This is a genomic window from Pseudoruegeria sp. HB172150 (assembly GCF_013184805.1).
Taxonomy (GTDB): domain Bacteria; phylum Pseudomonadota; class Alphaproteobacteria; order Rhodobacterales; family Rhodobacteraceae; genus Psychromarinibacter.
Window position 1 is genome coordinate 1 of the sequence record NZ_JAATNG010000005.1, and the last position, 54,264, is coordinate 54,264.

Annotated in this window: 59 protein-coding genes (1 of these 59 only partly in view); 34 read left to right on the plus strand and 25 right to left on the minus strand. The window is 63.8% G+C overall.

The window, feature by feature from the left end; genetic code table 11:
* Positions 1-95: 95 nt before the first annotated feature.
* The 6 genes from HCO70_RS18630 to ectA all read right to left on the minus strand — a co-directional run bounded on the left by HCO70_RS18630 (position 96) and on the right by ectA (position 5,207).
* The gene (locus tag HCO70_RS18630; protein WP_253913381.1) at positions 96-767 is read right to left on the minus strand and encodes a rhomboid family intramembrane serine protease; all 672 of its coding nucleotides are present in this window, start codon (positions 765-767) and stop codon (positions 96-98) included.
* A 96-nt stretch (positions 768-863) separates the two neighbouring features.
* Positions 864-1,169 carry a hypothetical protein gene (locus HCO70_RS18635; RefSeq protein ID WP_172299001.1) on the minus strand — a complete coding sequence of 102 codons (306 nt, stop codon included), beginning with the start codon at positions 1,167-1,169 and terminating at the stop codon, positions 864-866.
* Between the two features lie 297 nt (positions 1,170-1,466).
* Entirely contained in the window at positions 1,467-2,900 is a 1,434-nt protein-coding gene (locus HCO70_RS18640) for an aspartate kinase (protein WP_172299003.1), read from the minus strand.
* Between the two features lie 11 nt (positions 2,901-2,911).
* Positions 2,912-3,313: an ectoine synthase gene (locus tag HCO70_RS18645; protein WP_172299005.1), complete on the minus strand. Its 402-nt coding sequence runs from the start codon at positions 3,311-3,313 to the stop codon at positions 2,912-2,914.
* Between the two features lie 5 nt (positions 3,314-3,318).
* Positions 3,319-4,608 carry a diaminobutyrate--2-oxoglutarate transaminase gene (gene ectB / locus HCO70_RS18650; protein WP_172299007.1) on the minus strand — a complete coding sequence of 430 codons (1,290 nt, stop codon included), beginning with the start codon at positions 4,606-4,608 and terminating at the stop codon, positions 3,319-3,321.
* Positions 4,609-4,661: 53 nt separating this feature from the next.
* The gene (gene ectA, locus HCO70_RS18655; RefSeq protein ID WP_172299009.1) at positions 4,662-5,207 is read right to left on the minus strand and encodes a diaminobutyrate acetyltransferase; all 546 of its coding nucleotides are present in this window, start codon (positions 5,205-5,207) and stop codon (positions 4,662-4,664) included.
* Positions 5,208-5,436: 229 nt separating this feature from the next.
* Here ectA and HCO70_RS18660 point away from each other — a divergent pair, with 229 nt between their 5' ends.
* Positions 5,437-5,943, plus strand: a complete 507-nt coding sequence (locus HCO70_RS18660) for a MarR family winged helix-turn-helix transcriptional regulator (RefSeq protein WP_172299011.1) — start codon at positions 5,437-5,439, stop codon at positions 5,941-5,943.
* A 246-nt stretch (positions 5,944-6,189) separates the two neighbouring features.
* Here the strand turns inward: HCO70_RS18660 and HCO70_RS18665 are convergent, their stop codons facing one another.
* Positions 6,190-7,479: an MFS transporter gene (locus tag HCO70_RS18665; protein ID WP_172299013.1), complete on the minus strand. Its 1,290-nt coding sequence runs from the start codon at positions 7,477-7,479 to the stop codon at positions 6,190-6,192.
* Positions 7,480-7,940: 461 nt separating this feature from the next.
* Positions 7,941-9,638 carry a cyclic peptide export ABC transporter gene (locus tag HCO70_RS18670; protein WP_172299015.1) on the minus strand — a complete coding sequence of 566 codons (1,698 nt, stop codon included), beginning with the start codon at positions 9,636-9,638 and terminating at the stop codon, positions 7,941-7,943.
* 628 nt (positions 9,639-10,266) lie between these two features.
* Between HCO70_RS18670 and HCO70_RS18675 the strand changes: the two genes are divergently transcribed.
* The 3 genes from HCO70_RS18675 (at position 10,267) to HCO70_RS18685 (ending at position 12,883) form a co-directional block, all read left to right on the plus strand.
* The gene (locus HCO70_RS18675) at positions 10,267-11,130 is read left to right on the plus strand and encodes a branched-chain amino acid aminotransferase (protein ID WP_172299017.1); all 864 of its coding nucleotides are present in this window, start codon (positions 10,267-10,269) and stop codon (positions 11,128-11,130) included.
* Positions 11,131-11,258: 128 nt separating this feature from the next.
* On the plus strand, positions 11,259-11,714 hold the full coding sequence (locus tag HCO70_RS18680; protein WP_172299019.1) for a universal stress protein: 456 nt from the start codon (positions 11,259-11,261) through the stop codon (positions 11,712-11,714).
* A 77-nt stretch (positions 11,715-11,791) separates the two neighbouring features.
* Positions 11,792-12,883: a S1C family serine protease gene (locus tag HCO70_RS18685; RefSeq protein WP_172299021.1), complete on the plus strand. Its 1,092-nt coding sequence runs from the start codon at positions 11,792-11,794 to the stop codon at positions 12,881-12,883.
* A gap of 40 nt (positions 12,884-12,923) precedes the next feature.
* Here HCO70_RS18685 and HCO70_RS18690 read toward each other — a convergent pair whose 3' ends face one another.
* Positions 12,924-14,882: an alpha/beta fold hydrolase gene (locus HCO70_RS18690; RefSeq protein WP_172299023.1), complete on the minus strand. Its 1,959-nt coding sequence runs from the start codon at positions 14,880-14,882 to the stop codon at positions 12,924-12,926.
* Between the two features lie 175 nt (positions 14,883-15,057).
* Between HCO70_RS18690 and HCO70_RS18695 the strand changes: the two genes are divergently transcribed.
* From HCO70_RS18695 to HCO70_RS18750, 12 genes are all read left to right on the plus strand, one after another.
* The gene (locus HCO70_RS18695; protein WP_172299025.1) at positions 15,058-15,615 is read left to right on the plus strand and encodes a NifU family protein; all 558 of its coding nucleotides are present in this window, start codon (positions 15,058-15,060) and stop codon (positions 15,613-15,615) included.
* On the plus strand, positions 15,608-16,039 hold the full coding sequence (locus HCO70_RS18700; protein ID WP_172299027.1) for a GFA family protein: 432 nt from the start codon (positions 15,608-15,610) through the stop codon (positions 16,037-16,039). Before HCO70_RS18695 ends, HCO70_RS18700 begins: the two co-directional genes overlap by 8 nt.
* 2 nt (positions 16,040-16,041) lie before the next feature.
* Positions 16,042-16,641 (plus strand): tRNA (adenosine(37)-N6)-threonylcarbamoyltransferase complex dimerization subunit type 1 TsaB, encoded by a 600-nt coding sequence (gene tsaB, locus HCO70_RS18705; protein ID WP_172299029.1) that lies wholly within the window; start codon positions 16,042-16,044, stop codon positions 16,639-16,641.
* The gene (locus tag HCO70_RS18710) at positions 16,638-17,057 is read left to right on the plus strand and encodes a GNAT family N-acetyltransferase (protein WP_172299031.1); all 420 of its coding nucleotides are present in this window, start codon (positions 16,638-16,640) and stop codon (positions 17,055-17,057) included. Before tsaB ends, HCO70_RS18710 begins: the two co-directional genes overlap by 4 nt.
* A gap of 172 nt (positions 17,058-17,229) precedes the next feature.
* Positions 17,230-18,228: a BMP family protein gene (locus HCO70_RS18715; RefSeq protein WP_172299033.1), complete on the plus strand. Its 999-nt coding sequence runs from the start codon at positions 17,230-17,232 to the stop codon at positions 18,226-18,228.
* Positions 18,229-19,854 carry an ABC transporter ATP-binding protein gene (locus tag HCO70_RS18720; protein WP_172299035.1) on the plus strand — a complete coding sequence of 542 codons (1,626 nt, stop codon included), beginning with the start codon at positions 18,229-18,231 and terminating at the stop codon, positions 19,852-19,854.
* Positions 19,855-19,858: 4 nt separating this feature from the next.
* A complete protein-coding gene (locus tag HCO70_RS18725; RefSeq protein WP_172299037.1) occupies positions 19,859-20,950 on the plus strand; it encodes an ABC transporter permease in 1,092 nt (363 codons plus the stop codon).
* 3 nt (positions 20,951-20,953) lie between these two features.
* The gene (locus HCO70_RS18730; RefSeq protein ID WP_253913382.1) at positions 20,954-21,586 is read left to right on the plus strand and encodes a LysE family translocator; all 633 of its coding nucleotides are present in this window, start codon (positions 20,954-20,956) and stop codon (positions 21,584-21,586) included.
* A 3-nt stretch (positions 21,587-21,589) separates the two neighbouring features.
* On the plus strand, positions 21,590-22,555 hold the full coding sequence (locus tag HCO70_RS18735) for an ABC transporter permease (RefSeq protein WP_172299039.1): 966 nt from the start codon (positions 21,590-21,592) through the stop codon (positions 22,553-22,555).
* On the plus strand, positions 22,539-23,351 hold the full coding sequence (locus HCO70_RS18740; protein WP_172299041.1) for a purine-nucleoside phosphorylase: 813 nt from the start codon (positions 22,539-22,541) through the stop codon (positions 23,349-23,351). The genes HCO70_RS18735 and HCO70_RS18740 overlap by 17 nt, the downstream gene beginning before the upstream one ends.
* A 102-nt stretch (positions 23,352-23,453) precedes the next feature.
* Positions 23,454-24,365, plus strand: a complete 912-nt coding sequence (locus HCO70_RS18745; protein ID WP_172299043.1) for a sulfite exporter TauE/SafE family protein — start codon at positions 23,454-23,456, stop codon at positions 24,363-24,365.
* Complete coding sequence (locus tag HCO70_RS18750; protein ID WP_172299045.1) at positions 24,362-25,129, plus strand: TIGR02186 family protein; 768 nt, start codon at positions 24,362-24,364, stop codon at positions 25,127-25,129. The genes HCO70_RS18745 and HCO70_RS18750 overlap by 4 nt, the downstream gene beginning before the upstream one ends.
* Before the next feature lie 6 nt (positions 25,130-25,135).
* Here the strand turns inward: HCO70_RS18750 and HCO70_RS18755 are convergent, their stop codons facing one another.
* Positions 25,136-26,095 (minus strand): acetyl-CoA carboxylase carboxyltransferase subunit alpha, encoded by a 960-nt coding sequence (locus HCO70_RS18755; RefSeq protein WP_172299047.1) that lies wholly within the window; start codon positions 26,093-26,095, stop codon positions 25,136-25,138.
* 58 nt (positions 26,096-26,153) lie between these two features.
* On the minus strand, positions 26,154-26,858 hold the full coding sequence (locus tag HCO70_RS18760) for an SDR family oxidoreductase (protein WP_172299049.1): 705 nt from the start codon (positions 26,856-26,858) through the stop codon (positions 26,154-26,156).
* 122 nt (positions 26,859-26,980) lie between these two features.
* Here HCO70_RS18760 and HCO70_RS18765 point away from each other — a divergent pair, with 122 nt between their 5' ends.
* A complete protein-coding gene (locus HCO70_RS18765) occupies positions 26,981-27,817 on the plus strand; it encodes a GyrI-like domain-containing protein (RefSeq protein WP_172299051.1) in 837 nt (278 codons plus the stop codon).
* Here the strand turns inward: HCO70_RS18765 and HCO70_RS18770 are convergent, their stop codons facing one another.
* Positions 27,818-28,411, minus strand: a complete 594-nt coding sequence (locus HCO70_RS18770; protein ID WP_172299053.1) for a LysE family translocator — start codon at positions 28,409-28,411, stop codon at positions 27,818-27,820.
* 72 nt (positions 28,412-28,483) lie between these two features.
* Between HCO70_RS18770 and HCO70_RS18775 the strand changes: the two genes are divergently transcribed.
* Entirely contained in the window at positions 28,484-28,936 is a 453-nt protein-coding gene (locus HCO70_RS18775) for an Lrp/AsnC family transcriptional regulator (protein WP_172299055.1), read from the plus strand.
* Here the strand turns inward: HCO70_RS18775 and HCO70_RS18780 are convergent.
* Positions 28,933-29,889, minus strand: a complete 957-nt coding sequence (locus HCO70_RS18780; RefSeq protein ID WP_172299057.1) for an L-malyl-CoA/beta-methylmalyl-CoA lyase — start codon at positions 29,887-29,889, stop codon at positions 28,933-28,935. The two genes, HCO70_RS18775 and HCO70_RS18780, sit on opposite strands and share 4 nt — an antisense overlap.
* A 317-nt stretch (positions 29,890-30,206) precedes the next feature.
* Between HCO70_RS18780 and dgcN the strand changes: the two genes are divergently transcribed.
* Both dgcN and dgcA read left to right on the plus strand, forming a co-directional pair.
* Positions 30,207-31,208, plus strand: a complete 1,002-nt coding sequence (gene dgcN, locus HCO70_RS18785) for an N-acetyltransferase DgcN (protein ID WP_172299059.1) — start codon at positions 30,207-30,209, stop codon at positions 31,206-31,208.
* 55 nt (positions 31,209-31,263) lie between these two features.
* Positions 31,264-32,229 carry an N-acetyl-D-Glu racemase DgcA gene (gene dgcA, locus HCO70_RS18790; protein ID WP_172299061.1) on the plus strand — a complete coding sequence of 322 codons (966 nt, stop codon included), beginning with the start codon at positions 31,264-31,266 and terminating at the stop codon, positions 32,227-32,229.
* 83 nt (positions 32,230-32,312) lie between these two features.
* Here the strand turns inward: dgcA and HCO70_RS18795 are convergent, their stop codons facing one another.
* Together HCO70_RS18795 and HCO70_RS18800 are read right to left on the minus strand one after the other, a co-directional pair.
* Complete coding sequence (locus HCO70_RS18795; protein WP_172299063.1) at positions 32,313-32,678, minus strand: hypothetical protein; 366 nt, start codon at positions 32,676-32,678, stop codon at positions 32,313-32,315.
* A gap of 131 nt (positions 32,679-32,809) precedes the next feature.
* Positions 32,810-33,346 (minus strand): winged helix-turn-helix transcriptional regulator, encoded by a 537-nt coding sequence (locus tag HCO70_RS18800; protein ID WP_172299065.1) that lies wholly within the window; start codon positions 33,344-33,346, stop codon positions 32,810-32,812.
* Between the two features lie 40 nt (positions 33,347-33,386).
* Between HCO70_RS18800 and HCO70_RS18805 the strand changes: the two genes are divergently transcribed.
* The 4 genes from HCO70_RS18805 to ilvD all read left to right on the plus strand — a co-directional run bounded on the left by HCO70_RS18805 (position 33,387) and on the right by ilvD (position 39,447).
* Entirely contained in the window at positions 33,387-33,764 is a 378-nt protein-coding gene (locus HCO70_RS18805; RefSeq protein WP_172299067.1) for a VOC family protein, read from the plus strand.
* Between the two features lie 574 nt (positions 33,765-34,338).
* Entirely contained in the window at positions 34,339-35,418 is a 1,080-nt protein-coding gene (locus HCO70_RS18810) for a hypothetical protein (protein WP_216665519.1), read from the plus strand.
* Positions 35,419-35,740: 322 nt separating this feature from the next.
* Positions 35,741-37,492 carry an alpha/beta fold hydrolase gene (locus tag HCO70_RS18815; RefSeq protein ID WP_216665520.1) on the plus strand — a complete coding sequence of 584 codons (1,752 nt, stop codon included), beginning with the start codon at positions 35,741-35,743 and terminating at the stop codon, positions 37,490-37,492.
* A 125-nt stretch (positions 37,493-37,617) separates the two neighbouring features.
* Complete coding sequence (gene ilvD / locus HCO70_RS18820; protein WP_172299071.1) at positions 37,618-39,447, plus strand: dihydroxy-acid dehydratase; 1,830 nt, start codon at positions 37,618-37,620, stop codon at positions 39,445-39,447.
* A gap of 232 nt (positions 39,448-39,679) precedes the next feature.
* On the opposite strand, the gene HCO70_RS18825 is transcribed toward ilvD, so the two are convergent.
* Positions 39,680-40,888 (minus strand): MFS transporter, encoded by a 1,209-nt coding sequence (locus tag HCO70_RS18825; protein ID WP_172299073.1) that lies wholly within the window; start codon positions 40,886-40,888, stop codon positions 39,680-39,682.
* A 68-nt stretch (positions 40,889-40,956) separates the two neighbouring features.
* Between HCO70_RS18825 and HCO70_RS18830 the strand changes: the two genes are divergently transcribed.
* Positions 40,957-41,364, plus strand: coding sequence for a helix-turn-helix domain-containing protein (locus tag HCO70_RS18830; protein WP_172299075.1), 408 nt, complete (start codon positions 40,957-40,959; stop codon positions 41,362-41,364).
* A gap of 2 nt (positions 41,365-41,366) precedes the next feature.
* Here the strand turns inward: HCO70_RS18830 and HCO70_RS18835 are convergent, their stop codons facing one another.
* Complete coding sequence (locus HCO70_RS18835) at positions 41,367-42,194, minus strand: M55 family metallopeptidase (RefSeq protein ID WP_172299077.1); 828 nt, start codon at positions 42,192-42,194, stop codon at positions 41,367-41,369.
* 194 nt (positions 42,195-42,388) lie between these two features.
* Here HCO70_RS18835 and HCO70_RS18840 point away from each other — a divergent pair, with 194 nt between their 5' ends.
* Entirely contained in the window at positions 42,389-43,249 is an 861-nt protein-coding gene (locus tag HCO70_RS18840) for a D-amino-acid transaminase (RefSeq protein ID WP_172299079.1), read from the plus strand.
* A 13-nt stretch (positions 43,250-43,262) separates the two neighbouring features.
* Here the strand turns inward: HCO70_RS18840 and HCO70_RS18845 are convergent, their stop codons facing one another.
* The 5 genes from HCO70_RS18845 to HCO70_RS18865 form a co-directional block, all read right to left on the minus strand.
* Positions 43,263-43,670, minus strand: coding sequence for a response regulator (locus HCO70_RS18845; protein ID WP_172299081.1), 408 nt, complete (start codon positions 43,668-43,670; stop codon positions 43,263-43,265).
* A 110-nt stretch (positions 43,671-43,780) separates the two neighbouring features.
* Complete coding sequence (locus HCO70_RS18850) at positions 43,781-44,044, minus strand: hypothetical protein (protein WP_172299083.1); 264 nt, start codon at positions 44,042-44,044, stop codon at positions 43,781-43,783.
* Positions 44,041-44,307, minus strand: coding sequence for a hypothetical protein (locus HCO70_RS18855; protein ID WP_172299085.1), 267 nt, complete (start codon positions 44,305-44,307; stop codon positions 44,041-44,043). The genes HCO70_RS18850 and HCO70_RS18855 overlap by 4 nt, the downstream gene beginning before the upstream one ends.
* 73 nt (positions 44,308-44,380) lie before the next feature.
* Positions 44,381-44,698: a DUF1244 domain-containing protein gene (locus tag HCO70_RS18860; protein WP_172299087.1), complete on the minus strand. Its 318-nt coding sequence runs from the start codon at positions 44,696-44,698 to the stop codon at positions 44,381-44,383.
* Positions 44,699-44,714: 16 nt separating this feature from the next.
* On the minus strand, positions 44,715-45,455 hold the full coding sequence (locus tag HCO70_RS18865) for an N-formylglutamate amidohydrolase (RefSeq protein ID WP_172299089.1): 741 nt from the start codon (positions 45,453-45,455) through the stop codon (positions 44,715-44,717).
* Between the two features lie 141 nt (positions 45,456-45,596).
* On the opposite strand from HCO70_RS18865, the gene pyk reads away from it, so the two are divergent.
* Both pyk and HCO70_RS18875 read left to right on the plus strand, forming a co-directional pair.
* Positions 45,597-47,042: a pyruvate kinase gene (gene pyk / locus HCO70_RS18870; protein WP_172299091.1), complete on the plus strand. Its 1,446-nt coding sequence runs from the start codon at positions 45,597-45,599 to the stop codon at positions 47,040-47,042.
* A gap of 4 nt (positions 47,043-47,046) precedes the next feature.
* Complete coding sequence (locus tag HCO70_RS18875; protein WP_172299093.1) at positions 47,047-47,268, plus strand: hypothetical protein; 222 nt, start codon at positions 47,047-47,049, stop codon at positions 47,266-47,268.
* Between the two features lie 18 nt (positions 47,269-47,286).
* Here HCO70_RS18875 and HCO70_RS18880 read toward each other — a convergent pair whose 3' ends face one another.
* On the minus strand, positions 47,287-47,883 hold the full coding sequence (locus tag HCO70_RS18880) for a lytic transglycosylase (RefSeq protein ID WP_253913383.1): 597 nt from the start codon (positions 47,881-47,883) through the stop codon (positions 47,287-47,289).
* Positions 47,884-48,186: 303 nt separating this feature from the next.
* Between HCO70_RS18880 and rpmI the strand changes: the two genes are divergently transcribed.
* From rpmI to HCO70_RS18900, 4 genes are all read left to right on the plus strand, one after another.
* Positions 48,187-48,387, plus strand: coding sequence for a 50S ribosomal protein L35 (rpmI, locus tag HCO70_RS18885; RefSeq protein ID WP_172299095.1), 201 nt, complete (start codon positions 48,187-48,189; stop codon positions 48,385-48,387).
* A gap of 17 nt (positions 48,388-48,404) precedes the next feature.
* A complete protein-coding gene (gene rplT / locus HCO70_RS18890; RefSeq protein ID WP_172299097.1) occupies positions 48,405-48,770 on the plus strand; it encodes a 50S ribosomal protein L20 in 366 nt (121 codons plus the stop codon).
* A gap of 264 nt (positions 48,771-49,034) precedes the next feature.
* Positions 49,035-50,234, plus strand: a complete 1,200-nt coding sequence (gene opgC, locus HCO70_RS18895) for an OpgC domain-containing protein (protein WP_172299099.1) — start codon at positions 49,035-49,037, stop codon at positions 50,232-50,234.
* 55 nt (positions 50,235-50,289) lie between these two features.
* Positions 50,290-51,174: a glycine reductase gene (locus HCO70_RS18900; protein ID WP_253913384.1), complete on the plus strand. Its 885-nt coding sequence runs from the start codon at positions 50,290-50,292 to the stop codon at positions 51,172-51,174.
* 2 nt (positions 51,175-51,176) lie between these two features.
* Here HCO70_RS18900 and HCO70_RS18905 read toward each other — a convergent pair whose 3' ends face one another.
* Together HCO70_RS18905 and HCO70_RS18910 are read right to left on the minus strand one after the other, a co-directional pair.
* On the minus strand, positions 51,177-51,599 hold the full coding sequence (locus HCO70_RS18905) for a hypothetical protein (protein ID WP_172299103.1): 423 nt from the start codon (positions 51,597-51,599) through the stop codon (positions 51,177-51,179).
* On the minus strand, positions 51,599-53,017 hold the full coding sequence (locus HCO70_RS18910) for a GMC oxidoreductase (protein ID WP_172299105.1): 1,419 nt from the start codon (positions 53,015-53,017) through the stop codon (positions 51,599-51,601). Before HCO70_RS18910 ends, HCO70_RS18905 begins: the two co-directional genes overlap by 1 nt.
* Positions 53,018-53,152: 135 nt before the next feature.
* Here HCO70_RS18910 and pheS point away from each other — a divergent pair, with 135 nt between their 5' ends.
* Positions 53,153-54,226 (plus strand): phenylalanine--tRNA ligase subunit alpha, encoded by a 1,074-nt coding sequence (gene pheS / locus HCO70_RS18915; protein WP_172299107.1) that lies wholly within the window; start codon positions 53,153-53,155, stop codon positions 54,224-54,226.
* Positions 54,223-54,264, plus strand: the start of a protein-coding gene (locus HCO70_RS18920; protein WP_172299109.1) for a DUF2513 domain-containing protein. Its footprint extends 321 nt past the window's final position; the window shows 42 of its 363 coding nt (coding positions 1-42); the start codon lies at positions 54,223-54,225; the stop codon falls past the right edge of the window. The genes pheS and HCO70_RS18920 overlap by 4 nt, the downstream gene beginning before the upstream one ends.

Consider the following 54,264-nt stretch of genomic DNA (forward strand, 5'->3'; position numbering starts at 1 on the left):
GGTCGCAGACCTCACAAACGTCCTCGGTATAACCCTCAATAAATGCAGATACACTCAAGGCGCTTACGGATACGAAGACGGATATTACTGAGGCTCTAGCGCAAGGGGCGCGTGACCATCGACGCGGCAGCCCAGCCGGCAAGGAAGCCGCCGAGATGGGTCTGCCAGGCCAGAAGCCCCGACATCGCCACCCACAGCACCAGGTTCAACACTGCCAGCCCGCCCGCGGCTGTTACCAGGCGTTTCACCCGTCCTGCGCGGCGACCCGGATCGGCGAAGTCCCAGTACTGCCAGGCTCCGGCCAGCCCGAACAGTGCACCCGAAGCGCCGACCATCGGTTGCGAGCCTGAGGCGAGAAGACCGAAAAGGGCCGCGCCCCCCAGAGCGGACAGAGCGTAGATGATCAGGAAGCCGCGTTGCCCTGCGCGCGCGCTGACAGCGGTGCCGAGCGCCAGAAGTGTCAGCATATTGCCGCCGAGATGCCCGAGCCCGCCATGCAGGAAGGCGTAGGTGACGAACATCGTCACCGGTTGCAGCGCGAAGTTCGGCTCCCACCCGTGCAGCAGGCCGGGCCAGAACGCGCCGTACTGATAGGCCAGCCCGCGCCACAGGCGCGAGCCGATCAGGCCGAAATCGGCCAGTTGCAGCGCCAGTTCGACCGCAATGCAGATCCCGCCGATCCAGAACAGCACCGGCGGAAATCGCCGCCGCGCCATCGCTGGCGCGGATCCATGGTGCCGGTTTCTGGGGGTTGGGTCCCGTGTCATGCGAAAGCCCTGCCCACAGGGCCGGGAAATGGCAAGTGCCGTTGTGAAATGCCGGGGCCGCGGCGGTTCAGCTGCACGGCGCGCTTCCGGCCGGTGTCAGCGGTCCTTGAGGCGATCCGGGCGGCGCTGGAACCCGGCGCTGCGTACCTCGTGGCTGAGAAACTCGAACTGGTCCTCGATGAAGAACTTACGCAGTTCATTGCCTCGGGCGAGGGCTTCGCGCGGGGTGGCTGCCTGCTTCGGCGCGGCCGGCCGCGGCAGCGGTGCGTCCGGCTGCGGCCGAGACGCGCCCGATGCACGAAGGATGTGGAAAATCGCGGCGCGCGAGCCGTGCAGCCCTTCGGGCAGCACGGCACTTGCGTCGGCCGATACACGGCCGTCTGGGGAGGACGGGGGCCTCATCTTCGGGACTGCTCCGGTTTCTTGGTTAACCAAAAGCTACCCACACAGGATGGCGAAAAATTGTCGCCAAAACGGAACCTGTGTGGACGAAGACAGTCTATTGACCGCCCGGGAGGGCTCTTTTGGATCGGTTTTTACGGCGGGTTTGATGGCGGCCGCTTCGTATCTGAGGCGGAAACATGGCGGTGCGTCCGGTCCTGCGCGGCGGCATTGCACCAGCTTCGGACGCAAAACGAACGCGCCGCCCCGGATCCCCGGGGCGGCGCGACTCAGGTCAGGCTTGGTCGTGTCGGTGGCTCACGCCACCAGCGGAAAAACCTTGGCGTCGCCCTCCACCAGCGCGCCGTGCAGCGCCTTGATTGCGGGCTTCAGGTGCTCCCGCTCCAGTATGAACTGGACGTCCACGTTGCGCGGTCCCTGGCTGGCGCCGATCGCTTCGAACCCGGCTTCGGCAATCGCCTGCAGCCCGCGCGTCAGCACCGAAAGCCCGTTCAGATCGCGCCCAACGGCCGAGGCCATGGCGAGCGTGCGCGACGACACCCGCGCCGACGGGTACAGCTTGTTCAGATCCCGCTCCACACGGCGCATCGCCTTCAGCGAGGCATCGACATAGTGGGTGATCGTGTTGGCGTTCGAGACTTTCGACACGATCCGCACGTTGTGCCGCGTCAGGACGTCGAGAATAGCGGCGTCGTAGCCCTTCACGCCGACCATATCCTGTTCGAACACTTCCAGCGCAACGATATCCAGCCCCGTCACGATCTCGACCGCCGGCGCGTCGGCCGGCTGATCGTCGATCAGCGTGCCGGGATCACCCGGCTCGAAAGCATTGGTCACGCGCAAAGGCACATCGGCTTGACGCAGCGTCTTCGCAGCCTTCGGATGGATCGCCTCCATCCCGAGGTTCGACAGCTGGTCGGCCACGTCGTAATTCGTCCGCCCCAGCTTGCGCACGGCATCGGCGCCCACAAGGTTCGGATCCGCCGACGACAGGTGAAACTCCTTGTGGATGATCGCCTCCCGCGCGCCGGTCAATGCGGCGAGTTTCGAAAACGTCACCTCGGAGTAACCCCGGTCGAACTCGCGCATCAGCCCTTCGGCGCATTGCGCATAGCCAGTCACGATCGGCATCTCGGCCATCGGATCGACGCCTTCCATCGCGGACATGATCCGCTCCTCAAGGCTCACGTCGCCCTCGTCGCGCCAGCCGGACAGATCGACCAGCCGCGCGCTCACCCCCGCCCGCTGCAGCAGCAGCGTGGTGACGAAGGCGGAATGCGCCTCGCCCAACCCCGACAGCAGTTCGCGGATCTGCAGCATGTGCTCGGACAGGCGGAAGTGCCCGTAGGAACACAGCCGCTGCAGGTCGATCAGGCAATTGCGCGCGCCTTCGATCCGGTCCCGGACAAAGACATGCGCCTGTTCCACGTCACCCGGATGGGTCAGGACTTCGCGATGCGCTTCTTCCATCGCCTTGGCCACGCGGTCCAGCGCCTCGTGCCAGCCACGGTCATTGTCGGCATTGGAGAATTGTGCATAGACGCCCGGTTCGCCGCTCTTCTTGTGCTCGAGCAGCAGGTCGGTGATCCCGCCAAAGGCGGAGACCACGAAGACCCGGCCGTAAAGGTCGTCCCTCTCGCGATCGCCGATGAACAGGGTGTCGCGCAGCTCGTTGACGCGGGACATGGACGTCCCGCCGATCTTTTCGACGGTATGGTTGCCAGTGGTCATATCAGCCCCGCTCAGTCGACCAGTTCCCCGGCCGCGGCATAGGAGCCGTCCTCGCGGTGCACTTCCTTGCCGGTCACCGGCGGGTTGAAGCAGCACGCCATGACCAGCTCTTCCTCGGCCTTGAGGATATGGCGGTCATGCTCGTTCAGCGCGTACATCACGCCCGGCTTGATCTCATGCGTCACGCCTGTGGCGATATCGGTGATCGAGCCCTTGCCCTGCATGCAGTACACGCTTTCGAAGTGGTTCTTGTACTCGAACGTGTGCTCGGATCCCGGCTCGAGGAAGGTGATGTGGAAGGAAAACCCCATCCCGTCATCAGCCAGCAGCATCCGCACGCTGGACCATTGCGCGTCCGAGACGACCCGGTCGCGCTGGTTCTTAACGATCTCGTTGAAATCTCTGACAATCATTTCCGTTACTCCGCCGCTGTCTTCTGTTCCACCAACACGTCCCGCGCCGCATCCAGCACGATGTTCAGCCCGTGGCGGAATGTTTTCTCGGGCGTGGTCAGCGGTGCCAGCACCTTGACCACTTCGTCTTCGGGGCCGGAGGTCTCGATGACCAGGCCCTTCTGATAGGCGCGCTTGCAGATCGCGCCGGCCAGCTCGCCGGACCCCACGTCGACGCCCTGCATCAGGCCGCGGCCCTTCATGCGGGCGTTCGGCACCATGTCGGCCAGCTGTTGCAGCGCCTCGGTCAGGATCTCGGTCTTCTTGACCAGCTCCTTCTGGAACGCGTCGTCCTTCCAGAACTTCTCGATCGCCACGCGGGCGGTCACGAAGGCATGGGTGTTGCCACGGAAGGTGCCGTTGTGCTCGGCCGGGCCCATCACGTCATGCTCGGGGCGCACCAGCACCATCGCCATCGGCAGGCCAAAGCCCGAGGCCGATTTCGCCATAGTCACGATGTCCGGCTGGATATCCATCTTCTCGAAGGAAAAGAACGTCCCGGTCCGGCCGCATCCGGCCTGGATGTCGTCAACGATCAGCAGCGCGCCGTGCTTGCGGGCGATCTCTGCGACTTTCTTGACCCAATCGGCGCGCGCGGCGTTCAGCCCGCCTTCGCCCTGCACGGTTTCCAGCATGATCGCGGCCGGCGCATCGACGCCCGAAGACCCGTCACTCAGCGCCTTCTCAAGGTACGCGGTCGAATCCCAGTCCGCGCCCAGGTACCCGTCGTAGGGCATGCGCGTCACGCCGTTCAGCGGCGTGCCCATGCCACCCCGGTGATACCCATTCCCGGTCGCGGCCAGCGCGCCGGCGGTCACACCGTGGAACCCGTTGGTGAAGGCGATGATGTTGGTGCGGCCGGTGGCCTTGCGGGCCAGCTTCATCGCGGCTTCGACGGCATTGGCGCCGGTCGGGCCGGTGAACATCACCCGGTGATCCATGCCGCGCGGCTTGAGGATGTGTTCCTCGAACGCGCTCAGGAAATCAGCCTTGGTCCCGGTATGCAGGTCCAGCCCGTGGGCCAGCCCGTCATTCGAGATATGCTCGATCAGCGCCGCCTTCATGTCCGGGTCGTTATGCCCGTAGTTCAGCGACGAGCAGCCGGCGAGAAAGTCGATATAGGTCTTGCCCTCGGCATCGGTCAGCTCGGACCCGCTGCCGGACACGAAGGTCGCCGGGATGCTGCGGCAGTAGGACGCCGCCGCGGATTCGCGGCGGTCAAAGATGGTGTCGGTATGAGTCATGTCTTTCGGCATAGGATCAGCCTCTCATGAATTCGGATTTTCGGATGGGGGGAGGAGCCCGCGGCTCAGGCCACGCGGGCCAGCTGCGGTTTCTGTGGCAGCTCGATCGTCACCATGTGCTCGGTGTCGTGATGGCCGTCAAAGTGCGCGTCGCTCTCGAAATGAGGTTCGTCGGTCAGCAGGCCGCCGACCGATCTGGCAAAGCTACGGAACAGGGCCCACGAGGCCTCGTTATCCTCGGTGATCGTCGTCTTCATATGGGTCGCATCCGCGCACTCCGCGCGCTGCACCAGATGACGAAGCATCTTCTTGCCAAGCCCAAGGCCGCGCGCTTTCTCGCTGACCGCGACCTGCCAGACGAAAAGCTCGTTCTCGTTCGGAATCATGTGGCCGGAGATCCAGCCAACGACCTCGCCGTCCAGTTCGGCCACGACGCAGGTATCCGCGAAGTGATCGGCCTGAACGAGGTTGCAGTACATCGAGTTCTCGTCGAGCGGCTTGCAGCTTTTCACCAGCTCCCAGATGGCAGCCCCGTCCGTCGCTTCAGGTTTGCGCAGGACAGGCGCGCCGGTTCGCGGCGGGTTTTCGGCTGCTAGGACATCTTTCGGCATTGGCTCGCTGCTCCTCGATTTCGTTCGGGAGCCTAAATAGATCGCCCAGGTAACAATTTCAACAAGCGAAGGAGTTTTTCTGAGTATAGGGCGAAAATGCCCGATTTATCGCGAAAAATAGGCGTGTATCCGGAACCAAATGCCTTGAAAAATCGTTTGGTGATACTAAACAATTCCACGATCGCTTCGGAGATTGAAGGAATTCCTGTTTTCGTGGCAAAACGAATGGATGAACGATGCCGTGCCCGACAGAACGGATGACAGCTTGATCGCGCTGCGCAGGATATTGCGCGCGACAGAGGCCTATGAGCGGTCTCTCGCACAGGCCGCCGGTCTGTCGCCGGCCCAGCTGCGCGTTCTGCAGATCGTCGCGGGCCGCCGGTCCGACGGCGTCACGCCCAAGGCGCTGGCCGCGCAGATGGGCGTCAGCCAGGCGACGATCACCGCGCTGGTGGACAAGCTGGTCGCCCGCAATATGGTCGCCCGCTACCGCTCGCGCACCGACGGGCGGCAGACCGACGTGGTCATCACCCAGGAAGGCCGCGAGGCGGTCGAAACCGCGCCGGACGCACTGCAGCAGAAATTCGTCCAGAAGTTCGAAGATCTCGAGGACTGGGAACAGGCGCAGCTCGTCTCTTCCCTGGAACGGATCGCCGCCATGCTCGACGCCGACGAGATCGATGCCTCGCCGGTCCTCACCATCGGCGAAATCGGCGCGGTCGGCGCGAAGCACTGAGCGCGGTTTGCGCGGCGGTGGGCTGGGGCGCTTCATTGGTGGCCTGCTGCCCACTTGCTCTATCCTACAGGCAACTGAAGCGCACGTAGGTGCCCTCCCGGTGTCGGGCGTCAGTTATACCGAAATTCATGTCAGATCGCTGACCCGGATATCTTGCAGGAAGGAAATGCGGTCAGGTGTGATAGTTGCAACGAGCGGCTGGATTGAGCCCTTAGTGCGGAATGCTGCATGTCGCACGAGTGGCCGCTATTCAATCTCTGCAGTAACCCGTTTGGCGAGGATACCGATCAGGATGACGGCAATGACAAGAAACACGGCGCCGACGATCCAAGCTGTAGGTGTGGAGTAGACCTCGGCGATCGCTCCCGCCAAAATCAGGCCCAAGGCTGCTCCGAGTTGCTGTATCAGAGACTTCAGAGACAGCATTGTGGATCGCTGGCTGTCTTCCACGCATCTGTGCAGAACACTGCTGGCCGGCGTCTCAGAAACGCCAAGGAGAGCAGAATAGAGGATGAAAATCGTCACAAAACCGAAGATGCCACCTTGTAAAGCCAAAGCGATCTGAACGCCCGCCATGCACGTAAATGCCGCCGCAAGCGTAACTGCGTGTCGCCGTCTGAAAATGCGGCTGATGCGAGGAGACAGCGACGCGCCGAACGCGATTGAGAAGAAATAGGCGGCGGTCAGGATACCAATGGCCGTGTTTGCATAGCCTTCTTCCAACATTGGTTTTGCATGGGTCGGCCAGATCACCTCGACTGGATTGGTCGCCATTAGGAAAAACGCCAGAGCTGCCAAAAGTACCGACAACGCCGGATGTCTCAGTGCGAGAAGACCTGCGTCTTTGATGACGATTGGTACAGTCGCAAAACCCTGTTTCAGAGCATGGGAGTCCAGCGGGCGCGGTTTTTCCACAATGAAAAACAGGGTATAGACGAACACCCCAAGCATCACTGCCAAGCTCGCCACGTAGGACACATCATAGACGCTGACACCCAGTCTCTCTGCCGCCGAGCCAAAGAGATCAGGCAAAAGGCCGCCCAATACAGCCCCTACCGCCAGGCCCATGGCATTGGCCCATTGCGCTTTTGCCAGAGCGGGCTGGACATCCACATTCGGCGCAGCGGCTTTAAAGGTTTCAACGAACCAAGCGTCCAGCGTGCCCGACCGTAGTGCACGTCCAAAACCGATGAAGGCAAATGAGAGCGCGAGGACATAGAAATCGCGCGTCGAGAGGAAGAGTGCGAGGGAGATCACGCTGGCGACGACCGCCGCCAGAAAGACCGGCTTGCGTCCAATGTTGTCGGCCAGTCCGCCGAACGGGAGTTCCATCGCCATGGTCGTAAGTGAGTAGACCCCAAAGAGCAGCGAAATCTGGAAGAGGTCCATGCCTCGATCGGTCAGAGCCAGTGCGACAACGGCAACCGTCAAACCCATCGCAAAACGATCGAGAAACTGGTGGACCTGAAACACCCGGATGTGCCGTCTCGCCGGAACGGTCAGCGCAGCGATGGAGAACTCTAATTCGGTTGCCATGCTCGCACCTTCGTCTTTGCAGGTAACTCGCACAATGTCTTGGCAGACCTGACGTCGATCCTGCGTGGATTAACGCTGTCGTTCGAACAAGCGCGGCGAATGCTCACTTTGTCCGCTCATCAGACCTTCCGAGATCTGAACCCAGGTTCCGGTTCAACTCATGAACGTTTGACGTTTGCGCCAGGATCGCTTCACGCGGGTTGCTGACGGTAGTCAGGAACTCCGTCGGATCGAGTCAAGTTTGACGGTCATTCGACACCCGGAACCGTTGTTCCGGCTTTCTGTCGACACGAAACCGATCAGCACGAAGCGCTGATCGTCACTTTCGGCCAGGAACAAGGTTGGCTTGACCCCCCCCAATCTCACCCAACGTAAGAAGACCCTAAAATCGAGTTAGAGTTTCTATCACACAATTTCAGTCTATTAGAGGGCGTCCCCATGGGGACACCTCCTGACCGCTCCTATCCCGGCTCCCCGACGGCCCTGTCCGCCCCTCCGCCGGTCATCTCGTCCGCCACGATCCGCCCGTCCTCCATGCGGATCAGCCGGTCCGCCTTGCCAAAGCAATGCTCGTCATGGGTCACCGCCACCACCGCGTACCCCTCCCGCGCCAGGCGCGGCACCAGCACGTCATAGAAGAACGCCCGCCGCGCCGGGTCCTGATCCGCTGCGAACTCGTCCAGCACCAGGATCGGCCTCCGCTCCGCCAGCGCCACCGACAGCGCCAGCCGCCGCATCTGTCCGGTCGACAGCGCCAAGCTGGAGAACGCGTCGCCCGCCACCGACACGCCCTCGGCCAGCCCCAGCTCCTCGATATTCTCCTGCAGCCGCGCCCGCTCCGCCCCGCTCAGCCCGTAAAGCCGCCGGAACATGTAGAACTCGCTGAATACCGCACTGAAGAGCCCCCGATACTCCCCCACGCTGTCCCGCGTCACCGGCTCGCCATCCAACAGGATCTGCCCCGTATCCGCATGGCGCAGCCCGGTCAGGATCTGCAGCAGCGTCGATTTGCCGGTCCCATTGCCGCCGGTGATGAAGACCGACTGCCCCGGACGAAGCGTCAGGTCGATCGGCCCCAGCGTGAAGCTGTCCGTCGCCCGGCTGCCCTCCGCCTGACTGGGACGGTACAGGGTGGCGGCGATCCCCTTGAGCTCGACAGACCGGAAGCCCCCGCGCCGGTCCGGCGCCTGCCGCGCGACCTCGGACTCAGGGCTCGACGCCGCATCCGCCAGAACCTCGTTCAGCTGCTGATAGGCGACTGCCGCCCGCGCGAAGCCCGGCAGTGCGCCGATCACCGCCTCAATAGGACCGAAGGTGAACAGGACCACAGTCAGCACCTGCAGGACCACCACGCTCCCGGCTCCGGTCAGCAGCGGCAGCAGCACCACGATTGCCACCAGCAGCGCCAGCAGTGCGCCTGTCCCCGCAACCTGCCCATAGCTGAAATTCCGCTCCGACTGCACCACCGCATCGCGCACCTCGGTGCTCACCGCCTCGATCCGGTCTGAGATGTCGTGCCGCCGAGACAGCCGCAGACGCAGCTCGCGATAGCCGCGCAGAACGTCATGCACCGCCTCGTGCATCGCCACCCGCGCGTCATGCGACTGTCGCATCAGCCTGCGTGCCGGGACCTCTATCAGGGCAAACGCCACCACCCCGACGATCAGCGCGACAATCGTCGCTACGCCCGCAGGCCAGGACTGCAGGAACATGTAGCCGAGGCAGAAGATCAGCAGCAGCAGCGCCTCAATCATGCTGACCAGCTGTGCCACAGCGGCGGAGACCGCGTTGGTGTGGTCCGTCAGAACGGTGAACACTTCTCCTTGCCGCCTCCGCTCGAAAAACCCGACATCGGCGTTCAGCAGGTGCTCGGACAGATTTCGCCGCATCTTCAGCGCGAGGTTCTGAACCAGGATGTGGCTTTCCACCCGCGCAAGATGCTCCGTCGTCAGGGCGAATACGACCGAACCCAGCAGCAGGACGATCATCGACGTGTCAGGGCGACCGCGCGCGGCGGTCTCGTTGATCGCGAAGATCATCAGTGTCCGACCGAAACTGGCGCCGACGGAATACAGCAGGACCGGCGACCGCAGCATGCCGCCATCGCGGACGAGGAAGCCGACGAATTCGCGTGTGTTTGCGAAGTAGGAGGCGCTCACGAAAAGGTCCCGGGCAGTCCAAACGTTCGGTCACCATGCATAATGCCCCGAATGCGTGAACGACAGCCCAATGCGGTGAGGTCGCGATTGTCCACATAGCCGCGCAAGACGACAGTGGCGACTCGGCAATGGTTTCAGGTAGGATGCAGGGATCGCCAGCATTGCCGCTCAGCGAGACGTCCCGGATGCGGACGTTCCAACGCTGCTGATTGCCTGAGCCCTGACGACCTTGGCGCACCGGGGACATCCGGAAGGCGCTCAATTCGTGTGCGGTAGGATTTGTTACAAAACCGACGTGGGCCTGTCACTGGACCGCAGCATACCTTCCCTAGTCTCCGTCACGTCGCGGGGGGCGACATGTGCTGCCAGACGGATTTCAGCACCTATTACTTTGCGCCCGTGCCTCCCTCTGCGGTCCGCTTCGGCCCGGCCACGTGATCGTCCCGTCCACATTGCCGGCAACATCGTCCGGCGTAATCCGGTCACCGAAGCACGAAGGGGCGGTTCCCACCCGCCATGTACCGCCTTGCGCCTCCGGTCCATTACGGCCGGAGGCGTCTGTTTTTGACGGTCTGGACCTCCGGATGGGGCGCGCCTAGTGTCGCCCGGCAATCAGGGGAGGCGCGCCATGGCGACCGGGACGAACATTCGCACCTATTTCGAAGGCCGCTGGCACGAGGGCGATGTGCCGATCATGCGTGCTGCGGATCATGGTTCGTGGCTGGGGACGACGGTGTTCGACGGAGCGCGGTATGTCGAGGGCATCGCGCCGGATCTCGAAGCGCACTGCGACAGGGTCAACCGCTCGGCGAAGGCTCTGATGATTGAACCGACTGTCTCGACCGAGCAGATGGTGGAAATCGTCTGGGAGGGTCTGCGCCTGTATCCCAAGGACACGGCCGTCTACATCCGGCCGATGTACTGGGCGCTGGAGGGCGATTTTCTGGGCGTAGTGCCGATGATTGGTCCCACCGGGTTCGCCGTCTGCCTGGAAGAGATACCGATGGCGCCGCCCGAGGCGACCGCGACACTGACGACCACGCGGTTTCGTCGGCCGGTGCTGGAAAGCTCGGTAGTGAACGCCAAGGCAGGGTGCCTCTACCCCAACAACGCCCGTATGCTGGCCGAGGCGCGGTCCAAAGGATACGGCAACGCGCTGGTGGCGGATGCGCTTGGGAACGTGGCCGAGACGGCGACAGCGAACATCTTCATGGTCAAGGACGGCGAGGTGTTCACACCTGTGCCGAACGGCACCTTCCTCGCCGGGATCACCCGGGCGCGGCATATCTCGAACCTTGGCCTCGACGGTACCAAGGTTCACGAGACCGTTCTGAGCTTCGACGATTTCCGTGCCGCTGACGAGGTGTTCATGTCCGGAAATATGATGAAGGTCACTTCGGTGACCGAGTTCGACGGCACGCATTATCAGGTCGGACCCGTGACCAAGCGCGTGCGCGAACTCTACTGGGACTGGGCGCATTCCGCGGCGTGATACGCCATGGCTTGCAGCGAAAACCCGAGAGATTATCTGCAATGGCCGGGCCGCGGTGCGCGGCGATCTGCAGTTGTCAGGTCCTGTGCCAGCGGTCATGATCTGCCGGACAAAGGGAGGCCCCGGCCATGCGCAAGTTCCTCGTGGTGCTGGACGACAGCCGAGAATGCCTGAACGCGATGCGCTTTGCTGCGATGCGGGCGGCAAAGACGGAAGGCGGCGTACTTATCCTGTCGATCATCCCGCCAGATGAGTTCCAGCACTGGATCGGGGTGGGCAACATCATGCGTGAAGAGGCTCGTGAACGGATCCATGCGCACTACGAGGTCTTTGCAAAGTGGATGCGTGACCGGCAGGGCATCGACCCGGAACTGGTGATCCGCGAGGGCGACGCGGTGCCCGAGATCCTTGCAGTGATCAAGGAGGATCCGGATGTCGGCGTACTGGTCCTGGGTGCTTCGACGGAGAAGGGCGGGCCGGGGCCGCTGGTCAGCCAGTTGTCGAAGAACGCGGGCACATTGCCGATCCCGATTACCATAGTGCCGGGCGACATGTCCAAGGAACGCCTGGAAGCTGTAACCTGAGGTCTTCCGCCGCAAGGCTTGAACTTTCCGGCGGAACGCCAAGGTAAAGTCTCCTGTAGGTAGGCGGAGACTTTCGCATGCGCGATCGCATTGTCATTCTTCTTGTTGGGGTACTACTTGGCGCGGTTGGGCTGATGTGGCTCGACATCGGTCGTGCGCCGCCGCCCGAACCAAGAGTGATCACTCCGCGCGGCGACTTGAGCCCTCTGGAAGAGACGATTATCGCCCTGTTCGAGGCGACGCAGAGTTCCGTGGTGTCGATCACCACGCGGGCCGAGATGATCGATCCGTTCTCGCGCCGGCGGCAAGTCGTACCGCGCGGAACCGGCTCTGGCTTCATCTGGGACGACGGCGTTCATATCGTCACCAACAATCATGTCGTCGAGGGCGCGACCGGCGCGCAGGTCGGTCTAGCCGACGGGCGTGTGCTGCAGGCGGAACTGGTCGGCACCGACCCTTCACATGATTTGGCTGTGCTCCGCATCGCCCCGGATGGAGACATTCCGCCGCCGATCCCGGTGGGCGAAAGCGCCGATATCCGTGTCGGTCAGACGGTGCTGGCCATCGGCAATCCGTTCGGCCTGGACTGGACGCTGACCACCGGCGTCGTCTCGGCGCTCGACCGCGAACTGGAGGAAGACGGCGGTCGCCTGATTACGGGGCTGATCCAGACCGATGCGGCGATCAATCCCGGCAATTCCGGCGGGCCGCTGATCGATTCTGCCGGGCGGCTCATCGGCGTGAACACCGCCATCTACAGCCCGTCTGGCACTTCGGCGGGGATCGGTCTGGCGGTACCGGTGGATGTTGTGAACCGCGTCGTACCGCAGATCATCTCGACCGGTCGATACACGCCCCCGCTGCTGGGCGTACGTCATGACGAACGGATCAACGAACTTGCGCGCGAGCAGGGCATCAACGGCGTCCTCGTGTTGGGAATCGACCCCGGCAGTCCCGCGGCCCAGGCTGGCCTTCGCGCGGCCACAGCCGACCGCTCCGGCCACATCCGTACGGGCGACGTGATCACCAGCATCGATGGGCAGCCGACCAGCCGGTCGGCCGACCTTGCGGAAGTGCTGGACCGTCACAATCCCGGGGACACTGTCGAACTCGAGATCCTGCGCGACGGGTCGGAGATAGCCGTCGAGGTGACGCTGGCGACCGGCTGAGGGCTGGCTTAGGCCTCCTGCTGCCGGCCTGCCTGCAGATCTAGGGTCGCGTCGTTGTGCCGTCCGGCAAGGCGTAGGGCAGCCGCAGATCCTGCGCGCAGGACGTATCAATGTCCGCCTCCGGATTCTCGATGAAAGCTACGCCGATATCCCGGGCGCATTGACTGAAGGCCAGCGCGCCATGGCCGGTCTCGGGGAAGAACACCGATCGGGCATTGCCGAGATGCGATGCCGTTTCCGGACCCCAACTGCCTGCCGTTTGGGTGTCCAGCTCTCCCGAGAACACCATCGCCGGAATGTCGCTTGTCACCGGGTCGTGAAATCCGGGCCGCGGGGACATGGTGAACAGGTCGCAATTCGCAAACAGCGGTGGCGTTTCCGCTGCTTCCTTTGCCAGCGTTCCGGCCATCGCCAGCCTGTCGGTTTCGGCACGGAAGCCCTCGGGCGAGTTAATGTCCATATCCTCCTGGCAGGCATAGAGATACAGCTCGAACTGGCCCTCCATCACTTGTTCCAGCACCGCATTATCCGTGGCGATTTTTTCGAATGTCGTCGCAATTTCCGGGTTGGACATCAGGGCAAGGATCGCCTGCAGCCGCGCCGCCTCCTCACCGCGGAAATGCCCGGCGATCAGTACTCCGAACGCGGCTCGGTCCGGCTCTTCGAAGCGAAGGCGCAGGTAATCCTGTGCGAAGGCGACGCGCTGCGCCGCCTCGGGCAGCTTCTGCATCGCGCGCTCCAATTCCGCGTCGAAATAGGCGGCCAGGTCCTCGTCTGCCCGGCTTGCGGCGATATCGCCTTCGAGCTGGGTAATCGCGCGCAGCGCCGACTGTTCGGCGCCCTTCATCGTCAATGCATCGTCCAGAGCCGTCTGCGCCAGCACCGTCTCGTCCGGTGTCAGACCCTTTGCTCCGGCCATGATCGTCTCTGCCGTCTGCTGGGGCGGCAGCCGGTGGGTCATGATCGCTTCGAGCGTGTCGGTCTTGTCTTCTTCCAGTTCGGAAACCAGCAGCGGCAGGTAGGTTGTCAGCCCGCGCAATTCCATCTTCGTCCAGTCGTTACGGTCGTCGATCATTTCGAACAGGGTTTCACCGTCGATCATTCCGGCGGATGTCTGCACGGGGCTTTCCTGCAGCTTGTCCAGCACCGCCCAGAACCGGGTCAGGATATCCGGATACGCCTCGGCACAGGCCGGGTCGGCGGCGCAGGGCGCAAAGGTGTTTTCGATCGCCTCGACATGCGGTGTGATCAGCGTGTCATAGGTCGGGATATGCGGTGGCGCCACGCTGTCCAGCACAACCGAGCGCACACCATCCGGTGCGGTCCGCATGACTTCCAGTCCCAGCTTGGTGCCGTAGGAAATGCCGTAGACGTTGTATTCCGGATATCCGAGCGCCCGCATCACCGCCTGCACATCGCGGGCATTCTGTTCCGTGTTGATCTTCGACAGGTCATAGCCGCGCTCACCCAGTTCTGCGAGGCATTCCGTGATCAGTGTGTTGTCGAGGTCGGGGGCTGCCTCTCCCATCATCCTGCGCACCACTGGTTCCACGTTCTCGGCCAGCGTGTTGAAGCAATCCATGCCGGGACCGCTGGCATCCACACCGCGCTGGTCGAAAGCGACGATGTCACGGCGGCCGCGCAAATGGTCGAAGTAATAGGTCGTGCTGGCAACCGCCCCGACGATGCCACCACCCGGGCCGCCATGCAGATGCACGACAGCATCGGGGGCCGGGGCAAGGGAATGCGACTTGTAGACGATGAAAGACAGGTCGAGCGTCTTGCCGTCCGGGGCATCATGATCCTCCGGCACCGTTACCGTGCCGCAAATGACGGTCTCCCCCTCGATCTCTGCCGGTGCAACCGGGCGGTGGCAGGGCGTGACCGCAACTGGATAGCGCGGATCCGCGCTGCCTCCGGTCACGTTCGGAAATGTGGATGGGTCTGGTTCGCCGGAGACTAGCGCGGCGACAAGCGCAATAATCTTTTCGGGGGTCATGGCAGTACTCCTGAAATCGATACCCCGCAAATATGCATGGAAAACTGGTATTTGGGGAATCGTATCTGGCAATTCGGCCAAAATCGTGCCGATTGGCGGTTCGATTAGAATGGTTCTAATCCTTGACTTGACCAGGGGCGGCGCGCATATCGGGGGCGAAACAAGGAAGCGCGCCATGTTCATCCAGACTGAATCGACTCCGAACCCCGCAACGCTGAAATTCCTGCCCGGCCAGTCCGTTCTCGGCGCTGGCACCGCGGATTTCCCAAGCCCCGACACGGCAGGAAAATCGCCGCTGGCCAGCCGCATCTTCGGTGTGGACGGGGTGACGGGAGTGTTCCTGGGCTCGGACTTCGTGACCGTGACCAAGGAAGAAAACACCGCATGGGAGCACGTGAAGCCGGCGATCCTGGGCGCGATCATGGAGCATTTCCAGTCCGGCGCGCCGGTCATGGAGGGCGAAGGCGCACAGCCGGCCCATGCCGAGCATGACGGCCCGGATGCGGCCATCGTCGGCCAGATCAAGGAACTGCTCGACACCCGCGTGCGCCCGGCTGTGGCGCAGGACGGTGGCGACATCACCTTCCACGGTTTCGAGCGCGGCGTCGTCTATCTGCACATGCAGGGCGCCTGCGCCGGCTGCCCGTCCTCGACCCTGACGCTGAAGATGGGCATCGAAAACCTGCTGCGGCACTACATCCCGGAGGTTACCGAGGTCCGGCCTGTTGCCTGATCCGGTTACCGGTCGATGCTATTGCGGAGCGACCCGCATCACCGCGTCGCGAAAGCCTCAGACGGTCGCCTATTGCCATTGTGACGACTGCCGCCGGGTGACAGGTGCGCCCGTCGCGGCCTTTGCCGCATTCGCCGAAGATGACATTCGGATCGAGCCGATGCCAACGCGCGTCGTCGAGGTGAATGCGGGGGTGCGGCGCGTGTTCTGCCCGGATTGCGGGTCACCGCTGGCAGCGTGGTTCGATTACCTGCCGGGGCAGGTCTATCTTCCCTTGGGCATCCTCGACCAGGCGGCGGAACTGCCGCCCGAAATCCATTCGCATTCGGATGCGCAACTCCCCTGGCTCAAGATCGAGGACGGGTTGGAGCGTGCAGCGAACAGCTCTGCCTGTCGGCTGCGCCAAGCGGCGCTCTGCGGCTGAGTATGTCCGGTACCACCCCCCTGATCCTGGCCTTCGACACATCGGCCGCGCATTGCGCGGCCGCTTTGCTTTGCGGTGACGATGTGCTTGCCGTCCATGCCGAGGATATGGCGAAGGGGCAGGCCGAGCGTCTGATGCCGATGCTGGAAGAGATGCTGGCGGGCGCCGGATATGGCTGGCCGGAACTGCACCGGATCGGTGTCGGCACCGGGCCGGGCAACTTCACCGGCATCCGCATCTCCGTCTCCGCCGCGCGCGGTCTGGCACTGTCCCTGGAAATTCCGGCGATCGGCGTGACCGGTTTTGAGGCAGCCGCGCTGGGACATGCGCGCCCCTGTGCCGTGCAGCTGCCTGCGATGCGCGGGCAGGTGTACAGGCAGATCTTCGAAAATGGTGGCCCGCAGGAGCCGGAAATCCTGCCCGAAGGTGCGGACTGCAAGGCTCCTATCGTCGACGGCCTGTCACCGGCCGAACTGGCGCTTTCCATCGCCCGCATTGCCGCGGCGCGTCCTGTGGCCGAGGGCGCGCGTCCCGCGCCGCTATACATCCGGCCCGCAGACGCCGCCCCGCCGCGCGAGGCGCCTCCCGTCATCCTGCCATGACACCGGCGGAGCTGGCAGACCTGCACGCCCGCAGTTTCACCATGCCGCGCCCGTTCACGGCCGAGGAATTCGGCGAGCTGCTGGCTGCACCGTCCTGTTTCCTGTGCACCGTGCCCGGCGGTTTCGCGCTGGGACGCGCCATCGCCGGCGAAGCGGAGCTGCTGACGCTGGCCGTCGATCCGGACTGTCGCCGGCAGGGTCTGGGGCGAAACCTTGTGCAGCTTTTCGAGGCGGAAGCGGTGCGGCGGGCGGCCGACATCGCCTTTCTGGAAGTAGCCGATACCAACGCCGCCGCACATGCCCTGTACCTTGCCGCAGGCTATCTGGAGACCGGCCGGCGCCCCGGCTATTACCGCGCCCCCGACGGCACGCTCGTCGACGCGCTGATCATGCAGAAGGCACTGCGCCCGTTGTGACGGCAGGTCATCGCTCAGCCGATTACCGATTCCCCGTGTCAATCATGACCAATTGGTAAAATAGCGGTTGACCCTCCCGAACGGCTTGGTCCTAATTCCCTTTATCGCGGGATATGGTCCTGCTGACGGGGCCGCTGCCAAAAAGGCCCCAAATACCAACTGGGAGTTATCAATGAGCCTCATGAAAACCTTTCTGAGCGCCGGTGCAGCCTTGGCGATCTCGGCCGTGGCGGCGCTGGCCGAGCCCGGCCTGATCATCGACCTCGGCGGCAAGTTCGACAAATCCTTTAACGAAAGCGCCTATAACGGGGCGAAGCGCTGGGTCGATGAGACCGGCGGCAGCTATATCGAGACCGAGCTGCAGTCCGAAGCGCAGCGCGAACAGAACATGCGCAAGATGGCCGAGCGCGACGCGAACCCGATCGTGGTTCTGGGTTTCGCCAACGGCTCGACCCTGGAAAAGGTTGCGCCGGACTATCCGGACACCAGCTTTGCCATCGTCGACATGGTCGTCGATGCGCCGAACGTGAAATCCATCGTGTTCTCGGAACATGAGGGAAGCTATCTTGTCGGCCTGATCGCCGGCATGAAATCGGAAACCGGCACCGTGGGCTTCGTCGGCGGTATGGACGTTCCGCTGATCCGCAAATTCGCCTGCGGCTACGCCCAGGGCGTGCTGGCGGCCAACCCGGATGCCAAGGTCATCTCCTCGATGACGGGCACCACCCCGTCTGCCTGGAACGACCCGGTGAAGGGCGGCGAACTGGCCAAGGCCCAGGTCAGCCAGGGCGCCGACGTGATCTATGCCGCCGCCGGCGGTACCGGCGTGGGGATCCTGCAGGCTGCCGCGGACGAGGGCGTGTTCTCGATCGGCGTGGACTCGAACCAGAACTACCTGCACCCGGGTTCGGTGCTGACCTCGATGCTGAAGCGCGTCGATAACGCCGTCTACGAAGTGTTCAGTGCAGGCGCCGAGGGCTTCGAGCCGGGCATCGCCGTGCTGGACCTCGAGTCCGAAGGCGTCGGCTATGCCGTCGACGAAAACAACGAGGCACTGATCACCGACGATATCACGGCTGCCGTGGACGAAGCGAAAGCCAAGATCATCTCGGGCGAGATCGAGGTGCACGATTACACCTCGGACGACAGCTGCCCCGCTCTGACCTTCTGAATGAGCGTCGAAACGCAAGAAGCGGGGCGGTCGGAAACGGCCGCCCCAGCCATTGAGCTTCGCGGCATCTCAAAGGCCTTTGGCCCGGTGCAGGCGAACAAGGATATTTCGATCCGGGTCATGCCCGGCACGATCCACGGCATCATCGGCGAGAACGGCGCGGGCAAGTCCACGCTGATGTCGATCCTCTACGGCTTTTACAAGGCCGATGCCGGGGAGATTTTCATCAACGGCAACAAGACGGAGATCACCGACAGCCAGGCCGCGATCAGCGCCGGCATCGGCATGGTCTTTCAGCATTTCAAGCTGGTTCAGAATTTCACGGTGCTGGAGAATGTCATTCTCGGCGCCGAAGACAGCGCGCTGCTGCGGTCGTCGAAGGCGAAGGCGCGCGGCGAGTTGCAGCGGCTGGCGAAGGATTACGAGCTGCACGTCGATCCGGACGCGATGATCGAGGAGATCGGCGTCGGCATGCAGCAACGGGTCGAGATCCTGAAGGCGCTGTACCGGCAGGCGGATATTCTCATTCTCGACGAGCCGACCGGCGTGCTGACCCCCGCCGAGGCGGATCACCTGTTCCGTATCCTCGAAGGGCTGAAGGATCAGGGCAAGACGATCATCCTGATCACCCACAAGCTGCGCGAGATCATGGAGGTCACCGATACCGTCAGCGTGATGCGCCGGGGCGAGATGACGGCGACGGTGAAGACGTCGGAGACCAGCCCCGAGGAACTGGCGGAACTGATGGTGGGGCGCAAGGTTCTGCTGCGGGTGGACAAGAAACCAGCGGTGCCCGGCGAGCCCGTGGTCGAGGTCGAAAACCTCCGCGTCGTCGACGAGGACGGCGTCGAGCGGCTGCGCGGCGTGTCGCTGCATGTGCGGGCGGGCGAGATCCTGGGCATCGCCGGCGTCGCCGGGAACGGGCAGTCGGAGCTGCTGGAGGTTCTGGGCGGGATCACCACGGCGACCGGAACGGTGCGGATCAACGGCGACCCCATCGACCTGACCGGCAAGCATTCCGACGGCCAGTCGCGGCGCCGGCGCGGTATCGCCCATGTGCCGGAGGACCGGCAGCACCTAGGGTTAATCATGGATTTCTTCGCATGGGAGAATGCCATTTTCGGCTACCACCACGCGGAGGACTGCCAGAAGAACCGGCTGTTGATGGACAATGCCGGGATCCGCGAGAAGACGGCGGGGATGATGGAGCGGTTCGACGTGCGGCCGCCGAACCCGAACCTGACTGCCAAGAGCTTTTCCGGTGGCAACCAGCAGAAGATCGTCTGCGCCCGCGAGATCGAGCAGGAGCCGGACCTGCTGCTGGTCGGGCAGCCGACCCGCGGCGTCGATATCGGCGCCATCGAGTTCATCCACAACCAGATCGTCGCGCTGCGGGATCAGGGGAAGGCGGTGCTGCTGGTGTCGGTGGAACTCGATGAGATCATGTCGCTCAGCGACCGGATCGCGGTGATGTTCGACGGCCGGATCATGGGCGAGCGGCTGCCGTCTGAGACTGACGAGCGCGAGCTGGGCCTGCTGATGGCGGGGATTACCGACACCGACAAGTCGCACAGCCATGCCGAGATCGAGGCGAACCTGGCGCAGTCGCAGGGGAAGGTGGGGTAAGACGATGACCAAACTGCCACCCTGGGTCGACATCGTCGTCATCCCACTGATCAGCCTGCTGCTGGCGCTGATCGTGTCGGGGCTGGTGATCGTCTATATCGGCGAGAACCCGTTCGAGGCGATCTCGATCATGGTCAACGGCGCCGTGGGTTCCGCCTACGGCTGGGGCTACACGCTGTATTACGCGACCAACTTCATCTTCACCGGGCTGGCCGTGGCCGTCGCCTATCAGGCGCGGTTGTTCAATATCGGCGGCGAGGGGCAGGCGGCCATCGGCGGGCTTGGCGTGGCGCTGGTCTGCCTTGCGCTGCCCTGGCCGCACTGGACCATCGCGCTGGTGGCGGCGACCATCGGCGGTGCGGTCTTTGGCGCGGCCTGGGCGGCGATCCCGGCCTACTTGCAGGCCAAACGCGGCAGCCACATCGTGATCACCACGATCATGTTCAACTTCATCGCCTCGGCGCTGATGGTCTACCTGCTGGTGAACGTGCTGAAGAAGCCCGGCTCGATGTCGCCGGAAACCGCACGCTTCCCCGAAGGCGCGTTCCTGCCCAACGCCTATGACATGTTCTGGTGGCTGGGCTTTTCGCGCTCCGCGCCGCTGAACATCACCTTCTTCGTGGCAATCCTGTGCTGCGTGCTGGTCTACCTGCTGATCTGGCGCACGCGGCTGGGCTACGAGATCCGGGCCTTCGGCCAGTCGGAAAGCGCGGCGGTCTATGCCGGGATCAACCCGGTGCGGATCACCATGATCACCATGCTGATCTCTGGCGGGCTTGCCGGCCTGATGGGGATCAACGCGGTGATGGGAGAAGCTGAGCGTCTGGTCACCGACCCGGTGCAGGGCGCCGGTTTCGTCGGCATCGCGGTGGCGCTGATGGGCCGCAACCATCCCGTAGGCGTGTTCCTCGCCGGTTTGCTGTTCGGCATGCTCTATCAGGGTGGCGGCGAGCTGGAATTCGAGATCCCTGCGGTCAGCCGCGAGATGATCCTTGTGATTCAGGCGCTGGTGATCCTGTTCACCGGCGCGCTCGACAACATGGTGCGGATGCCCTTCGAGGCGTTGTTCAGCCGTCTCCGCAAGGCAGAGGGATAGGCGATGGATCTGCCAAGCTACCTTCCCGGTTTTCTCGCCGCCTACGGCATCCTGATGATCGCGGCGCTTTCGCCTGGGCCTGCGGTGGCGATGCTGCTGGGCATCTCAATGAGCCAGGGTCGCGGAGCTGCGCTGATAACGACTTTCGGCATCGCCTGTGGCAGCGTGATGATCAATATCGCGACGCTGATCGGCGTCGGGCTGCTGCTGAGCCAGGCCGCCTGGGCGATGCAGATCCTGCGGTTCATCGGTGCGGGATATCTGCTGTACCTCGCCTGGAGTTCTTTCAAGAAGGCGGGCTCGCCGCCGCCACTGACGCCGATTGCGACCACGCGACACGGCTGGGGGCGCCTGTTCGCCGCCGGCTTCCTGCTGCAGGTCACCAACCCCAAGGCGATCGTCTTCTGGCTGGCTATTGCCAGTATCGGCGCGACCTCGGGCGGTGGCGCCGGGATCGTCCTGCTGTTCGTGCTGGGCGCGTTCCTGATCTCCTTCGGCTGTCACGGCGCCTGGGCCCTGCTGCTGTCGGCACAACCGGTCCGAGCTGCCTATACTCGCGCCCGGCGCGGGATCGAAGCGGCGCTGGGAGCGTTCTTCTGTTTCGCCGCGTGGCGGCTGGCCACGGCCAAGGGGTAAGCCATGGATCTTGCAACCATCCTTGCCATCCTCGACGCCACGATGCGCTCGGCGACGCCGCTGCTGTTTGCCTGCCTTGCGGGGCTGTTCTCGGAGCGTGCCGGGATCTTCGACATCGGGCTTGAGGGTAAGCTGCTGATCTCGGCCTTCTTCTCTGCCTCCATCGCCGCGACAACCGGATCGGTCTGGATCGGGCTGTTGGCCGGCATCGCCTCTTCGCTGGTGATGTCGGGGATCCACGGTGTCGCCTCGATCACCTTCCGCGGCAACCAGCTGATCTCGGGTGTCGCGCTGAACTTCCTTGCCTCTGGCATCACCGTGGTGGTCGGCGAAAGCTGGTTCGGTCTTGGTGGCCGCACGCCGCAGCTGGAAGGCGCGGCGCGGTTCCAGCCGATCGAGCTGCCTTTCACGGGCGCGCTTTCGGGTGTGCCGGTGATCGGGCCGGTCTATGCGGAGCTGATCTCGGGCCACACGATCCTTGTCTATCTCGGCATCCTCGCGGTGGCGATGACCTGGTGGACGCTTTACCGCACGCGTTTCGGCCTGCGCCTTCGGGCGGTGGGCGAGAACCCGGAATCGGTCGACACCGCCGGCGTCTCGGTGCTTCGCCTGCGCTACACAGCTATCGTCATCACGGGCGTACTCTGCGGCCTAGGCGGCGCCTACCTGTCGACCGGCCTTGCGGCGGGTTTCGTCAAGGAAATGAGCGCGGGCCGTGGCTTTATCGCGCTGGCGGCGCTGATCTTCGCCAAGTGGCGGCCCTGGTACGCGCTTATGGCCTGCCTGCTCTTCGGCTTCCTCGAGGCGGTGGGTAACCGTTTCCAGAACATCGAATTTCTCGGGATCAACGTGCCGACGCAGTTCATGCAGGCGCTGCCCTATATCCTGACCGTCGTGATCCTCGCCGGTTTCGTTGGAAAGGCCATCCCGCCGCGCGCGGGCGGACAGCCCTATGTCAAGGAACGCTGAGGACCTTGCCGCCCTTGTCCGCGAACGGGCAGGGGACGCGCCGCCCAAGGTCGGGCTGATCCTCGGCTCCGGCCTCGGCCATCTGGCCGAGGCGGTGAACGGGGTTTCCATCGATTACACCGACCTGCCGGGCTTTCCCCATGCGGGCGTCAGCGGCCACAATCCGAAGCTGGTGATCGGCGATCTGGAGGGTCAGCGCGTCGCTGTGCTGGGCGGCAGGGCGCATTACTACGAAAGCGGGCGCGGCGATGCGATGCGGCTGCCGCTGGAGGTGCTGAAGGCGCTGGGTGCCGGGACGCTGCTGTTGACGAATGCCGCGGGCTCTTTCCGGCCGGACATTCCGCCGGGCGACCTGATGCTGATCGCTGACCACATCAACTTTTCCGGCCTCAACCCACTGATCGGCGAGCCGACGGATGCGCGGTTCGTGCCGATGATGGATGCCTACGACCCGGCGCTGCGCACGGCCCTGCTGCAGGCGGCGTCCGACGAGGGCATCGCGCTGGCGGGTGGTGTCTATGCCTGGTACTCCGGCCCCAGCTTCGAGACTCCGGCGGAGATCCGGGCGATCCGGACGCTGGGCGCCGACGCGGTCGGCATGTCGACGGTACCGGAGGTGATCCTGGCCCGTTTCCTCGGCCTGCGATGCGCGGCGATCTCGACCATCACGAACATGGCGGCGGGCCTTAGCGAAGAGGCGATCAGCCACGAGCACACGAAGGCCATGGCACCGCTTGGCGCCGGGAAGCTGGAGCGCATCCTGCGCCGGTTCCTGAGGGAAATGCCACAGGTATAAAAAAGCTTCATACCCGGGCGCGGTTTTGTATGGGCGGGGGATTTGACTATGCCTCCCGAAAGTGGGCATCTGGTCATCAGCCCCTGAGCCAACCGGGTGACGATGCAGATTTATCTCCCCATAGCCGAGGTGTCGGTGAACGCCTTCCTCCTGTTAGGGCTGGGCGGCTTCGTGGGGATCCTCTCGGGCATGTTTGGGGTCGGCGGCGGCTTTATCCTGACGCCGCTCCTGTTCTTCATCGGTATCCCGCCGGCGATCGCCGTGGCGACACAGGCGAACCAGGTCGTGGCCTCTTCGCTGTCGGGCGTGCTGGCGCATCTGAAACGCAAGACAGTCGATTTCCGAATGGGCTATGTCCTGCTGGCCGGCGGTATCGTCGGCTCGGCGGCCGGGGTGCAGATATTCGCCCTCATGCGGCGGCTGGGGCAGGTCGATCTTCTGGTGAACCTGTTCTACGTGATCTTCCTTGGCATCATCGGTGCATTGATGTTGATCGAGGGGCTGAACGCCCTTCGCAAGTCCCGCAAGGGAGGCACTACACGGCGCAAGCATACCTGGTCGCAGGGTCTGCCGATGAAGATGAAGTTCCGGACCTCGGGGCTCTACATCTCGGTCATCCCGCCCGTGCTGGTGGGGGTGATGGTCGGAGTCCTGTCAGCGATCATGGGCGTTGGCGGCGGCTTCATCATGCTGCCGGCGATGATCTATATTCTCGGTATGCCGACCAAGGTCGTCGTCGGCACATCGCTGTTCCAGATCATCTTTGTGGCCGCCTTCACCACGATGATGCACGCGATCACCAACAACACGGTGGACCTGCTGCTGGCGCTGCTGCTGCTGATCGGTGGCGTCGTTGGCGCCCAGATCGGTACTGCGCTGGCCGTACACCTGCGCGGTGAATCGCTGCGTATCCTGTTGGCGGTCATCGTGCTAGTGGTTTGCGGCAAGCTGGCGCTCGACCTGCTTATCGAACCGGCGGAATTGTACTCGGTCGCACCGGAGGTGCCGGAATGATACGGTACCTGCTGGCATGCCTTTTGTTAGTCGCAATCGCCGCTCCGGCGGGCAGCGAAACCGTGGTCGCAGGGCTCAGCCAGAACCGTATTTCGATCACCGCGAATTTCGACGGATCGGAGATCCTGATCTTCGGCGCCGTAAAGCGTTTCGAGCCGATCCCCGAAGGCGCCGAGCCTCTGCAGATCGTGATCACTGTCGCCGGTCCCTCGGTGCCTGTCACCGTGCGCCGAAAGGAGCGCGTCGCCGGGATCTGGGTGAACACCCAATCCGTCGATGTCGACCGGGCACCGGTGTTCTACGTTGTCGCGACCTCGGATCCGTTCTACGACGTGATGTCGAACGTTGAAGATCTGCGCCACAAGGTGTCGATCACCCGGGCGATCCGTTCCGTCGGTGCGCCCGCAGATATAGAGAACTCGACCGATTTCACCGCGGCGCTGATCCGCGTCCGAAGTCGCGAAGGCGTATACAAGCTGCAGGAAGGCACGGTGAACATCAGCGAAGAAACGCTGTTCAACACCTCCGTCGCGCTGCCCGCGAACCTGCACGAAGGTGACTACACCACGCGGATATTCCTGACCCGCGATGGCGTTGTCCTCGATCAGCTGGAGCGCGTTATCTACGTGCAGAAGGTTGGGCTGGAGCGCTGGCTGTTCAACCTGTCGACCGAGCAGCCATTCTACTATGGTATCCTGTCGCTGATCATTGCTGCCGCGGCGGGCTGGGGCGCCTCCGCCGTGTTCCGTTACCTCAAGAGCTGACCCGCGTCAGGCCAGACCTTTGGATCCCATCGCCAGGAACTTCTTGCGGCGGTCGTTGATAAGGGCCTTGCGATTCTTGCCGGACATCTCTTCCAGAAGCCCCTTGATCGTCTTGCGGACGTTTGTGGTGACCGACGGGCGATCCCGGTGCGCGCCGCCCAGCGGTTCGGGAATGATGCGGTCGATCACGCCCAGTTTCGAAAGGTCCTGCGCGGTCAGCCGAAGTGCCTCTGCCGCCTCGCGCATCTTCTCGGAGTCCTTCCAGAGGATCGAGGCGCAGCCCTCGGGAGAGATCACCGAGTAAATCGAATGCTCAAGCATGGCGATACGGTTTGCGGTGGCAAAGGCCACTGCTCCGCCGGAGCCACCCTCGCCGATGATCACGGACACCATCGGCACGCCCAGCCGCAGACAGGTCTGGGTCGACCGCGCGATCGCTTCAGACTGGCCGCGCTCCTCGGCGCCTTTTCCGGGATAGGCGCCGGGCGTATCGACCAGCGTGATCACCGGCAGGCCGAACTTGTCGGCCATCTCCATCAGGCGGATCGCTTTGCGGTACCCTTCGGGCCGGGCCATGCCGAAATTGCGCTCAATACGCGTCTTGGTGTCATGCCCTTTCTCGTGGCCAATCACCATCACCGGCGCGTCCTCGAACCGGGCCAGCCCGCCCATTACGGCGTGGTCGTCGGCAAAGTTTCGATCGCCCGCGAGCGGCGTGTACTCGGTGAACAGCGCCTCGATGTAATCCTTGCAATGCGGCCGGTCTGGATGCCGTGCAACCTGACACTTCCTCCAGGGATCGAGCCCCTTGTACAGGTCTTTGAGCATCGAGGCGGCTTTCTTGTCCAGCGCCTCGGCCTCCTTGCCCACGTCCATTTCCTCGTTGCCGCGCGCCAGCGCGCGCAGCTCTTCCGCCTTGCCTTCGATTTCGGCCAGCGCCTTTTCGAATTCGAGGTAGTGGGTCATTCGGGGTCCTTGAGTGGCTTCGCGGGCTATATGAGGCCGTTAAGGTCACAATGCAACGTCAGACCGAGCGCGTGATACCCCCATCGATACGGAAGTTCTGCCCGGCGATATAACTCGCTTCGTCCGAGGCGAGGAAGGCAATCAGCGCCGCGACCTCTCCGGACTTGCCGACACGGTTCAGAGGCACGGTCGACAGGCGGTCCTCTGACTGCGGCAGCGAATCGATGAATCCGGGCAGTACGTTGTTCATGCGGATGTTGTCCTTGCCGTATCGGTCGGAGACCATCTTGGCGAAGCCGCCCAGCCCGGCGCGGAACACGGCGGAGGTGGGAAATCGCAGATCGGGTTCGAACGCCGCGAAGGTCGAGATGTTGACGATCGCGCCGCCGCCATTCGCGGCCATGATGGGCACAACGATCCGCGTCGGACGGATCACGTTCATCAGGTAGACATCCATCGCGAGGTGCCAGTCCTCGTCGGGGATCTCCAGCAGATCGCCCTTGGGCCCGTGACCGGCGGAGTTGACCAGCACGTCGATGCGGCCCCATTCCGCCATCGCCCTGTCGGCCAGTTCCTGATGCGACGCGGTTTCGAGGTTTGAGCCGGTCACGCCGATGCCGCCCAGTTCCTTCGCCAGCGCCTCGCCCTTTCCCGAACGGGACAGGATCGCGACGTGGAAGCCGTCGGCGTGCAGGCGGCGTGCGGCGTCGGCGCCCATGCCGCTGCCGCCGGCGGTGATCAGGGCGACTTTCTGGTCGGTCATGTGGTGTCTCCTTGGGATGGTGCCGGGAAACTGGCACCGTGGCGCCGGGGCTGCAAGTCGGCAAGATTTGTGAATGCGGGGTCCGGCAAGAAGGGGCCGGAACGAAACGGAGGTCGGCGCGGATGGCGGCGGATTACGAGAAACGGTTGCTGCGGGTGCTGGATTACATCCATGAGCATCCCGACGGCGACCTGTCGCTGGACGCGCTGGCGGAGGTGGCGGCGATGTCGCGGTTTCACTGGCACCGCGTGTTTCACGCGGTCACCGGGGAAACGTGTCTGCGCGCGGTGCGCAGGCTGCGGCTGAACCGTGCGGCGGGCTGGCTGGTGCAGACAGACTGGCCCATCGCCGAGGTGGCAAAGCGGGCGGGATATCCGAACGTGCAGAGCTTCACCCGCATCTTTGCCGAGGCTTATGGGCTGACCCCCGGTGCGTTCCGGAACCGCGGCGAGCTGCGCTTGCCGCTTCTGAAACCGGAAAAAGGAACTTACCCCGTGTACCCCATCGACATTCAGACCCAGCCTGCGCGGCGGCTGGCCGCGCTGCCCCACAGGGGCGATTTCATGAACGTCTCGAATGCCTTCGAGAAAGTGATGGCGATCTTCAACTCGCGCGGGCTTTGGCCGCATGCGCAGGGCATGGTCGGCGTCTATTACGACGATCCCGAGGCCGTGCCGGAGCCCGAACTGCGCAGCCACGCAGGGCTGGCCGTGGACGAGGCGGCGGAACTGGGCGAGCCGCTGGAAGAGGTACGGCTGCCCGAGGGGCGCTATGCCGTCATGCACTACAAGGGGCCGTACCCCGGGCTGAAGGCGGCGTACAAGCACCTCTACGGGGTCTGGGTGCCCGAGAGCGGCGAGGAGCTGGGGGATCACCCGCCGATCGAGCTGTACCTCAACTCCCCCGCCGAGGTGGCGCCGGAGGACCTGCTCACCGATGTCTGCGTTCCGCTGAAGTAGTCAGTGCAGCAGCACCGGCACCAGAGACAGCACCAAAAGCCCCGCCATCGTCCAGTTGAACGTGCGGATGCGGGCGGGGTTGCTGAGAAGGCGGCGGGCCTGCTGGCCTGCCGCCGTCCACACGCTGATGACCGGGATCGAGATCAGGAAGAAGGTCGCGATCACGATGCCGACCGCCGTGAGGTCCCGGCCCGGTGCGTAGAGCGTGATCGCCGCCAGCACCATCGACCATGCCTTCGGGTTGACCCATTGGAATAGTGCTGCCTGCAGAAGGGTCATCGGCCTGCCGGTGGTGTCGCGGCCTTCCGGCGGCGCGGCGTGCGCGATCTTCCAGGCCAGCCACAGGAGGTAGGTCACGCTCGCCGCTTTCAGCACGGTGTAGAGCACCGGAACCGCGTCGAAGGCCCGCATCAGGCCCATGCCGACCAGCAGGATCATCACCGCCATCCCGCAGGCGATGCCCAAGATATGCGGCACCGTGCGCCGGTAGCCGAAATTGGCGCCCGAAGCGAGAAGCATCAGGTTGTTCGGCCCAGGTGTGCCGGTCTGCACCAGCGAGAACAGGGCGAGGGCGGGAAGGTACTGCATGTCCATGCGCGCAATGTTTCACGGTTCTAGCCGTATGTTGTTGCAGATTGCGCGGATTGGGGGCTATTTCTGCAATCCATGGCGAAACTCGACCGTATCGACGATCATATATTGCAAGTTCTGACTCGCGACGGCCGGATCAGCAACCTGCACCTTGCCGCGCAGGTCGGCCTGTCGCCGTCGGCCTGCCTGCGCCGGGTACAGGAACTGGAACGCTCCGGCGTGATCAAGGGCTACCGTGCGGTGCTGGACCGGGCGCGGCTGGGCCACGGCTTCGTCGCCTATGTCGGTGTCGGCCTGTCGGACCACGGAAGCGCGGCGCTCGATGCCTTCGAGCGCGCCATCGCGGCCGCGCCGGAAGTGCGTGAGATGCACAACACCACCGGCACCATCGAATACCTGCTGCGGATCGAATGCGCCGACCTTGCCACCTATCAGCGCTTTCACCGCGAAGTACTGGGCGCGCAGCCGATGGTCAGCGCCATCACCACCTATGTCATCATGGACAGTCCGAAGGACGAGCGGGCCTAGGCCTGCAGCATCTCCGCCTGCCGCACGATCACCTCGGCCTGCTTGATCGACGCGATGTCGACCAGCCGGCCCTTGTAAACGGTCGCGCCGGCGCCGCTGGCCTTGGCCTCTTCCATCGCGGCGAGGATCTCGCGTGCCTCCGTTACCGCCGCTTCCGACGGAGTGAAGACCTGGTTCGCAAGCGCCACCTGCTTCGGATGGATCGCCCATTTGCCGACCATCCCGAGCGTCGCAGATCGCTTCGCCTGCGCGATGAAGCCGTCGTCGTCGGAAAAGTCGCCGAACGGTCCATCCACCGGCAAAACGCCATGGGTCCGGCACGCTGCGACGATGGCCGCCTGCGCCCAGTGCCACGGGTCGGGCCAGTATTTCTGGCCCTCGCGGATCATGTAGTAATCCTCCTGCGTGCCGCCGATGCCGGTCGTCTGCATCCCCATGGAAGCGGCGAAATCGGCCGCGCCGAGGCTCATGGCCTCAAGGCGCGGGGAGCCGGCGGCAATCTCCTCCACATGCGCTATGCCGGCTGCTGTCTCTATGATGACTTCGAATTTGATCGGTTTTCTGCGCCCCTTCGCCCGCTCGACCGCGGTCACCAGCGCGTCGACGGCATAGAGATCGGAGGCGCAGCCGACCTTGGGGATCATGATCTGATCCAGCCGGTCGGAGGCATTCTCCAGCAACTCCACCACGTCGCGGTACCAGTAGGGTGTATCGAGCCCGTTGATGCGGACTGAAAGCGTCTTGCTGCCCCAGTCGACATCGCCAATCGCTTGGATGATGTTCTGCCGCGCCGCGTTCTTGTCGTCGGGCGCGACCGAATCCTCCAGATCGAGGTTGATCACGTCCGCCGCGCTGGCCGCCATCTTTTCGAAGATCGCGGGCCGCGAGCCGGGGCCGAACAGCTGGCAGCGGTTCGGGCGGGCCGGGGCGGCGGGCTGGACGCGGAAGGACATGCGAATCTTTCGGTAACAACGTTTCGTATTCTGCCTGACCGTCGATATATTCTTGCTTTGCGGCCTGCAACCCGGTTTCTGCGCCGCGCCAGCCTTCTGATCCGGCTCGACAATATCGCCATCGGGCTAGGTGAGGTTACACGCACCGGACTCCGCCCGCGACATGCGGCGCGTCCTTGCGCAGGCGTGGGAAGATTTTGTGCAAATGGCGACGGGATGAGCGATTTCTTCGACGATTTCCGCCATTCTCCCGTGGGTTTCGGCAGCAATTCGTGCCGCCGGTAACGATACTCGGCCGGATCAAAGGAGATTCGTAAATGATTGAGACCCCCTATCTGCTGTTCCTCGGCGATGCGCCGGACCAACTGGCCGCCAAGGTGGCGCAGGGCATCAAGGACTGGCGCCCGCAATATGCGCTGGGACAGTTCCGGATGGAGGGCTGCAAGGCCGATCTGAAGATCGCCGATATGTCGCTGGCGCAGGCGAAGGAAGCCGGCGCCAAGACGCTGGTGATCGGTGTCGCGAACCGGGGCGGCGTGATTTCTCAGGCCTGGAAGAAGGTACTGGTGGCGGCGTTGGAGGAAGGTTTCGACCTCGCCTCCGGTCTGCACAACCTGCTACGCGACGAGCCGGATCTGGTAGCCGTGGCCGAATCTTGCGGCCGCAAGCTGCACGACGTGCGCGTGCCGTCGGTCAAATACCCGATCGCGAACGGCCTGAAACGCTCCGGCAAGCGCTGCCTCGCTGTGGGCACCGACTGTTCCGTAGGCAAGATGTACACCTCGCTTGCGATGGACAAGGTGATGAAGGCGCGCGGCCTGAAATCCTCGTTCCGCGCCACCGGCCAGACCGGTATTCTGATCACTGGTGACGGTGTGCCTCTCGACGCGGTGGTCGCCGATTTCATGGCTGGATCTATCGAGTACCTGACGCCCGACACCGACGACGATCACTGGGACATGATCGAGGGGCAGGGCAGCCTGTTTCACGTTTCCTATTCGGGCGTGACCATGGCGCTGGTCCATGGCGGCCAGCCCGATGCGCTGGTCCTGTCGCACGAGCCGACCCGTCCGCACATGCGCGGGCTGCCGGGATATGAATTGCCGTCGCTCGAGGCGCTGCGCGACACGGCGCTGCCGCTGGCGCGGGTAGCGAACCCGGCCTGTGAGGTCATTGGCATTTCGGTCAACACCGCCGCTATGAGCGAAGATGAAGCGCTGTCCTACCTTGAAGGTGTCGAGAAGCGGATGGGCCTGCCCACGGTCGATCCGTTCCGCCAGGGCGCCGACCGCCTATGCGACGCGCTGCTGGCAGTTTGAATATTCATGCCTCCGGCGGAGGTATTTCCGACGAGAAGAAGCAGGGGGACGGGGCATGAAACTGACCGTTAGCCGCGACACGTTCAGGCTGGCCGAGGCCTTTACCATCAGCCGCGGATCGCGCACCGAGGCCAAGGTTCTTTCGGTGAAGATCACCGAGGGCGGCGTGACCGGCTGGGGTGAATGTGTCCCCTATGCCCGCTATGACGAGACGCTGGACAGCGTCGCGACGGAGATCGGGGCGCTGCCGGAGCGGTTCACGCGGGCAGAGCTGCAGGAGCTGATGGAGCCGGGCGCGGCGCGGAATGCCGTTGACTGTGCTTTGTGGGATCTGGAGGCGAAGGCAGCCGGGAAACGTGCTTGGGAGCTGGCGGGACTGGCGGCGCCGGGGCCTGTGATCACCGCCTATACGCTTTCGCTCGACACGCCGGAGCGGATGATGGCGTCGGCGGCGAAGCACGCCTGGCGGCCGCTGCTGAAGATCAAGCTGGGGACCGAGGACGACATGGCGCGGCTGGAGGCGGTGCGCGCGGGGGCGCCGAAGTCGCGGATCATCGTCGATGCCAACGAGGGCTGGACGGCGGAGGTCTACACCGAGCTCGCGCCGCATATCCTGCGGCTGGGCGTCGAGATGGTGGAACAGCCGCTGCCATCGGGCGCGGACGACATGCTGGCCGAGATCGAGCGGCCGCTGCCGGTCTGCGCCGACGAGAGTGCCCATGCCCGCGACACGCTGGCGGGGCTGAAGGGCAAGTACGACATGGTCAACGTCAAGCTCGACAAGACCGGCGGGCTTACCGAGGCGCTGGCGATGCGGGACGAGGCGGAGCGGATGGGCTTCTCGATCTTCGTCGGCTGCATGGTCGGCTCCAGTCTGGCAATGGCGCCGGCGGTGCTGGTCGCGCAGGGGGCGCAGGTGGTCGACCTGGACGCGCCGCTGCTGCTGGCCGAGGACCGCGACGTGCCGCTGGTTTATGACGATGCCGGGGTGCATCCGTCGGACGCGGCCTTGTGGGGGTGACGGGCGTCCCGAAGCCGGCTCGGTGGGCCGTTTTCAGGGGGCTGACGAGGACCGCTTGAAAAGCGTCCCCATGGGGACGCCTTTCAAGTCATTGATTTCAGGCGTGTTAGCGCAAACGTCTGGTGAGGACGGTGCGAGCGCGGCCTAGTTCCCGCCGATGCTGACCCGGTCGCACCTGGTGCGATCCGGAAGGCAGATAGGTTCAGGCGGGCCTTGTGCACGTTCTTGCAGACCTGGCCCTTGTTGTTCGGGTCCGTGCTGTTGCATTCAGCTTTCAGGTTATCGTCGATGAAGTCGCAGATGATGTCGGTGCCGGGGATGCCTTCGACCTCGTAGCAATAGACGTCATTGCCGTGGCTTCCCGCCGCCCGGGCAGGCGCGGAAACGGCGAGGCTGCCGAAAATCGCGGCGGTGCAGAGGGCGGGGAGGGAAAGGAAGGAGCCACGCATGGTTGGTGTCTTTCCTCATAAGGGTCAGACACCGTTGAGTCGGGCATGGCAATCGGACGGTTCGATTCAGAGGCTGAGGCCGCACCGGTCGTGCAGACGAAGCGGTCAAATCCACGGGTGCGGGCTTTTCGTCAGACGCTCAGCCCGACCGCCTTGCCGATCTGCCAGCCGGTATCGACCGCCTGATACAGGGGACGCGGCGGATGCATCTCTACATTCACCTCTCGCTGCATCCAGCTCTGCTCCTGCAGCCGCATCAGGGAATGGGACAGCGCGCGGTCGGTGACCGACGGAAGCTTTCGCTTGATGTCGGAGAAGTACATCGGCGTGGTCGTCACGCCCAGCACCGGAACGGTCCACACCCGGCGGAGAAGGTCGGATCCCTCGGTGTCCGGCACGAGCGCGTCGATCGTCTGCGCCGTCACCGCCAGTGCAGTCCCTTTTTCGGTCAGCCGGAATTCGGGCCGGAGCGGATGGCCGTGCCCGGGATTCCGTTCCAGCAAGCCTAGATCCACCAGGTGTTGCAGGCTCTGTGCAAAGCCCGTCCGGTTCGCACCGGCAGCGGCCAGAAGTGGCGCCTGCCGGCCCGGAACGCCCTGCTGCATCAGGGCGAGGATTTTCAGCGACCAGGCTCTGGACGTCAGCTTGACAAGAATTCTTATGTCCATAATGTATATTATATATAGATTCTAAAACAGAGGAAGTGCGATGTCAGTCATCACACTCGAAAAGACGATTACCCTCGCCTTGTCGGTGAGCGACAGGCACGCCAGCGCGGACTGGTATTCCGATCATCTGGGGTTTGACCTTCTCTACCACGCCGACGAGGCGGGATGGTCGGAACTGCAGACCAAGACCGAGGGCGTGACCCTGGGACTCGGCGAACAGGCCAGCCCGACGCCCGGTAATACGGTGCCGGTCTTCGGTGTGGCCGACATCGCCGACGCGCGCAGCGCGCTGGAAGCGGTGGGCGTCCGTTTCGATGGCCCGACCGAGACGATCGAGGGCATGGTCAGCACGGCGACGTTCTATGATCCCGATGGCAATGCCTTGATGCTGGCGGAGGATCTGACGGGGCAGAGCTGAAATGCCTGGCGGCACCAAGCCTAATGGTGAACACGAGCCCGCCAGATATCCGCGAGACTGTATACGTTAAGGCAGATCGGATGCGGTGCTCTTTCTTCGAGAGCTTCAACCGGACAACAGAGGGTCACTTTCGGATGAGCAGGAGGCCATTCTCGTCGCGATGCCGTAACTGGCTGAGGAGCGCGACGAACTGCTCATCTGTGCGATAAAAGCTACCGTGAGTCTGTGGCGTGTGGAGCTGGCTGGCTCGGTGCTGCCTGCCATACGCCCGGACGTGCCGATGACGGGCTGGCGAGAAGCTCGACCCTACCTGTATCTGCTTTGGCCCGTTACTACAGAAACAACCAGATCTACGTTGACATCTGCCAATCCAAGTTAGAACAGTCGGTGACTGCTGTTCGCTCTCTTGGGCCCCAGGATCCCACCGGAGGCCAGTTGCCAGTGTAACCTGTTGTTCCATTGCGCAAATGGGTCATTCCCAAGGGGTTCAGGGCCGCAGAACTTGTAATGTTTCCTTTGTTATCAAGAGCCCAGCAAAATTCGGCTTACACCTCTGACCTGATACAGTTTTGACATGCTTAAGATGAATGGCCGAAGAGCTTTCCAGGTTCGCCACAGACTAAGATTTGCAGGTCAGATGTTCTGCCCGCCCTCTGCAGCTATAGTCGGTGCATATCACTACGAAAATGTGGGAGATATGGCTCTTGCGGCTGCTGGGCGGCAGCAATACTTTTCTGCGCTGGGAACAAGTTCACCCAATCCGGCCCTCCAGACCTGTGCAAATATCGACGCGTGGCCAGGCAGACCAAGGACATATGTCTGTGGTGGCGCAATCCTAACCGAAACCTTCATTCAGAAACTCCGAAAACGATTCTCTGACAATGCGCACCTGGTGGCTCTGATCGGCGTGGAAGTCGCGCGACAGGGTCCCGATTTGTCTGCCGAAAGCGTCGCTTTCCTGGAGAAGGCCCCGTATGTTTCCTTGCGAAACCGGGCCCAGTTGTCGGCAACGCGCTTGTCGGAGATTGCCGACAATGTGCGAACTCATCCCGATATCGTCTTCGCATTCCGGCATAACGAACGATTTGTGCCCGTGCCCAATGAGAATTCGGTCGCGGGAGTGAACATCGTAGGAGGAGCGGGATACGATAATGTCCGGACCGAAGCAGAAAGCATGGCCGTCCGTTCCGCACAGAGACGTTTTTTCAGAACTTTTGTAGAGAACGCATTGGACGATGGGCTGAAAGTCGTACACGTGCCATTTGCATTGAACGATGATATGGCTGCCCGAAAAATGCTGGATGGCCTGCCGGTTCAATTCGTGCCGTTCTCTGCGAACCCCGAACGGGTGTTACGAATGGTCAGCGGGTTTTCCAGATTTGCCCCAAGCCGATATCACGCGTTGATCTTTGGATTGTTGAGCGACTTGCCTCTTTCGCCGTTTCTCTATGCGCGGAAGAACTATTGGCTGTTTGAAGATTTTGTCGGCTCAGAAGTTCCACTCGGGTTTCGTGAGGCAATGCAAGGGCTGTCGGATGCTGAAATCGATACCTTTGCCGGGCGAAGGTACCAAATCGGCCCGGATACTACGGACCACCTGAAAGCGGCTGCTGCTGCGGAGCTCGAAACAGCATTCAGGTCAATGCAACAGTGACGATTTGCAGATATGTCCGGCTTTTTCCCTTCCGGCCATCGCTTGCTGTCGCAGCTTCGCTGCAATCGCCAGAAAGGCGAATGACTACGGTTAGCCGGTCATCGACCAAAGTGCCGCATATCGGAAGCGCCTGAAGCAGGTCTGCGGCGTTGGGCTCGGAGTCCTTCCTGGCTTGCGGTGTCCGATTTCCCGCTGTTCCGCCTTCGCTCGCCGTTGCACTGCTGCTCCCGGAAGGGTTTAGTTGCGGCGTTCATTACCTGAGTCCGCGACACGTTTCACGCTCGGCGGAACCGCGCACGAATGGAAGCTAGGAGGCCAGAGCGTGACAGAATCCCGGACCGAAGACGCGCACCAACCTGCGGCGGGGGAACTGTCTCGCAGCTATGGCACACTCAACCGAACCGCGCGGGCGATGCAGGCCAGGATGACCATGGGCGTTTCGCCCTACTCTGTCGCCAAAGCGTGGATGGACTGGTGGAACGATCTCGCAACGGCGCCGGGCCTTCAGGCAGAACTGGCACAGCGGGCGTGGGAGGGCCAGATCAAGGTGCTGAAGGGCCTCGCCGAGGACGAGGACGGCGTCTCTGCCGAAGACGGCGACCACCGTTTCGACGACGACGCGTGGGATGCCCTGCCGTACCGGCTGTGGAAGCACGCCTTCCTGGCAACGGAAGATTTCTGGGAGCGCGCCTCGCAGGGGACCGGGCGGCTTAGCCAGCATTCCGCGAGCCGGGTCGAATTCATGATGCGGCAGATGCTGGATGCGATGTCGCCGTCGAACAACCTGCTGCTGAACCCTGTCACGCTGAAGAAAACCGTCGAGACGGCGGGGATGAACCTGGTCCACGGCGCGCAGCTCTTTGCCAGCGATACTGTGGAGGACCTGTCCGAAGACGCGGAACTGAGCGAGGCGTTCCACGTCGGAGGCAACATCGCCTGCACCCCCGGAAAGGTGGTTTACCGCAACGAGCTGTTCGAACTGATCCAGTATGAACCGGTGACGGAAAAGGTGCACGCCGAGCCGATCCTGATCGTTCCGGCATGGATCATGAAGTACTACATTCTGGATCTCAGCCCGAGGAACTCTCTGGTCCGGCACCTTGTCGGGCAGGGTTACACCGTATTCTGCATTTCGTGGGTCAACCCGACGGCGGAGCATCGCGACCTGTCGATGGACGATTACCGCCGCCGCGGCGTGCTGGAGGCGCTGGACGCGGTCGGACGGATCTGCCCGGATAGCCGCGTCCATGCCTGTGGTTACTGCCTTGGCGGCACGATCCTGGCGATCGCTGCCGCGGCGATGGCGGGCAGGGGCGACGACCGGCTGGCGTCTGTCACCCTGATTGCGGCGCAGACGGATTTCTCGGAAGCCGGCGAGTTGATGCTGTTCGTCGACGAGACGCAGGTCGGATACCTGGAAGACCTGATGTGGGCGCAGGGCTATCTGGATCAGAGCCAGATGGCGGGGACTTTCCAGCTGCTGAAGGCGCGCGATCTGGTCTGGTCGCGGGTGATCCACCGCTACCTGATGGGCGAGAACGGACGCGAGTTCGACATAGGTGTCTGGGCCAAGGACGCGACGCGGATGCCCTACCGGATGCATTCGGAATACCTGCGCGGGCTTTTCCTTGAAAACCGGCTGACCGCGGGACGGTTCGCGGTCGAGGGCCGGGTGATCGCGCTGAAGGACATCAGCGCGCCGTTCTTCGTGCTGGGAACCGAGGAGGATCACATCGCACCGTGGCGGTCGGTCTACAAGGCGGCGCTGTTCACGGACGGCGACCTGACCTTCGTGCTGACCAGCGGCGGCCATAATGGCGGGGTGCTGAGCGAACCGGGGCATCGCGGACGCAGCTACCGGCTCGGCCACCGGGCGCCGGGCGTGACCTACATGGATCCGGATAGCTGGCTGCATTACCACGACCCGGCCGAAGGCTCTTGGTGGGAGGCGTGGACCGACTGGCTTCATGCGCGCAGTCCGGCGGAAATGACCGATCCGCCGGGGTTGGGCGCGCCCGACAAGGGCCTGCCGGTGCTCGATGAGGCGCCGGGAACATACGTTCGGCAGCGCTAGGCGCCCGTGCGCGGTTTCGTGGGAGGTGTACCGGACGATCCGCCCGGATAGCTGCCATGCACCTTGCCTTATGGCGCTTTGCGCAGTTCTGCGTTAGGACAGGTCCGCTTATCGGAGGTTAGCAGATGCCATACTACCGTTCCCGCACGACGACTCACGGGCGCAACATGGCCGGGGCGCGCGGCCTTTGGCGCGCGACGGGCATGAAGGACGAGGATTTCGGCAAGCCGATTATCGCCATCGTGAACTCGTTCACCCAGTTCGTACCGGGGCACGTACATCTGAAGGACCTTGGCCAGATGGTCGCCCGCGAGGTCGAGGCGGCCGGTGGCGTGGCGAAGGAATTCAACACTATCGCCGTAGATGACGGTATCGCGATGGGCCATGACGGCATGCTGTATTCGCTGCCGTCGCGCGAGATTATCGCGGACAGCGTCGAGTACATGGTCAACGCCCATTGCGCCGACGCGATGGTCTGTATCTCGAACTGCGACAAGATCACGCCCGGCATGCTGATGGCGGCGCTGCGGCTGAACATTCCGGTGGTGTTCGTTTCAGGCGGCCCGATGGAGGCCGGGAAGGTCACCTGGGAAGGCAAGGAAACCGCGCTGGACCTCGTCGACGCGATGGTCGCGGCGGCGGATGACAAGTATTCAGACGCGCAGGTAGAGGCGATCGAGCAGGCGGCCTGTCCGACCTGCGGGTCATGCTCGGGCATGTTCACCGCGAACTCAATGAACTGTTTAACCGAGGCGCTGGGCCTGTCCTTGCCGGGGAACGGATCGACCCTGGCGACGCATGCGGACCGGAAGCGGCTGTTCGTGGAAGCCGGACACCTGATCGTGGATCTGGCGCGGCGCTATTACGAGGGCGAGGACGCGTCGGTCCTGCCGCGCAACATCGCCACCTTCTCGGCCTTCGAGAATGCCATGTCGCTGGACATCGCGATGGGCGGGTCGACCAACACGGTGCTGCACCTGCTGGCCGCCGCGCATGAGGGCGAGGTGGATTTCACCATGGCCGATATCGACCGGCTGTCGCGCAAGGTGCCGTGCCTGTGCAAGGTCGCGCCCGCCAAGAACGACGTGCATATGGAAGACGTCCACCGCGCCGGCGGGATCATGGCCATTCTGGGTGAACTGGACCGGGCCGGGCTGCTGGATACATCCGTCAGTACGGTGCATGCGGGCTCGATGGCCGAGGCGCTGGAGCGCTGGGACGTCAAGCAGACCAAGGCGAATTCGGTGCACGAATTCTTCTCTGCCGCGCCGGGCGGTGTGCCGACGCAGGTCGCCTTCAGCCAGGACCGGCGTTACCCGAATGTCGATCTGGACCGCGAGACGGGTGTGATCCGCAATCGCGAGCATGCGTTCAGCCAGGATGGCGGATTGGCCGTGCTTTACGGCAACCTCGCCGAGGATGGCTGTATCGTGAAGACGGCGGGTGTCGACGAGTCGATCCTGAAATTCTCCGGCGCCGCGGTGATCTTCGAGTCGCAGGACGATGCGGTCAGCGGCATCCTCACCGGGAAGGTGAAAGAAGGCGAGGTCGTGCTGATCCGCTACGAGGGGCCGCGCGGCGGGCCGGGGATGCAGGAGATGCTGTACCCGACGTCCTATCTGAAATCGAAGGGGCTGGGGAAAGCCTGCGCGCTGGTGACGGATGGCCGGTTCTCGGGCGGGTCGTCGGGGCTGTCGATCGGTCACGTCTCGCCGGAGGCCGCCGAGGGCGGCACCATCGGGCTGGTGGAGCAGGGCGACATTATCGAGATCGACATCCCGAACCGGGTGATCAACCTTGCCGTGGATGACGCGGTTCTGGCGGATCGGCGCGCGGCGCAGGAGGCGAAGGGCTGGACGCCCGCGCAGCCGCGCAAGCGCAAGGTGACGACGGCGCTGAAAGCCTATGCGGCGCTGACGACCAGCGCGGCGAAAGGGGCCGTGCGGCAGGTCTGAGGAGGGGCCGCCGCCCTACACTTTTGCCATTTCGACCCACAATTGAACGAAGCGCTGCAGCCCGGAATAGCCGCGGAGCGGCCCGGGCAGCGCACGGCCGCCCCTACGGCCGGGCGCTTTGTTGACGTTTGCGCGGGGATTGTGGTCGTCCGGGGTGGCCTGGATAAAGTGAGGACCTCCCGGGAAAGAGCGCCCGCCCGCGGCCGTACGTTGCACTCGGGTGCTCGTAGGCTCATCGCCTTGGCCACAGAAGCGCTGCTGCGGTCAGGCCTGCAAACACCAGCGCTCCGGCCTGGTAGGCCCCGGTCCATCCCCAGCCAACGATCGCCGGCTGGCTGACGAAGGGCGAGGCAACCTGACCGAGATACAGCCCGGTGGTCAGCATGCCGGTGGCGAGGCCCCGGCGGGCCACCGGTGCGGTGCCGAGGACGAGGGCGATCAGGCTGGGCATCACGAGGCCGTAGCCGGAGGCGAGGCAGGCACCGGCCAGCATCAGCATCGGCAGGCCCGTGGCGAAACGGAAACTGGCGAAGCCCACCGCCATCAGGGCGAAGGCCAGCGCCAGCACGCGGGCGCGGCCGAGCCGGGCGGTGAGGGGGGCGAAGCTGAGCGCCAGGAACCCGCCGCAGAGCATCGCCGCGCCGAGGGTCCAGCTGGTTGCCATCGCCGGAGAAAGGCCGAGATGCTGGGCGTAGAACGGTGTCTGCGTCGGCAGGAAGAAGAACAGGATCGTGACGCCAAGCTGCAGGGCGGAGGCGGCGAGAACAGGGATCAGCCAGGGTGTGCCGGGTGCGGTTTCGGGCAGGGCGGCTGTGCCACTGGCGGCGGAGTTTCGGTCGCTCGTGCGTCCGAAGGCGACCCAGATCAGCGGCAGGACCAGGAACGCGGCGCCGTAGATCGCGAAAGGCAGGCGAGGTGACAGGCTCGCCAACCAGCCCGACAGCAGGATGAACACCAGCCCGCCGAAGTTCCGCACCGAGGTTTGTAGCCCCATGAAGGCGCTGCGTCGCGCGCCGTCGAAGCAGTCGCCGATCAAGGCGGACTGCGCCGTCATGATCGTTGCCACGCCGATGCCCATCAGCAGGCGCGCAGCGAGGGTCGCCTCGAGGCTGGGCAGCAGGGCGCCGGCGCCGCCGGTGATGGCGAAGAGCGCCACGCCACCGAGGAACATCGGTGCGCGGCCGATGCGGTCGCCCAGCCAGCCGGTGAACGGGGCGAAAAGTACCACCGCGAAGGATGGCGCCGGGACCAGCAGGCGGACGAGGAAATCGGCGTTCGGTGTGTCGGCGAACCGCGCAGCGAGGCCCGGCAGGGCGGGGCTGATCGTGTTGTTGGCGGTGATCACCAGCACTGCCGCGAGCAGCAATGACAGGGCGGCGGGGTCGGTCAGGAAGGAGTTGCGGTCGGATGCCTGTGCGGCGGGATCTGAAACTTGGGTCATGGTGTGCCAGCGGTTGATTCTTTGAGCTGGCAGGCATAATGCAAGTTAAAGTGAACTTGAGGTCAAGCATGAAAGACCTGGATATCTCCGAAGTCGCGAAACAGACCGGAATTCCGGCCTCGACCCTGCGCTATTACGACGAGAAGGGGCTAATCCGCTCGATCGGGCGGCGCGGCGCGAAACGGCTCTATGACCCGTCGGTGCTGGACTATCTGGCGCTGATTCAGCTTGGGCAGACGGCCGGGTTCAAGCTGACCGAGATCGCGGGCATCTTCGGGCCGGACGGGCCGCAGATTCCGCGCGATGCGCTACGAGACAAGGCGGCCGGGATCGAGCGGCAGATCAGGGAGCTGGAGGTGGTGCGCGACGGGCTGCGCCATGTCGCGGAGTGTTCGGCGCCAAGCCACCTGGAATGCCCGACCTTCCGCCGCATGATGCGGCTGGCGGCCGATCACCGGCGCCGGCACGGAGAGTAGCGTCAGGCCGGGTCGACGCCCGAAACGATCAGCGCCAGCGCCGAGATCAGGGCGATTGCCTCGGCATGGGTCTCGGTATCATAGGCGACGGTCAGCGCGTCCTCGCGCTTTGCTCTCGGGATCAGGGCCGCGCCGTCGGCATGGACCTGGCGGACGAAGCGGATGCGGGTCTCGAACGGGGCGGGGCAGGGCTGTTCCGGCTGACGGTCGGCGGCGCCGCGCACGGCCTCGGCCACCTCGGCCTCGATCAGGTCTCGGGAGGATTGCGGCGACAGGGCGTTGGCCGCCCCGGCGCCGATGGCCTTTTTGACCACGATGCGGCGTGTAGACGGGAACTGTTCCGCCATCTCTTCCGCCAGCCGGTCGTCGCCGCTGACGGCCAGCAGCGGTACGCCGATTGCCGCGGCATGCCCGGCGAACAGCGTCGGTTCGCCTGCGGTAACGCCGCCGATCTCGATCTTGGAAAACGCCTTGCCGCTGACCGTGTGGGACAGCACGCCGAACCGGCTGGCTGCGCCGTGCCAGCCGATCAGCACCATGCCGTCATGGTCCGGCTCGATCCCCTGCGCCATCGACAGGGGACGCGGCTTGCCCTGCACGATGCGCACGCGCGGATCGAGATCCTCGGCGATCAGATTGCGCATGGGCCCGTGGGAATCGGTCACCGTGATCTCGGTCGCGCCGCCGGCGAATGCGCCGCGGATCGCGGCATTCGCCTCTTCGGTCATCAGTCGGCGCGCGCGTTCGTATTCCGCGTTGCCGGGGCGGCCGTGGATGCCGTCGACGACGCCCGCGACCCCTTCGATATCGACCGAGATGAAAATGCGCATGGGAAGCCTCCGGCTGGGATCTATGACGCAATCAGGTATCTGCCTCCGTCCCGGTCGCGTCAACTGCGGGACCGCGTTGTAATTGCCGGAAAAAATGGCGGCCCAAAAACCCGACGTTGCGACCCGGCCGCTTTCCCCTTGACCCTGTGGCGGGAGTTGGACAGGACAGCTTGGGTCACAAGGAGTTTCCAGGCATGCGCACCGTCTACGTCAACGGCGAATATCTTCCCGAGGATGAAGCCAAGGTTTCCATTTTCGACCGGGGCTTCGTGTTCGCGGATGGCGTTTACGAGGTGACCTCGGTGCTCGACGGCAAGCTGATCGCCTTCGACGGCCATGCCGAGCGGCTGAAGCGGTCGCTGTCGGAGCTGGACATGCAGGAACCGATGACCACTGAGGACCTGCTGGAGATCCACCGGGAGCTGGTGGCGCGGAACGAGATCACCGACGGGCTGGTCTATCTGCAGGTCACGCGCGGCAATCCGGGCGACCGCGACTTTGCCTTCCCGGACCCCAATACGGTCAAGCCGACCGTGGTGCTATTCACCCAGTCGAAACCCGGGATGGCGGAGTCGCCGGCGGCGAAGGTCGGGATGAAGGTGATTTCGATCCCCGACATCCGCTGGCACCGCCGCGATATCAAGACGGTGCAGTTGCTGTACCCGTCGATGGGCAAGATGATGGCCAAGGCCGCGGGTGCCGACGACGCATGGATGGTCGAGGACGGCAAAGTGACCGAGGGCACCTCGAACAACGCGTATATCGTGAAGGGCGGCAAGATCATCACGCGGGAGCTGTCGGAGGACATCCTGCACGGCATCACCCGTGCCGCGGTTCTGGCCTATGCCAAAGAGGCGCAGATGGTGGTCGAGGAACGTGCCTTCACGGTCGACGAGGCGAAAGGGGCTGACGAGGCGTTCATCACGTCGGCTTCGGCCTTCGTGATGCCGGTGGTGGAGATTGACGGTGTGACGCTGGGCGACGGCAAGCCGGGCCGTGTGGCGACGCGGCTGCGCGAGTTGTATCTTGAGGAAAGTCTGAAGGCGGCTGTCTGAACCGACAGCTGCGTCAGGCAGGTTGGGCGCAAAACTCCCGACTCGCTACGCGCTTGCGCCCACTGGTGCGCCCGCAATGTGCGGCAAGGGCACGCAGTTCGTCCAGGGCAACGGGCTTCTGCAGGCGGTAGGCCACGTCCGATACGGCGAAATGCATTTCGCCGTTCGGGAACAGCGAGCTGCCGGTGACCAGAATGATCTCGGCCTCAGGGCGGAAGAAGCGGCTGAAATCCAGCACAGGGATCGAGGTCTCTCCTTCGATCATCAGGTCTGCGATGAGAAGGTCGAACTTCTCGCGGCTCAGCGCGTTCACCGCGTCTTCGCAAGTCAGGGCCAGTTCAAGCACATGGCCGTCTTCTTCCAGTGACTGCTGAAAAAGCTCTCCCAAGCTCGCGTCGTCCTCCAGAACAAGTATCTTCACTGCGCCGCCGCTCCCCGTCGGACCTTTGCGATTGCCAACGGGTAAGCTTAGCGGGTTAACAGTTGGTTAAGTGTGGAGTTGCGCCGTTTACCTCGGCGAATACTCGCCTATCAGTTGAAAATGAGCGAACGCAACGAGTAACCGCCGCCGACCATCGAACGGATCATTCGACGCTTTCGCGACTCGCTCGCACTGGAGTGGATCGTCGCGTAGATCGCGCCAAGCTGATGAGTGCTTAAATCCTCGGGATTCACGCCGTTGACATAGCGATGCAGGTCGCGGGAAACGTTTTCCAACAGTTGCGTGCGACCGTCTGCCTGTGCTCCCCCGGTAGCCAGAGCAAGCGCGACAGATAAGATCAACGTGCGGATCATTGCTTAATCTCCGTTCCTGTGGCCAGCGCGGCCTCGGCCTTCTCGATTTGCGTCCGCAATTGCAGGTTGACCTGATAATAATCGTCATCCGCCTGAAGAATCGAGTAGAGCCGGGCAACCGTGGCGCTGTCGTACCGCGACACATCGGCCTGGACGTCGTACTTTCGCATCTTGTTTTCCACCAGCGTGACAAGCTGCGAACTGGGCTCGGCGACTGCGGGAAGGGCCACCGCAATCAGGACCATTGTCAGCAGTGCTTTCATCTCAAACTCCTTGCCGGGAGTCTAACGCCCGGCCCTTTCTTGCGGCAATTCACGATTTCCGGCGGCACCGGCATCAGGCCTTCGGATCGCCGACATTCTTGCGAAACGCTTTCTCGAAGGCGGCCTGTTTCTCCGGCCCCGCTTCGGTCTGGTTCAGGGATTTCCAGTAGTCATAGGGCATGCCGTAGAAGACTTCGCGCCCCTCGTCCTTGCTCATCTCGATGCCACGTTCGTTCGCGGCTTCCTGATACCAGCGCGACAGGCAGTTGCGGCAGAAACCGGCCAGGTTCATCAGGTCGATGTTCTGCACGTCCGTCCTGTCCTGCATCAGGTGCTGGCGCAGGCGGCGGAAGGCGGCGGCCTCAAGCTCGATACGGGTCTGGTCGTCCATGGCTGTCCTCCTGCTCTCAGACTTGGGCGCGGTGAAGCGCCTCTTCAAGGATCGGGGCGAGCCGTTCGGCCCATGCGGCCTGTTGCTCGGGTGTTTCGATCAGGTCGTGCCGGATCTCGATCAGAGCGTTCGGCCGGCCGTGATGCAGCGCGTGGCGGTCGACGCTGTCCCCGGCCAGCGACCCGGAATACGGCTCGTTCTCGCCCACGAACAGGTCCGGTTCCTCGCGCAGCCGGTCGATCAGCGTCCGCCCCAGCCGCGCGTCGTAGCCGTAGAGGATACCGACCTGCCACGGACGCATCGCGCGTCCATTCAGCCGCGGGGTAAAGGAATGCACCGCGCAGTAGGCGGTGTTCTCCTGCCGCGCCGACAGCCGCTCCACCGCCTCGTGATAGGGCCGGTAGCACAGGTTCAGGCGTTTCTCGCGCTCTGCCTCGTCCAGCACCCGGTTTCCCGGAATGACCGTTCCGTCGTACAGCTGCATCAGCAGCGTCGGGTCGTCCTCGCCGCGGTTCGGGTCGATTACGAGGCGCGAGAAGGTCGACAGCACTGCGGGTGAATTCAGGTGCTCTGCCAGATGGCGCGTCACCCCCGCGGCCCCGATGTCGTAGGCGATGTGGCGGCCCATCTCGCGCTCTGGCAGGCCCAGATCTCCGCCGGCGATCATCGGCGGCACGGCGTTGGAGGCATGGTCGCAGGTAACAAGCCAGCGGCCCGGGCGGTCCTCGCCCAGAACCTCAAAGGCGGAAAAGCTCATAGAAACGGCATCCTTTGTATCAGGCGTTTGAATAAGCTGCCTGTCCGGGAAGCGCCAGTTGTCAGTTTGGGGCTTTTCCGCCATAGGATGGGCCAAGCCGAGTGAGACCGCTAACAGACTGGCCAGGGGACATTTCAGCGTATGAGACGCCTGAGAAACATCAAGATCGTTGCGACGCTGGGACCGGCGAGCAACGGATACGACATGATCCGCGCGCTGTTCCGGAACGGGGCCGACGTGTTCCGTCTGAACATGAGCCACGGCACGCATGAAGAGATCGCGCTGCGCCACGCGAATATCCGCAAGATCGAAGAGGATACCGGGCGTCCGATCGCAATCCTGGCGGACCTGCAGGGCCCTAAACTTCGGGTCGGCACCTTTGAGAACGGCGAGGAGGAACTGTCCGACGGCCAGATGTTCCGCCTCGATCTGGAGGATGTACCCGGCGACAAGACCCGCGTCTGCCTTCCGCACAGCGAGATCTTCCAGGCGCTGGAGCCGGGCACGACGGTGCTGGTCAACGACGGTAAGATCCGGCTGCGTGTTAATGAATGCGGAGATGATTTTGCCAATTGCGAGGTGATCGCCGGTGGCACAATCTCGAACCGAAAGGGCGTGAACGTGCCCGACGTCGTGCTGCCGCTCGCGGCACTGTCCGACAAGGACCGCACCGATCTCGAATTCGTGGCCGAACTTGGCGTCGACTGGATCGCTCTGTCCTTCGTGCAGCGGCCCGAAGACATGATCGAGGCGCGGGACCTGGTGAAGGGCCGCGCCGCGGTGCTGGCCAAGATCGAGAAGCCGGCAGCGGTGAAGGCCTTCGACGATATCCTCGAGGTGTCCGACGGCATCATGGTGGCGCGCGGCGATCTGGGTGTCGAACTCCCCGTCCAGGCGGTACCGCCGATCCAGAAACGCCTGATCCGCAAATGCCGTGCCGCGGCCAAGCCGGTGATCGTCGCGACGCAGATGCTGGAAAGCATGATCGACAGCCCGATGCCCACGCGCGCTGAAGTCTCGGACGTGGCCAATGCGATCTATGAAGGCGCCGACGCCGTGATGCTCTCGGCGGAATCCGCCGCCGGACGCTTCCCGATCGAGGCAGTGCAGACCATGCACAATGTGGCGCTCGAAGTGGAAAGCGACGCGACCTATCGCACGGTGATCGAAGCCTCTCGCGGGGCAGAGAAAAAGACCGTGGCCGACGGTATCGTTTCTGCCGCGCGCGAAATCGCGGAAACCGCCGAAATCAAGGCTATCGCCTGCTTTTCGCAATCCGGCACCACGGTCTCGCTGGTTGCGCGGGAACGGCCGCGCGTGCCGATTATCGCCATGGCCGCAACGGTCACCACCGCGCGTCGGCTGTGCCTGACCTGGGGTGCCCATTGCGTGAAGACCGACGAGATGGGACGATTCAAGGAAGCGGTCGTGCGGGCCGTGCGGGCGGCGACCCATGAGGGCTTTGCCACGCGGGAGGACGACATCGTGGTTACTGCCGGTGTACCCTTCAACGTGCCGGGGACAACAAACATCCTGCGGGTCGCGCCCTGCGACGAGCGCAAGATCTATTCGGCCGAGCCGGAATGACGTGATGACGACGGCCGATCTGTATCTGGTGGTCGGCCTGATCCTGATAGCGTTTGCGGTTCCCTCAATTCTGGGCGCTTTCGCCGACCGGCGCGCGCCCCGAGCGGCGGCCATCGTTCTGCTGATCGGCGGCGGGCTGTTTGCGCTGGCGATGAATCAGCGGCCCTATACGCTGCAGGAGATCCCCGGCGCCTTCGTGCGCGTGGTGGCGTATTTCGTTCGGTAGGCCGAAGCTGCGGCGCGGTCAGGCGCCGCAGGCTGTCAGCTGATCGTCGTACTTCGCGGCCCGTGCCGCGACCCCGTCAGATACCTGCAGCAGCCAGCTCTTCTTTTTGTGGCTGCCGCGCCGGTACCCGGTTCGCCCCTCGTGATAGGCGAGATAAGACCGCTTGGCGTCCGAATTCGAGATGCCCAGCGAGGCGTTGGCCTCGCTCACGTACCAGCCCATGAAGTCGGTCGCGTCGAAGATATTGTCCCGCGTCGCACCGTTCCGCGCCGGTCCTTTCAGGTAATCGCCCCAGGCCCCGTCCAGTGCCTGCGCATAGCCGTAGGCAGAGGAGGGACGCTCGCCGGGGAAAAAGCCAAACGATTTCCCGCGCGGCGGGCGGATGTTGGATCGGAAAGTCGACTCCTGAAAAATCATCGCCATCTGAACGTTCATCGGCACGCCCCACCGGTCGCGCGATGCGGTCAGGGCCTTGTAATAGTGAGGCCGTTCCAGAAGCACGGCGCACGCGTTTTCGGGGTCGGCTGGCGGCGGTGCGATCTTGTCGGAGGACGAGGAACAACCGGCCAGCGCCGCGGCGGCGAGAATCGCCGCCACCGGCGCCAGCCGTCGCAAGCGTTGGGGGCCATTGCGAAACGGCACGGCAAACCGCGTTCCGCGGTGCGGACAGGGGGAGTACATGGTCTACTGCTCGATTTGTTTTTTCTTGGTGGCAATATAGCCCATTCGCGGCGCGGGCTGAACTGTCTGAACCGCATCGGCATGTCTCTGCCGCTGCATTGCAACAAGCGCGGCCCGGCGCGGCTGCAATCGGGGCTTGCCACAGAGGTCGCCTCCCCTTATACGGCGCCACTCGAATGTCTGCGTGGCCGGCCAATGGCATGCCGAGTCGCGCTTGAAAACCGCAAGGAGACGGAAATGCCGAAGATGAAGACCAAGTCGAGCGCGAAAAAGCGCTTCAAGGTGACGGCCACCGGCAAGGTGGTAACGGCCCAGGCCGGTAAGCGGCACGGGATGATCAAGCGCCACAAGAAATTCATCCGCAACGCGCGTGGCACGACCACGCTGTCTGCCCCTGACGCGAAGATCGTCAAGGGCTACATGCCATACGACCGCTGATCGGAGGGATTTGAGAGATGCCACGCGTTAAAGGCGGTACCGTCACCCACGCCCGCCACAAAAAGGTGATCAAGGCCGCGAAAGGCTACTATGCCGCCCGGTCGACCAACTTCAAAACCGCGACCCAGGCCGTCGACAAGGCGAACCAGTACGCGACCCGTGACCGCAAGGCCCGCAAGCGGAACTTCCGCGCGCTGTGGATCCAGCGGATCAACGCCGCTGTCCGTTCGCACGACGAGTCGCTGACCTATTCGCGCTTTATCAACGGTCTGGCGAAAGCCGGGATCGAGGTGGACCGCAAGGTGCTTGCCGACCTCGCCGTGAACGAGCCGGCCGCGTTCAACTCGATCGTCGACAAGGCCAAGGCCGCCCTGGCCGCCTGATTTCGACATCGGGTTTCCGAGATTGACCGCGGGTCCGGAAATGGGCCCGCGGTTTTTCTTTGCCGGGTGGCATGTGCAAGCCTCAGCTTCCGGTGAACCGGTCCGGCCACTCGCGTATCAGGGTGATATCCTGCGGCACCAGTGACGCGGCGACATTTCCGCCCCTCGCCTCATTTTCGATCCCTTTGCTCCCAAGTCCCGACAGCTTTGGCCGTCAGGGATCGGGTGCGCAATCCACGGCAGAACGCTGAGGAAACACCACAGATGCGAATTGGCATCCTAGACGGCTTTCGCGGCTGGTTCCTGGTCTGCATGACCATGGGCCACCTTGCGCTGCTCATCGGATCGTCGTTTGGCCGGAAGCTCAACCATCAATTCGGCTTTCCGGATGTGGCGCAGGGCTTTGTCCTGCTCTCGGGCCTGATCATCGGCATCGTCTATGGCCGCCGCCTGCTGTACCGCTCTGAACAGACGATGCGGCAAAGCCTGTTTGCCCGCATCCGCACCGTCTACAAGTGGCACGCCCTGCTTCTTGTCGCCATCTTCGTCAGCACGTTGCTGATCCCCAATGGACCCGTCCATTTCATTTGGGGTGACCGTCCGGCGCTGTCGCTTGCAATGGGGCTGACGCTGCTCTCCGGGCCGATGTTCATCAACATCCTGCCCATGTACATCGTCTTCATGGCATTGACGCCGCTCGCCCTGCGGGCGCTGCGCGACGGTCGGGAGATCACGGTTGTCGTCCTTTCCGTGCTCGCCTGGCTGGCGGTGCAGGTCGGCCTCGTCGACTGGGTCCAGTCCGGCATCGCCGCACTGACCGGGCTGGCCGGCCAGGACGTGGACCTCGGCCTCTACCTCGACCGTTTTGCCTGGCAGATCCTCTATTTCGGTGGCCTGATTGTCGGCATGCGCATCGCGCAGGACCGGCTCGACCTGTCCTTCCTGAAGACCCGCACGGCCACCGCCGCATTCGCCCTGTGCCTCATCATCGCGGCGGCCATCCTGACGCTGACCATCCTGCGAAACGAAGGTCGCTTCCCGCTGGAAACCGCCGAATGGCTCGACCAGATCTTCGAGCGCCGGACGCTGACTCCGCTGGCCCTGATCGAGTTCCTCGCGGTTGCGTACATCTTCGTCTGGCTGCTGACGGTCGGCAATGCTTCGAGCCTCTGGCCAGTTCGTCAGCTGACCAAAGGCATCCGCATGGTCATGGAATGGCGGCCGATGGTGTTCCTCGGGCAGCACTCGCTTCAGGTCTACACATGGCATGTCGGGCTTTGCTATCTGGTGATGCTTGGTGGCTGGCCCTGGATCCGTGAACTGCCGGTCTGGCCGCGAGAGGCGATCACGGTGGCGCTGATGCTGACCTTGTTCGTTGCCGCGTGGCTGAACGCCCGACAGTCCAAGCCGAAACCGGCTAACACCAAGGCCCGGTCCGCGGAACAGCCGGTTCCTTCGCAGTAAGACTGCCCGAACCCGGCCGCTTGCTTTTCCCGGGAATAGGCCGAGGATGGGCGTCATGACCGATCCCACCGCCTACATGCAGCGCACGCGGGACTACTACGTCGCGCTGGGCTATGGCCCGCCCTACCGCTGGGCGCATTTTGACGTGACGCCCTTTGCCCCGTTGAAAAGGCCGCTTGCCGAAACAGCTGTCGCTATCGTCACCACCGCCGCGCCCTATCAGCCCGGCAAGGGCGATCAGGGGCCGGGCGCGCCCTACAACGCCGCGGTGAAGTTCTTCGATGTCTATGACGGCCCGACCGACACGATGCCGGATCTGCGGATATCTCACATCGGCATCGACCGGGATCACACCACGGCGGAGGATATCGGCAGCTACTTCCCGCTCGCGGCCCTCTGGCGCGCGGCAGAAGCGGGGCGCGTGCAGGTGGCGCAGCGATACTACGGGCTGCCGACCAACCGCTCACAGCGCGTGACGATGGACGAGTACTGTCCCGACCTCATGGCGCGCTGCCACCGCGACGGAGCGGATGCCGTGGTTCTGGTGCCGAACTGCCCGGTCTGCCACCAGTCGGTTACGCTGGCCGCCCGCGCCCTGGAACAGGCCGGTATTCCCAGCGTCGTCATGGGCTGCGCCAAGGACATCGTGGAATATGTCGGCGCGCCGCGCTTCGTTTTCTCGGACTTCCCGCTCGGCAACTCGGCCGGCCGTCCGAACGACCCCGACGGGCAGGACCTGACGCTCGGTCTGGCGCTGGACCTGCTGGAGCAAGCGACAACGCCCAACACCACGACGGTTTCGCCGTTGGAGTGGCCCGGTGATCCTGCCTGGAAACAGGACTATTCCAACCCGGCCAAGCTGTCGGCAGAGCAGATCGCGGCGCGGCGAGCCGAATTCGATGCCGGCAAGGCGAAGGCGCGTGAACTGCGCGAAGCTTGAAGCTAAAGCCAGTCGGCGCTGAATGCGTTGCCGCAGGGCTGGTCATACCGGTCGCCGATCCCGAGATAGACAAGTTCGCCCCCGGTTTCGTAGGCACGCACCGCGTTGGTGCTCTGCAGAAAGCCGAGGATGATCGTTTCCTCCAGCGCCGCACGTTCGTCCCGCTGGTCCTCCAGCACCGGGCTCAGCATCCAGAGCGTCGGTTTGACAATCCGGTCGCGCTGGCTGCTGACGCCGTTCCAGATAGCGGCAACCTCTTCGATGAAATCGTCGGCTGCCGGCGCATCGGCGATGCGACGGCCGAAATTGACCCGCAGGATGTGGCGCAGTTCGTGCTCGACCCGGCGGGTCAGGAAGGGGGCCGCCGCCAGTGCCGCAGTGCCGGCAAGGGCGCCCAGCAAAATGGTGCGGCGTGAGGCGGCCATCAGGCGGACCGCCCGGCGCGCAGGGCAAGCGCGGATAGTGTCAGCGTGGGGTTCACCGGAGAAGACGTCGGATAGCCGCCGGCGCCGAGCGCGTAGAGCCCGCTGACCTCGTGCGTGCGCATGTAGCCGTCGGTGACGGAGGCCGCCGGATCGTCGCCCATCCGGTGCGTGCCCTGAATATGCGCCTCGGTGATCGACAGGACCTGACGCACGATCCGCTCCACCGGGAAGGGCAGGATATCGGGCAGGCTCTCGATGGCGTGGTCCAGCCCGCGCATGGCATAATCGGAATGACCCTGCCAGTGGATATGCGGCTCGCCGTCTGCATCCAGTTCCACCCGGTTTTCCGCCTGAGGAATGTCCTCGGCGATCAGCTTAATGCTGATCCGATCGGTCCAGCGCCCGGGCTCGGTGCGCAGCGAATAGGGGCTGTTGTAATTCTCGACCAGCACCGCAGCCCGGTCGCGGCGGTGCGGCCCGTCGTAAAGCGCGTAGCAATGGCCGGTAATCGAGGTGCCGCCATAGTAATTCGGCGCGCCGATATCCGCCTCTATCTCGTATGACGCCTGCTCGTGCAGATAGCGCCCGAGTGCCGGAGAGGTCAGACCGGAGCGCAGCAGGATTGTGGCATTGTTGATCGCGTTGGCACCCAGCGCGACGAGATCGGCGTGCAGCGTGACCTCGGTGCCGTCCACGCCGCGAACGACAAGGCCGTCCGCCGCGCCGGCGGCGATCCCGACATGCCGGGCCTCGGCCTGCAGCAGGAGCGAGACGCCGTCGCGGGAGAAGCTGTCGACGCTGTTCAGGATCGTGAATTTCGACTCGATCGGGCACAGGTCGCAGACCCCATTGGCGCAACACGTCGGGCGTGACCCGCCGTTGGACCGGGCGCTGGGCGCGTGAAACCAGCTTTGGGGCATCGCCTTCATGCAGGCGATATCCGTGCGTGCGGGGATGTGCGGCGGGTAGGGGTAGGGTGCCGAACGCGGAAAGATCGCCTCTGTCCCGCCGCCCGCGATCTCCATCAGCTCTTCTACTTCTGTGTAGAACGGCTCCAGCGTGTCGTAGTCCAGCGGCCAGGGTGCGCCGACACCATACAACTCTGCCAACCGGAAATCATTGGGATGAAACCGCGGCGTCTGGCCCCACCAGCAGTTGGAATTGCCGCCGAAAAGGCGATGCGCGAACCAGTCCTTGCGGTGGCCCGACGTGTTGGTCATCGCGTAGTCGTCCTTGGCCCGGTCGTCGCGCTGCTCGATCTGGGTCGCGTGGTCGACCAGTTCACCCTTTTCGACGATCAGCACCCGTGAGTCTGGCGGCAGGCCCCGCAGGAAGAACATGGCGGAAAAAGAGGAACCCGCGATGACCACATCCCATCGCACCTTTGCCGCGTCGGCCAGGGTCGTGGTGGCGAACATAGGCTGTGGCTGCTCCTGCCTCTTTGATTGGCCGGAATCATACCGGCACCCGGCGCTATGGCAAGGCACGCGGCCTTGCATTCGGACGGCCCGCTTTGTAGCAGATGCCGCGACCCTGCCACACGAGGCCCCGCGATGGACGACCTGAGAACGAAATACCTTGAAGCGATCTCTTCCGCAGCCGACGAGGCCGCGCTGGAGGACCTGCGCGTGCAGGCGGTCGGCAAGAAGGGCGAGGTCGCGCTGCAGATGCGTGAGCTGGGCAAGATGACCCCGGAAGAGCGTCAGGTCATGGGCCCGAAGCTGAACGCGCTGAAGGACGAGATCAACGCCGCGCTGGCGGCCAAGAAGTCGGCGCTGGCCGACGCCGCGCTGGATGAGCGCCTGCGAACCGAATGGCTCGACGTCACCCTGCCGTCGCGGCCGCGGCGCCAGGGCACCATCCACCCGGTCAGCCAGGTGACCGAGGAGGTCACGACCATCCTCGCCGATATGGGTTTCACCGTCGCCGAGGGGCCGCAGATCGAAACCGACTGGTACAACTTCGACGCCCTGAACATCCCGGCCGAGCATCCGACCCGGACCGAGATGGACACCTTCTACATGCACCGGAAAGAGGGCGACAACCGCGTGCCGCACGTGCTGCGCACCCACACCTCGCCGGTGCAGATCCGCGCGATGCAGGCTCATGGCGCGCCGATCCGCGTGATCGCGCCCGGCCGCGTCTACCGCGCCGACTACGACCAGACCCACACGCCGATGTTCCACCAGATCGAGGGGCTGGCGATCGACCGCGACATCTCGATGGCGAACCTGAAATGGACGCTGGAGGAATTCTTCTCGGCCTTTTTCGAGATCGACGGCATCAAGACCCGTTTCCGCGCGTCGCACTTCCCCTTCACCGAGCCTTCGGCAGAGGTCGACATCCAGTGTTCCTGGGTCGACGGACAGCTGCGGATTGGCGAGGGCGATGACTGGATGGAGGTGCTCGGCTCTGGCATGGTTCACCCCAAGGTGCTTCAGGCCGGGAACATCGACCCGGACCAGTGGCAGGGCTTTGCCTTCGGCATGGGCATCGACCGGCTGGCGATGCTGAAATACGGCATCCCGGACCTGCGCGCGTTCTTCGACAGTGACCTGCGCTGGCTGCGGCACTACGGGTTCTCGGCGCTAGACGTGCCGTCGCTGGTGAGCGGGTTGAGTCGATGAAACGCAACATGGATCTCGTTCGTGAGATCCTTTTGGAA

What these genes read in the sequence shown, in the direction of transcription:
- HCO70_RS18630 (WP_253913381.1), bottom strand. Translation starts at nt 767, where the DNA reads ATGACACGGGACCCAACCCCCAGAAACCGGCACCATGGATCCGCGCCA.
- HCO70_RS18635 (WP_172299001.1), bottom strand. Translation starts at nt 1,169, where the DNA reads ATGAGGCCCCCGTCCTCCCCAGACGGCCGTGTATCGGCCGACGCAAGT.
- HCO70_RS18640 (WP_172299003.1), bottom strand. Translation starts at nt 2,900, where the DNA reads ATGACCACTGGCAACCATACCGTCGAAAAGATCGGCGGGACGTCCATG.
- HCO70_RS18645 (WP_172299005.1), bottom strand. Translation starts at nt 3,313, where the DNA reads ATGATTGTCAGAGATTTCAACGAGATCGTTAAGAACCAGCGCGACCGG.
- ectB (WP_172299007.1), bottom strand. Translation starts at nt 4,608, where the DNA reads ATGCCGAAAGACATGACTCATACCGACACCATCTTTGACCGCCGCGAA.
- ectA (WP_172299009.1), bottom strand. Translation starts at nt 5,207, where the DNA reads ATGCCGAAAGATGTCCTAGCAGCCGAAAACCCGCCGCGAACCGGCGCG.
- HCO70_RS18660 (WP_172299011.1), top strand. Translation starts at nt 5,437, where the DNA reads ATGAACGATGCCGTGCCCGACAGAACGGATGACAGCTTGATCGCGCTG.
- HCO70_RS18665 (WP_172299013.1), bottom strand. Translation starts at nt 7,479, where the DNA reads ATGGCAACCGAATTAGAGTTCTCCATCGCTGCGCTGACCGTTCCGGCG.
- HCO70_RS18675 (WP_172299017.1), top strand. Translation starts at nt 10,267, where the DNA reads ATGGCGACCGGGACGAACATTCGCACCTATTTCGAAGGCCGCTGGCAC.
- HCO70_RS18680 (WP_172299019.1), top strand. Translation starts at nt 11,259, where the DNA reads ATGCGCAAGTTCCTCGTGGTGCTGGACGACAGCCGAGAATGCCTGAAC.
- HCO70_RS18685 (WP_172299021.1), top strand. Translation starts at nt 11,792, where the DNA reads ATGCGCGATCGCATTGTCATTCTTCTTGTTGGGGTACTACTTGGCGCG.
- HCO70_RS18690 (WP_172299023.1), bottom strand. Translation starts at nt 14,882, where the DNA reads ATGACCCCCGAAAAGATTATTGCGCTTGTCGCCGCGCTAGTCTCCGGC.
- HCO70_RS18695 (WP_172299025.1), top strand. Translation starts at nt 15,058, where the DNA reads ATGTTCATCCAGACTGAATCGACTCCGAACCCCGCAACGCTGAAATTC.
- tsaB (WP_172299029.1), top strand. Translation starts at nt 16,042, where the DNA reads ATGTCCGGTACCACCCCCCTGATCCTGGCCTTCGACACATCGGCCGCG.
- HCO70_RS18710 (WP_172299031.1), top strand. Translation starts at nt 16,638, where the DNA reads ATGACACCGGCGGAGCTGGCAGACCTGCACGCCCGCAGTTTCACCATG.
- HCO70_RS18715 (WP_172299033.1), top strand. Translation starts at nt 17,230, where the DNA reads ATGAGCCTCATGAAAACCTTTCTGAGCGCCGGTGCAGCCTTGGCGATC.
- HCO70_RS18720 (WP_172299035.1), top strand. Translation starts at nt 18,229, where the DNA reads ATGAGCGTCGAAACGCAAGAAGCGGGGCGGTCGGAAACGGCCGCCCCA.
- HCO70_RS18725 (WP_172299037.1), top strand. Translation starts at nt 19,859, where the DNA reads ATGACCAAACTGCCACCCTGGGTCGACATCGTCGTCATCCCACTGATC.
- HCO70_RS18730 (WP_253913382.1), top strand. Translation starts at nt 20,954, where the DNA reads ATGGATCTGCCAAGCTACCTTCCCGGTTTTCTCGCCGCCTACGGCATC.
- HCO70_RS18735 (WP_172299039.1), top strand. Translation starts at nt 21,590, where the DNA reads ATGGATCTTGCAACCATCCTTGCCATCCTCGACGCCACGATGCGCTCG.
- HCO70_RS18740 (WP_172299041.1), top strand. Translation starts at nt 22,539, where the DNA reads ATGTCAAGGAACGCTGAGGACCTTGCCGCCCTTGTCCGCGAACGGGCA.
- HCO70_RS18745 (WP_172299043.1), top strand. Translation starts at nt 23,454, where the DNA reads ATGCAGATTTATCTCCCCATAGCCGAGGTGTCGGTGAACGCCTTCCTC.
- HCO70_RS18750 (WP_172299045.1), top strand. Translation starts at nt 24,362, where the DNA reads ATGATACGGTACCTGCTGGCATGCCTTTTGTTAGTCGCAATCGCCGCT.
- HCO70_RS18755 (WP_172299047.1), bottom strand. Translation starts at nt 26,095, where the DNA reads ATGACCCACTACCTCGAATTCGAAAAGGCGCTGGCCGAAATCGAAGGC.
- HCO70_RS18760 (WP_172299049.1), bottom strand. Translation starts at nt 26,858, where the DNA reads ATGACCGACCAGAAAGTCGCCCTGATCACCGCCGGCGGCAGCGGCATG.
- HCO70_RS18765 (WP_172299051.1), top strand. Translation starts at nt 26,981, where the DNA reads ATGGCGGCGGATTACGAGAAACGGTTGCTGCGGGTGCTGGATTACATC.
- HCO70_RS18770 (WP_172299053.1), bottom strand. Translation starts at nt 28,411, where the DNA reads ATGGACATGCAGTACCTTCCCGCCCTCGCCCTGTTCTCGCTGGTGCAG.
- HCO70_RS18775 (WP_172299055.1), top strand. Translation starts at nt 28,484, where the DNA reads ATGGCGAAACTCGACCGTATCGACGATCATATATTGCAAGTTCTGACT.
- HCO70_RS18780 (WP_172299057.1), bottom strand. Translation starts at nt 29,889, where the DNA reads ATGTCCTTCCGCGTCCAGCCCGCCGCCCCGGCCCGCCCGAACCGCTGC.
- dgcN (WP_172299059.1), top strand. Translation starts at nt 30,207, where the DNA reads ATGATTGAGACCCCCTATCTGCTGTTCCTCGGCGATGCGCCGGACCAA.
- dgcA (WP_172299061.1), top strand. Translation starts at nt 31,264, where the DNA reads ATGAAACTGACCGTTAGCCGCGACACGTTCAGGCTGGCCGAGGCCTTT.
- HCO70_RS18795 (WP_172299063.1), bottom strand. Translation starts at nt 32,678, where the DNA reads ATGCGTGGCTCCTTCCTTTCCCTCCCCGCCCTCTGCACCGCCGCGATT.
- HCO70_RS18800 (WP_172299065.1), bottom strand. Translation starts at nt 33,346, where the DNA reads ATGGACATAAGAATTCTTGTCAAGCTGACGTCCAGAGCCTGGTCGCTG.
- HCO70_RS18805 (WP_172299067.1), top strand. Translation starts at nt 33,387, where the DNA reads ATGTCAGTCATCACACTCGAAAAGACGATTACCCTCGCCTTGTCGGTG.
- HCO70_RS18810 (WP_216665519.1), top strand. Translation starts at nt 34,339, where the DNA reads ATGCTTAAGATGAATGGCCGAAGAGCTTTCCAGGTTCGCCACAGACTA.
- ilvD (WP_172299071.1), top strand. Translation starts at nt 37,618, where the DNA reads ATGCCATACTACCGTTCCCGCACGACGACTCACGGGCGCAACATGGCC.
- HCO70_RS18825 (WP_172299073.1), bottom strand. Translation starts at nt 40,888, where the DNA reads ATGACCCAAGTTTCAGATCCCGCCGCACAGGCATCCGACCGCAACTCC.
- HCO70_RS18830 (WP_172299075.1), top strand. Translation starts at nt 40,957, where the DNA reads ATGAAAGACCTGGATATCTCCGAAGTCGCGAAACAGACCGGAATTCCG.
- HCO70_RS18835 (WP_172299077.1), bottom strand. Translation starts at nt 42,194, where the DNA reads ATGCGCATTTTCATCTCGGTCGATATCGAAGGGGTCGCGGGCGTCGTC.
- HCO70_RS18840 (WP_172299079.1), top strand. Translation starts at nt 42,389, where the DNA reads ATGCGCACCGTCTACGTCAACGGCGAATATCTTCCCGAGGATGAAGCC.
- HCO70_RS18850 (WP_172299083.1), bottom strand. Translation starts at nt 44,044, where the DNA reads ATGATCCGCACGTTGATCTTATCTGTCGCGCTTGCTCTGGCTACCGGG.
- HCO70_RS18855 (WP_172299085.1), bottom strand. Translation starts at nt 44,307, where the DNA reads ATGAAAGCACTGCTGACAATGGTCCTGATTGCGGTGGCCCTTCCCGCA.
- HCO70_RS18860 (WP_172299087.1), bottom strand. Translation starts at nt 44,698, where the DNA reads ATGGACGACCAGACCCGTATCGAGCTTGAGGCCGCCGCCTTCCGCCGC.
- HCO70_RS18865 (WP_172299089.1), bottom strand. Translation starts at nt 45,455, where the DNA reads ATGAGCTTTTCCGCCTTTGAGGTTCTGGGCGAGGACCGCCCGGGCCGC.
- pyk (WP_172299091.1), top strand. Translation starts at nt 45,597, where the DNA reads ATGAGACGCCTGAGAAACATCAAGATCGTTGCGACGCTGGGACCGGCG.
- HCO70_RS18875 (WP_172299093.1), top strand. Translation starts at nt 47,047, where the DNA reads ATGACGACGGCCGATCTGTATCTGGTGGTCGGCCTGATCCTGATAGCG.
- rpmI (WP_172299095.1), top strand. Translation starts at nt 48,187, where the DNA reads ATGCCGAAGATGAAGACCAAGTCGAGCGCGAAAAAGCGCTTCAAGGTG.
- rplT (WP_172299097.1), top strand. Translation starts at nt 48,405, where the DNA reads ATGCCACGCGTTAAAGGCGGTACCGTCACCCACGCCCGCCACAAAAAG.
- opgC (WP_172299099.1), top strand. Translation starts at nt 49,035, where the DNA reads ATGCGAATTGGCATCCTAGACGGCTTTCGCGGCTGGTTCCTGGTCTGC.
- HCO70_RS18900 (WP_253913384.1), top strand. Translation starts at nt 50,290, where the DNA reads ATGACCGATCCCACCGCCTACATGCAGCGCACGCGGGACTACTACGTC.
- HCO70_RS18905 (WP_172299103.1), bottom strand. Translation starts at nt 51,599, where the DNA reads ATGGCCGCCTCACGCCGCACCATTTTGCTGGGCGCCCTTGCCGGCACT.
- HCO70_RS18910 (WP_172299105.1), bottom strand. Translation starts at nt 53,017, where the DNA reads ATGTTCGCCACCACGACCCTGGCCGACGCGGCAAAGGTGCGATGGGAT.
- pheS (WP_172299107.1), top strand. Translation starts at nt 53,153, where the DNA reads ATGGACGACCTGAGAACGAAATACCTTGAAGCGATCTCTTCCGCAGCC.